Origin of the sequence: Crossiella sp. S99.2, assembly GCF_023094165.1 — a bacterium.
GTDB lineage: Bacteria > Actinomycetota > Actinomycetes > Mycobacteriales > Pseudonocardiaceae > Crossiella.
The window spans coordinates 256,547-311,664 of the sequence record NZ_JALMDK010000002.1 but is presented as its reverse complement, the minus strand read 5'-3'; the positions used below and the strand labels follow the sequence as shown (position 1 = coordinate 311,664).

Below are 55,118 nucleotides of genomic sequence, written 5' to 3'. Positions count from 1 at the left end.
CGATCCCGACCGGCAGTTCGACCGAGCCGAAGGCGGTGCGGGCCAGCACGTCGGCGGTGACCGTGAGCGCGGCCCCGAGCACCGCGCTGGCCAGCAACGGCGGCTGGGCCAGGCCGGTCAGCCGCAGCGCGATCTGCGGCACGGCCAGTGCGACGAACTCGATCGGACCGGCGGAGGCGGTGGCCACCGCGGCCAGGCCGACCGCGGCCAGCACCAGCAGCGAGCGGCTCAGCTCGACCCGCACGCCGAGTCCGCGCACGGTGTCGTCGGTGAACTGCAGCGCGCCCAGGGTGCGCGCGCCGAAGAGGGTGAGCGGGACCAGCACGGCCAGCGCGATGCCCACCGGCAGCACGTGGTCCCAGCCGCGGGCGTTGAGGCTGCCGGTCAGCCACACCATGGCCCGGCCGGCGTCGGCCACGTCGGAGAGGGTGAGCAGCCAGAAGGTCACGTTGGACAGCACCGCGTGCACGCCGATGCCGACCAGCACCAGCCGGAAGCCCTCGATGCCGCGCCGCCAGGCCAGCAGGTAGACCACGGCGGCCGCGAGCAGGCCGCCGATCAGCGCGGCGATCGGCAGGCCGACCGCGGCCAGGAAGCCGCTGAGCCCGCCCGCGCTGCCGCCGAACATCACCACGAACACCGCGCCCGCGCCCGCCCCGGCACTCACGCCGAGCAGGTCCGGGCTGGCCAGCGGGTTGCGCGCGATGGCCTGGGTGATCGCACCGGCCAGGCCGAGCGCGGCGCCGACCAGCGCGCCGGTCAGCGCCCTGGGCAGCCGCAGGTCGTAGAGGATGAACCGGTGCGCCTCGTCCCCGCCGCCGAGCAGCGCGGCGAAGACCTCGCCCAGGCTGATCGGGAAATCGCCCAGGGTCAGGTTCAGCGCCAGCACGAACACCAGCACGGCCAGGCCGAGCACCGGCACCGCGACCGCGCGCAGCCGCAACGTCCAGGAGGCCCCGGCCAGGCGCAGCGCGGGGCGGCCGGGCACCCGGGTCCCGGTCTTGGCGGTCACAGGCTCACCAGCTTCCGGCGGCGCACCAGCACCACGAAGAACGGCGAGCCGACCAGCGCCAGCATGATGCCGACCTGCAGCTCACCTGGCCGGGCGAGCACCCGGCCGAGCACGTCGGAGGCCAGCACCAGCACCGCGCCGATCAGGCCGGCGTAGGGCAGCAACCAGCGGTAGTCCGGGCCGGTGATGGCCCTGGCGAGGTGCGGCACGATCAGCCCGACGAAGCCGATCGGCCCGCAGGCGGCCACCGCGGCCCCGGTCAGCAGGGTCACCGCGGCGATGCCCAGCGCGCGGGTCAGCCAGATCCGCTGGCCGAGCGAGCGGGCCACGTCCTCGCCGAGGGAGACCGCGTTCAGGCCGGGCGCGTTGGCCAGCGCCAGCACCAGTCCGGCCAGCAGGAACGGCAGCACCTGCAGGATGATCTCCGGATCGCGGCCGGCCAGTGATCCACTGCGCCAGAACCGGAAGGTCTCCAGGCTCTGCGCGTCCAGCAGGATCAGCGCCGAGCTGAGCGCGTACAGGAAGGCGGACACCGCCGCGCCGGAGAGCGCCAGCGTCACCGGGGTCGGCCCGCCGCGGCCGGTGGTGCCTGCCGAGCCGATCGCGAAGACGATCACGGTGGCCAGCAGTGCCCCGGCGAAGCCGAACCAGACGAAGGTGAACAGGTCGGTGAAGCCGAAGGTGAAGATGGCCAGCACCACCGCGAACGCCGCGCCCTGGTTGACCCCGAGCAGGCCGGGATCGGCCAGCGGGTTGCGGGTGTGCCCCTGCAGCAGCGCGCCGCCGATGCCCAGCGCCAGGCCGACCAGCAGGCCGAGGATGGTCCGCGGGATCCGCAGCGAGTTCACGATCAGGTCGTTCTCACTGCCCGTCGGGGCGGTCAGCGCGTGCCACACGTCGCCGAGCGGGACCGGCTTGGCGCCGATGGCCACACTGGCCACCAGTGCGAGCACCAGCGCGAGGGCGAGCAGCAGCAGGCCGAGCACACGTCGGCGTCGGCGGACCGGGGCCGGAACGGCGGACCCGGGCGCGATCGCGGCACGGGTCATGCTGCGGCTCCTATCCTCTACTGAGGCAAGCCTAACCGAACGGAAGGACCGCTATGACCAGGCCACCGAGGGTGCTCGCCGTCCTCGCCGCCACGGCCCTGCTCGTCGGCGCGTGCGGCGGTGGCGGGACCCCGCAGACCTCCCCGACCTCCGCCGGGGAGTCGGCCGCCGGGTTCCCGCGCACCGTCGAGCACGCCATGGGCAAGACCACCATCGAGAAGCAGCCGGTCAAGGTGGCCGCGCTGGACAGCTCCTACGTGGACGCGGTGCTCGCGCTGGAAACCCAGCTGGCCGCCTACACCCTGTTCCCGGCCAGCGGGGAGAAGTTCCCGGACTACCTCAAGGCCGAGGCGGACAAGTACGCCAAAAACGCCAAGCCGGTGGGCGAGCTGGAGCAGACCAAGCTGGAGCAGGTCCTGGTGGCCGACCCGGATCTGATCCTTTCGGCCAAGGTCCGGCACGAGAACCTCTACAGCGTGCTCTCCGCGCGCAAGCCGACCGTGTTCAGCGCGGAGACCGGCAAGACCTGGAAGGACAACATCCGGCTGGCCGGCAAGGCCCTGGGCAAGGAAGCGCTGGCCGAGACCAAGATCAAGGCATACGAGGACCGGGCGGCCAAGCTCGGCGCGGCGATCAGGGCCAAGGCCGGCAAGACGCCGACTGTCTCGGTTGTCCGTTTTGTGGACGGCCCGACCAGGGCCTACTCGATGAACAGCTTCATCGGGATCGTGCTCTCCGACGCCGGACTGGGCAGGCCGGCGGATCAGAACGACCCGAACGCGGCGCAGATCTTCGTGGAGCTGAGCCCGGAGAACATCCTGCGCGCCGATGGCGACCAGGTGTTCGTGACCGCCTTCCCGGATCCGAAGGGCGGCTCGGCGAAGGCGAAGGAGAAGTTCCAGGCCAATCCGCTGTGGGCGCAGCTGAAGGGCCAGGTGCATGAAGTTTCGGATACCACCTGGATCTCCTCGGTGAGCCTGCAAGGCGCGCACGTGGTGCTGGACGACCTGGCGAAGGCTTTCGGCGTCGATCCCGGTAAGTGATCACGCCATATAGCACAGAACGGGACTCGCCGCACGGCTACAAACCGGTGGCGGGTCCCGTCCTGTATTGAAATGTCCAAGTGGTGGCCGTTTTCGGCCGGTCAGTTCTCCTGGTGGAACTGCTGCAGCACGTCCGCCGGGATGCGGCCCCGGTCGGAAACCTTCATGCCCCGCTTGCGGGCCCACTCACGAATCGCCTGGTTCTGCTCGCGATCGGCGGAAGCGACCCGGCCGGCCGCCCGTCCACCAACAGCACCAGAACGGCCGGGCGCCGAAGTGGTGCGCCGACGGCCACCAGTCCGACGGGCGCCGGCGACATAGGACGCGAGCGCGTCCCGAAGCTTCGTCGCGTTGTCCCCGGAAAGGTCGATCTCGTAGGACACCCCGTCGACCGCGAACTCGACGGTCTCTTCCGCTTCCGAACCGTCCAGGTCGTCGACCAGGGTTCGGACGACTCTCTCCGCCATGCGCTTGTTCCTTCCTGAAACCCCAGTGGCTGCCGGCGAAGCTCCCGGCGTGTAGTTCGTCTGTAGAGACTACGCGGAAGATTAGCGCACTAACAGCGAGAGGAACACTCACCACACGGTCTCAAAGTGGTGAACGTCATTCAGGTCGGACTAGCGGGAACAGGATCGTCTCCCGGATACCAAGACCGGTGAGCGCCATCAAGAGCCGGTCAATACCCATTCCCATACCGCCGCTGGGCGGCATTCCGTACTCCAGCGCACGCAGGAAGTCCTCGTCGAGACGCATCGCCTCGACGTCGCCGGCCGAGCCCAGCCGGGCCTGCGCCTCAAGGCGTTCCCGCTGGATAACGGGGTCGACCAACTCCGAGTATCCGGTGGCCAGCTCGAAACCGCGGATGTAGAGGTCCCACTTCTCCGCGATGCCGGTCTCGCTGCGATGTTCCCTGGTCAGCGGGGAGGTGTCGACCGGGAAGTCACGCACGAAGGTGGGTGCGTGCAAGTGATCACCAACGAGGTGTTCCCACAGCTCCTCCACCAACTTTCCGTGTCCGGCAGCCGGGTGAACTTCCAGTCCGCGAGATTCCAGGTGCTTGCGCAACAACTCAACTTCGGAGACCTGCTTGCCAGGGTCGACACTAGATGGTGTCGCCGGGGTGATCTCCTCACCGAGTGCCTCGGACAGTGAGCCGTACATAGTCAGTGTGGTCCACTCGCCGGACAGGTCGTACTCCGAACCGTCTGCGAGGGTGACTGTCCGACTACCGAAAACGGCGTCCGCGGCTTCCTGCACCAACTCCCGGGTGAGCTTGCCAATCGTGTCGTAGGAACCGTATGCCTCGTACGCCTCGAGCATCGCGAACTCTGGTGAGTGCGAGGAGTCCGAACCTTCGTTCCGGAAGTTCCGGTTGATCTCGAAGACCTTCTCGATCCCGCCGACCACACAGCGCTTCAGGTACAGCTCGGGTGCGATCCGCAGGTAAAGGTCGATGTCGAACGCATTGGAGTGCGTGGTGAACGGACGAGCGCTGGCACCGCCGTGCAGCGTCTGCAACATCGGCGTCTCGACTTCGGTGAAAGTCCGGCGGTGGAAGGACTCCCGCAGCGAACGCATCACACCGGCGCGGATACGCACCGCGTCCCTGGCCTCCGGTCGGAGCAACAGGTCGACATAACGCTGCCGCACTCGAGTCTCTTCGGAGAGCTGCTTGTGGGCGACTGGCAACGGGCGCAACGTCTTGGCGGCAAGTTGCCATTCGGTGACCATGACCGACAGTTCCCCACGCCGCGAAGTGGCCACCTCGCCGCGGACGAACACGTGATCACCGAGATCGACGTCGGACTTCCACCCGGCCAGCGCTTCCGCGCCCACCTTGTCCAGGCTCAGCATCGCCTGCAGCTCGACGCCGTCACCCTCGCGGAGAGTGGCGAAACACAACTTCCCGGTGTTCCGCTGGAACATGACCCGACCGGTCACGCCGACGATTTCCCCGGTGGGGGTGTCCGGCGGAAGATCGGGATAGGCGGCCCGGATCTCGGTGAGCGAGTGCGTGCGGTCCAGTACGACCGGATAGGGCGCCTTGCCCTCGGCCAGCAGCCGCTCCCGCTTTTCGCGCCGGACGCGCATCTGCTCCGGCAGGTCGTCGTCGCTGGTTACGGGCTGGTGCTGCGGCTGCTCTGTCACGGCAACACAGGTTACGGAGTACCCGGAGAGTAATGCGAACGGGATAGGTTCTCGCTGTGCCGGACTTCACCCCAAGCGATCGCCTCGCCACCGAACACGCGCGCCGGGCCCGTTCCTTCGGCGCCGCCGCGGCCGATTACGCCGACCACCGCCCGGACTATCCGGCGGCCGCGGTGACCTTCGCGCTGGCCCCGGTGGCCGCCCGCCGCCCACTGCGGGTGCTGGACCTGGCCGCGGGCACCGGGAAGCTCACCGAGGCGCTGCTGCGCGCGGACCTGGACGTGATCGCGGTCGAGCCGGACGCGGCCATGCGCGATGAGCTGGTGGGCCGGCTGCGCGGAGTGGTCGCGCTGCCTGGTTCGGCCGAGGCCATCCCGTTGCCGGACAACCGGGTGGACGCGGTGCTGGTCGGTCAGGCCCTGCACTGGTTCGACCTGGACCGGGCGCTGCCGGAGATCGCCAGGGTGCTCAACCCCGGCGGGGTGCTGGCCGCGCTGTGGAACCTCGACGACGACCGGGTGGACTGGGTGGCCGAGTTCGCCGAGATCGCCGGGCTGGGCGTGCGCTACAGCCTGCGCTCCGGCCGCAGCATCCCGGCGCACCCCGACTTCCAGGGGCAGGAACTGCACGAGTTCAGCCACAAGCAGCCCCGCACGGCCGCCTCGCTGACCGCCACCGTCGGCACCCACTCGCCCACCCTGGTCCGCACCCCGGACGAGCAGCAGGCCCTGCTCGGCCGGGTACGCGCGTTCCTGGACAGCAACCCGGCCACGGCGAGCGGCGAGTTCGAGCTGCCCCTGGTGACCACGGTGTCCAGGGCCGTGGTCACCAAGTAGCCAACGCAACCACCACAACTTGTTGCGAAAAGGCGTGGCGCGCAGCGACACGGCGGGCTCTTCACCAGCGGCGGGGTGCCGATTTTTCGCGTTGCCTTGTCGTGCGTCCGACGCATCCGAAGCTTGCTTCGCGTGCGGAGCACGCCAATCCAATACAGCTCAGCGCAGGTTGCGCTCGTAGACCAACCTCAGCCCCAGCAGGGTCAGGTCCGGGACGTGGTGCTCGATGGTGGCCGACTCCGCGAGCACCAGGGTGGCCAGGCCGCCGGTGGCGATCACGGTGATCTTCTCCTCGCCGTCGGCGGTCAGCTCCTCGATGATCCGCCGGACCAGCCCGTCGACCTGCCCGGCGAAGCCATACAGGATGCCGGACTGGAGGCATTCCACCGTGTTCTTGCCGATCACCGAGCGCGGGCGGACCAGCTCGACCTTGCGCAGCTGGGCGGCGCGGGCGGCCAGCGCGTCCACCGAGATCTCGATGCCTGGCGCGAACACGCCGCCGAGGAACTCGCCCTTGGCCGAGATGACGTCGATGTTGGTGGAGGTGCCGAAGTCGACCACCACGCAGGCGGTGTCGTGCAGGTGGTGCGCGGCCAGGGTGTTGATCACCCGGTCCGAGCCCACCTCCTTCGGGTTGTCCACCAGCAGCGGCACCCCGGTGCGCACGCCGGGCTGCACGATGACCTTGGGCACCGAGTCGAAGTAGCGGCCCAGCATCACCCGCAGCTCGCGCAGCACCGAGGGCACCGTTGACAGCGCGGAGACGCCGGTGACCTGCCCGGCGTGCTCGCCGAGCAGGCCGCGCATGGTCAGCGCCAGCTCGTCGGCGGTCATCCGGGCGTCGGTGCGCATCCGCCAGTCCCTGACCAGCTTCGCATCGTCCCCTGAGCCCTCGTAGAGCCCGAGCACGATGTTGGTGTTGCCGACGTCGATGGCGAGCAGCACCCGCGTTGTCCTCTCTAGTTTTCGGCCTGGAGCAGCGCGTCCAGCCGCGCCGCGTCCACCGTCTCCGACTGCGGCGCGCCGTCGGTCTCGGCGGTGACCGCGCCACTGGACAGCCCCGAGCCCTCCGGCGCGTGCGCCGGGTCGCCGCCGAGTTCGACGATGCGGTTCTCCGCGTCGACGAAGACGACCTTGGGCTTGTACGCCTTGGCCTCTGCCTCCTCCATCAGCCCGTAGGCGATGAGGATGACCAGGTCGCCGGGGTGCACCAGGTGCGCGGCGGCCCCGTTGATGCCGAGCACGCCGCTACCGCGCTCGCCGGGGATGACATAGGTCTCCAACCGGGCGCCGTTGCTGACGTCCACGATGGCGACCTGCTCGCCGGCCAGCAGGCCGGCCGCGTCCATCAGGTCCTCGTCCACGGTCACCGAGCCGACGTAGTGCAGGTCGGCCTGGGTCACCGTGGCACGGTGGATCTTGGACTTGAGCATGGTCAGGAACATGGCGATGCCTCCCGTTCACCGTTCCCGAGCAGGGAGCCCGGCGGCCGGGTTGTAGGTGTCGTCGTTCTCGTCGACTCCGTGACCGGCCACGAGCTGGATGTTGTCGAGCAGGCGGGTCCGCCCGGCGCGGGCCGCGATCAGCAGCCGCGCCTTGCCGTTCTCCGGTGCGGGGCCCAGATCCCTGGCCCGCAGCTCCAGGTAGTCCAGGCTCAGTCCGGACTCGGCTTCGACGACCGCCCTGGCCGCGGCGAGGATCGCCGCCGGGCCTTCGGGACCGGCCATCGCACCCGCCGCCAACGCCGCCGGAATCGCGAGCGCCGCCCGGCGCTCGTCCTCACTGAGGTAGGCGTTGCGCGAGGAGAGCGCCAGGCCGTCGGCATCGCGCACGATGGGCACGCCGACGATCGCGCTCTCCAGGTTCAGATCCGTCACCATCCGCTTGACCAGCACGAACTGCTGGTAGTCCTTCTCCCCGAAGTAGGCGAAGTCGGGCCGGACGATGTTGAGCAGTTTGGCCACCACGGTGAGCACGCCCTCGAAGTGGCCGGGCCGCACCGCGCCCTCCAGCTCCGCGCCCAGCTGACCAGGGTGCACGGTGGTGCTCGCGCCGGTGCCGTACATGGCCTCCGGCGAGGGGTTGAAGACCAGGTCCACGCCCTCGGCCCGGCAGGCGTCCAGATCGGTTTCCAGCGGCCGCGGGTAGCGGTGGAAGTCCTCGTCCGGGCCGAACTGCAGCGGGTTCACGAAGATCGACACCGCGGTCACCGTGCCGGGGACCCGGCGGGCGCGGCGGATCAGCGTGCGGTGGCCCTCGTGCAGCGCGCCCATGGTGGGCACCAGGTTGATCTTGCGGCCGGTGGCCCGCAGCGCCCTGGTGACCTTGCCCAGCTCGTCCGGCGAGTGGTGCACGGTCAGCTCGCCGGGCGTGTAGGGCCGTTGCCCGGTCATGGTTGCTCCTCGTCGAGTTCGAAGTGGACCGCCTCGGCCTGACCAGGCCGGAGCAGACCCGCGGCCACCGCGCGCTCGGCGGTGCGGTGGGCCAGCGCCCGATAGGCGGACAGCGATTCGGGCGCCTCCGCCCGCAGCACGCCCAGATGCGTGCGAATCGTACCGACATCGCCGCGGGCCACCGGACCGGTCAGGGCCCGGTCGCCCAGGCGCAGCGAGTTGTCCAGCGCGGCGGAGAGCAACGGGCCCAGCAACCGGCCCGGATCGGCCACTCCGGCCCCGCGCAACAGGTCCGCGGCCTCGGCGACCAGGGTGACGAGATGGTTGGCCCCGTGCGCGAGCGCGGCGTGGTAGAGCGCCCTGGCGGACTCGGGGATGCGCACCGGTTCCGCGCCCATCTCCACCACCAGCGCCTCGGCCACGTTCCAGGCGATCTCCTCGCCGTCCGGCGCGGTCACCCCGAACGGGCAGGCCACCAGGCGCTGCAGGTCCTCCGGGCGGCCGGTGAAGGTCATCGCGGGGTGTAGGGCCAGCGGCAGCGCGCCCAGATCGGCGGCCGGGGCCAGCAGCGCGGAGCCGTGCGCGCCGGAGGTGTGCGCCACGATCTGGCCGCCGCGCAGCGAACCGGTCGCGATCAGGCCGCGGAGCAGGCCGGGCAGTTCGTCATCGGGCACCGCGAGCAGCACCAGGTCGGCGCGTTCGGCCACCTGGTCGGGCGGCAGGATGGCCGCCTCCGGCAGCAGCGCCTCGGCCCGGCGCTGGGAGGCGGTGGACACGGCCGCGGCCGCGACCACGCGGTGTCCGGCTCTGGCCAGCGCGGCGCCGAGCACTGCGCCGACCCGGCCGGCGGAGACGACGCCGACGGCGAGTCGGGCTGGGCGGTCGGTCATGGTGTCCTCTTCCGGCGTTCCAGTCCCGCTCCACTGCGGGTACCGGACGACCTGGGCACCGTAACCCCGGGCCAGCCCTCCGGCAGCTCAATGTGACCAGTCGCGCTCAGCCCGGTGATCCGCTGGCGATCTCCCTGGCCCTGGTCAGCGCGACCAGCAGTTCCGAATGGCGGTCGGCCAGCTCGCGCGGGGCCGGGCCGGGGCCGATGCGGTGCCGCAGGAAGGCGAGTTCGGTGACCGCCACCTGGTACTCGGCCACCGCCCGGGAGGCGCGTTCGCCGGAGCGCTTGTGCACCGCGCTGCGCCACCAGCGGCGGCCGGGCAGGGTGGCCAGCAGTTTGACCTCGCTGGGCGCGATCCAGCCGTTGCTGGCCATTTCCGGCAGCTCGCCGGTGATCACCCGCTGCTCACGGCGGCGCTGCCAGATCACCAGCGCCACGGTGGCGATGAAGATCGGGAACATGATGGCGAAGTAGATGTTGAGGAAGCCCAGCCCGCCGCCGAAGGTGGCCGCGCCGTTCCACAGCGCGTGCAGGGTGACCGCGAGCAGAAAGCCCAGCAGCGGGGCCAGGACCTTGAGCGCGCGGTTGCCGGTGGAGGCGGCGATGCCGGCGCCGATGCCCAGCATCACGGTGAACAGCGGGTGCGCGAACGGGGAGAGCACGCCGCGCAGGATGAACACCGCGATCACGCCGCTGCTGATCCCGCCGAGGCCGTACTCGGCGAAGGCGCGGCCGAAGTAGAAGATGTTCTCGGTGAAGGCGAACCCGGCCGCGACCATGCCGGAGTAGACGATGCCGTCCACGATCCCGTCGAACTCGTGCCGCCGCCGCCAGAGCAGGGCCACCACGAACAGGCCCTTGCCCGCCTCCTCCACCAGTGGGGCGGAGATCACCGAGGTGATCAGGTCGCCCTCGCCGTGGCCGAGCAGGATCTCGCCGAGGTGCTGGGCGGTGTCGTTGACCAGCAGCGCGCTCGCGGTGGCCCCGCAGGCGCCCCAGAGGAAGGCGGCCAGCAGCAGCCGGGCCGGTTCGGGCTCCCAGCGGTCCACCCACAGGAAGGCCCCGATGACGGGGATCACCGGCAGCAGCGCGGCCAGCGCGCCGACCAGCACGGCCTCGAACCCGACCCGTGCGGTGGCCACACCCAGCAACACCAGGCCGGACACCCCCAGCACGGTCAGGCCGAGCACCGAGCCGATCACCGCCCGGCGGCGCCGGGCGAACTGGTCGAGTCGAGGCGACACGGGGGCTTCAGGCGCGGTCACGATCAAGACTTTACGGTCAGCACATGCTGGACTGGCAGGACGCCTGGTGGAATGCGTTGTACTCCAATGGGGGGTTCTTTACCCGTGGGGAGCGTCCGGCCGGGCATTTCCGCACCGCGCCGCTGGTCGGCCCGGAACTCGCCGAGGCCCTGCTGGTGCTGCTGGACCGGGTGGACCACGGCCTCGAACGACCGTCCACTGTGGACTTTGTGGACATGGGAGCCGGTGGCGGCGAGCTGGCCGAGGCGGTGCTCCGACTGGCCCCAGCGAAGTTGTCCGGTCGACTGCGGGTGACCGCTGTGGACCTGGGGCCCAGCCGGGATATACCTGGAGTTCAGTGGTTTCGCGAGCTGCCGGAGCAGGTGGTCGGCCTGCTGGTCGGGCACGAGTGGCTGGACGCGATCCCCTGCCCGGTCGTCACTGTCCACAATGGACTCATTCGGCGGGTGCTGGTCGACGGGCACGGCGCGGAGCAGCCTGGACCGGAGGCCGGGGCGGCGGAGCGGGACTGGCTGCGGCGCTGGTGGCCGGGGGCGAGCCGGGCCGAGGTCGGCACCACCAGGGACGCGGCCTGGGCCGCCGCGCTCGCCCGGGTGCGCGGGGCGGCGCTGGCGGTGGACTACGGACATCTCGCGGCCGACCGGCCCGGCGACGGCACGCTGACCGGCTACCGGGCCGGGCGGCAGGTCAGGCCGGTACCGGACGGCTCCTGCGACCTCACCGCGCACGTGGCCATGGACGCCTGCGCGAGTGCCGCCACAGCCGGTTCGACCGTGCTGCGCACCCAGTCGGCCGCCCTGCGCGCCCTCGGCCTCACCGCGACCGCGCCACCGTCCGGCCTGGCCGCCACCGACCCGGCGAGCTGGCTGACCGCCACCGCCGCCGCGGGCCGGGCGCACGAACTGCTGGACCCGGCCGGGCTGGGCGGCTTCCACTGGCTGCTGCAGAGCACCGCGGGCACGCCCGCGCCGGACCTCATGCGAGCATGACCGGCGTGAGCAGGCAGGAGATCGTCGGAGTCGGCGCGGGCGCGGCCCACCTCGGGGTGGACCGGGTGGTCGACCTCGGCCCGCTGCACCCCAGCGCGCACGGGGCCTACCGGCTTCGGCTCACCCTGGACGGCAGCACGATCACCGCGGCCGAACCGCTGGTCGGGCACCTGCACCGGGGCGCGGAGAAGCTGTTCGAGGTCCGCGACTACCGGCAGGTGCTCACCCTGGCCAACCGGCACGACTGGCTGGCCGCCTTCTGCAACGAGGTGGTGGTGGCCCAGGCGGTGGAGCGGATGACCGGGATGGACGTCCCGGCCCGCGCGCTGTGGCTGCGCACCCTGCTGTGCGAGCTGAACCGGCTGCTCGCACACCTGATCTTCCTGACCCCGCTGACCCGCTCGGCCGAGGGCGAGTCCACCGAGGCGACCAGGGCCGCCCAGGCCGGCACGCAGGCGATCCAGGCCGCGATGGAGGCGGCCTCCGGCGGCCGGATCCACTTCATGGCCAGCCGCATCGGCGGCCTGCGCGAGGACATGCCGGCGGGCTGGACCGATCAGACCGCCACCGCACTGTCCACTGTGGACACAGCACTGGCCGCGATCATGTCCACTGTGGACACAGCCGAGTTCGTGGCCGCGTACCAGGGAATCGGCGTGCTCAGCGCGGCCGACGCGATGGCCCTCGGCGTCACCGGCCCGGCCGGCCGGGCCAGCGGCCTCGACTTCGACCTGCGCCGGGACTCCCCCACCCTGGCCTACCCCGAACTGGCGGTGACCCCGGTGCTGGAGACCGCGGGCGACGCCCTGGCCAGGGTCCGCTGCCTGACGGGCGAGGTCGCCCAGTCCCTGCGGCTGGCCCGCCACTGCCTGACCAGCCTGCCCCCCGGCCCGGTGAACCTGCGCCTGCCCAAGGCGGTCAAGGCCCCCGAGGGCTCGGTCTACACCTGGGGCGAGGCGCCGCTGGGCGTCTCCGGCGTGCACCTCAGCTCCCGCGGCGAGAAAACGCCATGGCGACTCAAGCTGCGCACCCCGTCGTTCAACAACATCCAGGCGCTGGCCGCGCTGCTGCCGGGCACGCCGGTGTCGGCACTGCCCGCGGTGCTGGGGTCCTTCGCCGTGATCGTCGGCGACGTGGACAAGTAGCTAGTCGTCCTTACGACGACGACGGCGCGGGGGCTCGGTGTTGCCGTGCGCGGCCAGCAACTCGCTGACCGACTTGCCGCCACCGCCGTGCGCGCCGGTGTCCGGGTCCAGCCGGGAGCGGCTGGCATCGTCGGAGAGTTCCGGGTTCCAGCCGCCCAGGGCGTCCCAGGAGCTTTCCGGCTTGCGGCGGCGACCGCCACCGGGGGCCTCGGGCTCGGGTTCCGGTTCGGGTTTGCGGCGGCGGCCCGCGGGCTCGGCGGCTTCCTCGAACTCGAACTCCGGCTTGCGCCTGCGGCCTGGGCCCGCGGGCTCCTCGGCCTCGTACTCCGGCTTGCGGCGGCGGCCGGTGGATTCGGCTTCCGGCCAGGAAGACGGGGTGGAGCTAGTCGAGGGGGAGCCGGTGTCGAACGCCCAGGACGGGGTCGCGGCGGGCTCGTGGGGTTCCGGGTCGGGGCGGTAACGACGGGCCACCACCTCAGTGTGGTCGATCACCGCGGGTGCACTCGGCTCGGGGTGACGATCACCGATAGTGGGATAGACCTCGGGGCGCTCGACCGGCCGGGACGGCTGCGCGGGGCGCTGCACCTGGCCGCTGCCGATCACCTCGCCGCGGGTCACCGCGGGCTCCGGACGGGCCGGGCGCGCGGGCGGGGTCTCGGTCCAGGTGGACGCGCCGCCGTCCAGCTCGGCCACGATCGAGGCGCTGGCCGGTTCCGGGCGGCGGAACTCCGGGCGCTGCGCGGGCTGCTGCTTGACCACGGGCTGCGGCTGGGCCTGCCGGGCCAGCCGGGCGGTCTCGGCGAAGGCCGGTTCCGGCTCCCGGCGTTCCGGTTCGCGGCGCTCGGGCTCCCGGCGCGGCTGCTGCCGGTCCCGGTCCCGCTGCACGTCCGGGCGGCTGGGCTCGGGGGTGGTCTGCTTGCGCGGCGGCACGTGCTGGCGCTGCGGCGCGGCCGGGCGGGTCTCCCGGCGCTGCGCCTCGGCGCGCACGGCCTCCTTGGAGACGAACGCGGTGCGGGCGGCGTCGGCGCGCACGTCCTGCTGGGGTTCCTTGCGGTCGGCGCGCACGGCCGGGATGAGCTGGGTGCTCTCCTCCTGGCGGGTCGCCTGGGCGCGGACCGGCTCGACCGTGCCCGCGGTGATCTTGCGGATGCGCTCCTCGGCGGAGGCGATGACCCGGTCGGACCGGTCGGAAATGGCCAGTCGGCGGGACTGGTCGGGCAGCGAGCGCATGCGGGTCGATTCGGCACGTAAGGCCACTCGTTCGACCAGCACCTCACCACCCAGCAGCGCTTCCAGGTTCTCCCGCAGCGCGCGCAGCTCGTTGCGCAGGTCGTCCAGATCGCTGCGCGACTCCTGCTCGATCCGCTCCCTGGTCTTGGCCTCGACCTCCAGCTCGTACTCGCGCCGCGCCGCGACCTCGCACTCCAGCTCCAGCTCGTAGACCCGGTGCAGCTCCTCGGCGCGCTGGGCCCGCTCGCCAGCCTGCTTTCGGTAGCGAGCGGCGGCAAAGGCGCCGACCAGCGCCGCCCACAGGGCCGCGACCACGCCCAGCCGCAACCATCGGGCATCGTCGCTGACCACGAGCACCACCGCGGCGGTCGCAGCCAGGAGCAATACGGCTCCGAGCAGCAGGATTCCGTTCCCGCGGGCCGTGCTGCGAGGCTCGGCGGTCGAGTCGCTGCGGCCGTTCATGGCCCCTACGGTACCCGGGAGTTATCCGTTCGAGACCTGTCCGTCAGGTTCCGGATTGGTAAGGAAGTCGTTCAGGCGACGAAAAAATCCACGGACAGCGACCACAGGTCACGGTGCGTCCCGGTCCTCCGGCTGGTCCGGCGTGCGGCAGCAGTGCTCCAGCCACAGCCCCGCGGCGATCAACGCGCCCGCGCTGAACGCGCCCAGCACCGCGGGCACGGTGTCGTTCTGCGCCGCCACCAGCTGACCCTGCAACGGCAGCACGTAGGCCAGCACGCCCAGCCACACCCCCAGCAACACCGCCCCGGCCAGCGAGGACGCCTTGGCCAGCGCGACCGAACGGGCGGCCACCAACGGTTCCAGCAGCCGGGCGTTCGGGCGGCGCTGGATCCGGCCGCGCAACACAAAGGCCCACCACACCTCGCCGAGGGCCACCGGCAGCAACGTGACACCCGCGAGCACCGGCACCCTGGGCACGTAGCCATAGGCAAGTCGCAGTGCGAGATATGCCACAACGGCCAGCACGAGCCCGGGAACCACAAGATCACGGGCCCTGGTGAACCTCATATGCTCCCCATTCCCTCGGCCACCCCGTCCATGGGCGCGGCGACGCGCTGGTTCAGCGGCACCGCGAGGAAGAACTCCCGCAGCTCCGGGTCCAGCGAACCGGCCTTGGTCCGCACCAGCTGCCGCGCTCTGGCCAGCGTCTCCACCGCGGCGTCGAACCGCCCGGAGCGTCGCTGCACCTCGGCGTGCCAGTACAGGATCTCCTCGCCGCGCACCGTGGGCAGCGGGCCGCGCCGGGCGTACAGCTCCACCGCGGCGGTGCTGGCGGCCTGGGCCTGCGGCAGCTCGTCCAGGGCCAGGTGCAGCCGGGCCAGCAGCGAATGCGCGGTGACCTCGCTGCGCACCATGGCCGCCCGCTGACACCGTTCCAGGTTCGCCGCGAGCAGTTCCTCGGCCGCGCCGAGCACGTCCGCCCGGCGGCCCGCGGTGACCAGCAGGCCCTCGGCGTAGAGGTTGCACACCAGGGTGGCCACGGTCACCGAGGGCGTGCGGCCGGTCTCCGCCCAGGCCGACTCCAGCACGTGCACCCCGGCGGCCAGATCACCCAGCTCCACCCGCAACCGGCCGAACAGGGCCAGGTTGTAGGCGTGCCAAGGGTCCGGGGCGCCGTCACCGAGTCCGGCGGCCTCGGTCAGGGTGTCCGCGGCCGGATCCCACAACCCGGCCGCGAGCTGCACCTGGGCCAGGTGGTTGAGCCCGATGGGCAGCAGCGGCGCGGACTCCGGCTCACCGCGCAGCCGGGCCACCGCGAACTCCAGCCGGGACTTGGCGATGCCCAGATAGCCCGCGTCGAACTCGCCGACGCCGATCTCCAGCTCGGTCCGCCGGAACGCCCCGCGCAGCACCGGGGAGCGGCTGCCGGTGATCTCCGGACTGGCCTTGGCCCGCTTCTCCGCCTCCAGCAGCACCGCCAGCCCGGCGCGCAGATCGCGTTTGGTCAGCTCCCGGCCGTAGGCGGACAGGGTGAGGAACTGCACCACCGCGTCCCCGCTCTGCCTGGCCAGCTCCACCGCCCGCTGCTGCACGGCCAGCGCCGCCTCCACGCCCTGGGTGCGGTGCAGCACCCGGCCGGCCACCGAGGCGGCCCTGATCCGCAGTTGCAGATCGCCGATCCGGGTCGCGGCGGCCTCGGCGTCGGCGGCCCAGCGCTCCACCGGGTTGGCCGAGCGGTACTCCGGGCTCCGGCTCCAGCGCGGTTCGGTGAGCAGCAGCAACAGTTCCAGCAGTTCCACGCACAGCCGGTCGGTCTCCGGGGTGGGCGGGCCGAGCAGCTCGGTCAAGCCTTCCCGGCACACCGCCTCCGCCTCGGCCTCCTTGCCCCGCTCGGCCAGCGACCGGGCCGAGCGCAGCGCGGACTCGGCGAGCAGCATGGCCTCACCGGGGCGGTGGTGCGTCACCTCGGCCTCCTACGCCTGCGGGAGGGTGAGCGTGAGGTCGTCCCGCCTGCGCACCCCGTCCATGGACAGCGCGGACAGCAGTGCGGCGACCGGGCCGTGGCCGGGCAGGATCGCGGCGGGCTGGACGTCCAGCCAGGGTGCGAGCACGGTGGCCCGCTCCGGAGTGCCCGGATGCGGCAGCAGCAGGTCAGGGTGGTCCGAACGCACCCCGTCGACGGTCACCACGTCGACATCCAGGGTCCGCGGCCCCCACCGCAGGGTCCGGACCCGGCCGGCCGCATTCTCCAGTTCCTGACCACGGCGCAACCACCCCCACTCGTCGGTGGCCGGATCTTCGACCAGCAACACCGCGTTGAGGAAGTCGTCCTGGTCGGTCACGCCCCAGGGGGCGGTCTCATACACCGGGGACACCGCGCGCACCGCGGCCCCGAACCCGTCCACGGCGAACTGGAGGTGACCGAGCCGGTCCCCCAGATTGGTACCGAGGGAGAGCACCGCGGCGCTCATCGGCTCAGTAGTCCCCGGCCGGTTTGCCGCGGGCCCGGCGGGAACGCCGGGCGGTCACCGCGACATCGGCGAAGGTCAGCGGGATCGGCGCGGACGGCTTGTGCACGGTGACCTCGGCCGCGTGCACCCGCCGGTCGGTCATCACGTCATCGGCCACCCGCGCGGCCACCGTCTCGATCAGGTCGAACGGCTCGCCGCCGACGATCGCGGCGGCCCGCTGGGCCAGCGCGCCGTAGTCCATGGTGTCGGCCAGGTCGTCGGTCTCGGCCGCCACGTCCAGGTCCAGCCACACCGTGATGTCCACCAGGAAGTCCTGGCCGTCGCGTTTCTCGTGCTCGAAGACGCCGTGGTGCCCGCGCACCCGCAGCCCGGTCAGCGTGATCCGGTCGGTCACCGATCCCCCTTCTCCGCCACTGCCACGCGCGCCCCGCCACGAGCCCAGGCCGAGGCCACCGCCACCGCGTCGAGCGAGCCGTGCACATCGTGCACCCGCACCCCCCACGCGCCGGCCGCCGCGGCCAGCGCGGACACCGCCGAGGTGGCCGCCTCCCGGCCGTCCGGACTGCGTGGCGTGCCGTGCGGTCCAGCGAGCAGGCTACCCAGGAACCGCTTCCTGGAGGCTCCGACGAGCACCGGGAAGCCCAGAGCGATGAGCTGGTCGAGATGTTGCAGCAGGGCCCAGTTGTGCCGGTCGGTCTTGGCGAAGCCCAGCCCGGGGTCGACCACCAGCGCCTCCGGGGCCACGCCCGCGGCCAGCGCCGCGTCCACCCTGGCGGTCAGCTCGGCGCGCACGTCGGCGACCACGTCCCGGTAGCTGGCCAGCAGGTCCATCCCGGCGCTGTGCCCGCGCCAGTGCATCAGGATCCAGGGCACCCCGGCCTCGGCGACCACGGCGGCCATCCGCTCGTCGGCCAGCCCGCCGGAGACGTCGTTGACGATGCTCGCCCCCGCCGCCAGCGCGGCCAGCGCCACCTCCGAGCGCATGGTGTCCACACTCACCAGCACACCCTCGGCCACCAGCTCCCGGATCACCGGCACCACCCTGGCGGCCTCCACCTCCGGCGCCACCCGCTCCGCACCCGGCCGGGTGGACTCGCCGCCGACATCGACCAGGTCGGCGCCCCGCCGATGCATCTCGATGCCATGCGCCACCGCGTCCGCGGCGTCCAGGTAGCGACCGCCGTCGGAGAAGGAGTCCGGGGTCACGTTGACCACGCCCATGACGACACACCGGCCGGGGTCGGGCAGCAGCCGATGCAGCGCCGCTCCCATCACGTTCACCGTCCCTTGATCAGCTCCAGCGCCTCGGCCCGAGAGGAGGCCGAGGTCTTCAGCAGACCACGGACGGCCGAAGTGATCGTGCGCGACCCCGGTTTCCGGATCCCGCGCATGGCCATGCAGAGGTGCTCGGCCTCCATCACCACGATCACCCCACGCGGATCCAGCTTGCGCACCACCGCGTCCGCCACCTGCGAGGTCAGCCGTTCCTGCACCTGAGGCCGCTTGGCGTAGAGGTCGACCAGCCGCGCGATCTTGGACAGACCGGTGACCCGGCCGTGGCTGTTCGGGATGTAGCCGACATGCGCGACCCCGTGGAAGGGCACCAGGTGGTGCTCACAGTTGTGCGTGAGGTGCCCGGCGACCAGGAAGGTCGGATGGGGGTCGCAGGTGAAGCTGTACACGGTCTCGGCCGCCTGGACCGGTCGCACCGAGAGCACCTGGGTCCAGCGCGAGTCGACCAGTTCGGTGCGGTGCGCGTCCTGGGCGAACCCGTGCCGCAGGGTCCAGTCGTCCCTGCCTACGAGCACCGGCGTCCGGGCACTGGCAAGCGCCATCGGCCGGGCGAGCTGAGCGCCGAGGTCGGCCAGCGGCGTCCACTCAAGGTAGCTGCCGCCGACGTCCTTGGCCTCCTGCCAGCCCGCCGGGGTTGCCAGGGGGTGGTCCGGGGTCAGGACGAAGCGGCCTTCCTCGGTGGTGACCTCGACCAGCTCGCGGGCCGGGCGGGCGGTGACCTCGGTGACCTCGGTCTGCTGCGCGCGTCCGTCGGCCAGGGTCCACAACCGGTCGCCGACGCGGACATCCCTGGCGGCCTTGCGACCGCCGACGGCGTTGACCGTCTGCTTGCTCGGCACGCACGTCGAGTACATCGGGATGTCCTTGACCAGGACCAGTTCTTCGTGGCTCTCGTCGAAGGTCTTGTTCAGCACCGAGTCGGGTTCGGTGTACAGGCCGGCGAACATCTCGCGGTAGGCGCGGGCGACCCGGGACGGGGTGTCCTTGAGGCCGTCCCGGTCCGGGTCCTCGCCGCAGGCCAGGAGTAGTTCGCGGACGGCCGCCTCCGCCCTGGTGTGGTCGAAGGCGGGCCGTCCCTGCTGCTTGTCCGTGTTCAGCGGTTGCCGTCCGGCGGCTCGGAGTCGATCGGCCGGGTGGTGCTGGTGTCCCGGTTGTCGGTCGGCTTGGCCTGCGCCTCCGGGGGCGGGGTGCCCTGCGGCGGCTGCTGGGTCGGCCACTGCTGGCCGCCGGGCACCGTGGCCGGGGTCCAGCCGGGGGGCGCGCCGTAGTAGGGCGGGCCCGCCGACGGAACCGGCTGGGTGGGCTGGGCGTTCCAGCCGGTGGGCGGCTGCGGCTGACCGGCGGGGGTGCCGTTCGGGCCGGGTTCCGGCTGCGGGTACGGCGGGCCGCCGGGCAGTTCGTTGCCGCCGGGCACCGAGGCGACCGGGGTGGGCGTCTCCTCCTGGACCGGGGGCCACGGCTCGCCGCGCTCCTTGGCCAGCTCGCCGGGGGTCTTGATCGGCGGGCGGTCGGAGGGGACGCGGTCGCCGAAGTCGTTGAACAGGGTGATCCGCGGGCGCTTCTCGACCGACTCGAAGATCACCTCCAGGTCCTTGCGCTGGAGGGTCTCGCGTTCGATCAGCTCGCGGGTCAGGTTGTCCAGCACGTCCCGGTAGGTGTTGAGCACGTCCCAGGCCTCGTCGTGCGCGGCCTCGATGAGCTTGCGCACTTCCTCGTCAATCTCGTGCGCGACCTCGAGGGAGTAGTCGGGCTGGTGGCCCATGGAGCGGCCGAGGAACGGCTCGCCCTCGTTCTTGCCGTACTTGACCGCGCCCAGCCGGGCGCTCATGCCGTATTCGGTGACCATCGCGCGGGCGATCTTGGTCGCCTGCTCGATGTCGCTGGAGGCGCCGGTGGTGGGCTCGTGGAAGACGAGTTCCTCCGCCGCGCGACCGCCCAGGGCGAAGACCAGCCGGGCGATCATCTCCGAGCGGGTCATCAGCTCCTTGTCGTCCTCGGGCACGACCAGCGCGTGTCCGCCGGTGCGCCCGCGGGGCAGGATGGTGACCTTGTAGACCGGCTCCAGGTCGGGCATGGCCCAGGCGGCCAGCGCGTGCCCGGCCTCGTGGTAGGCCGCGATCTTCTTCTCGCGTTCGGAGATGATCCGGCTCTTCCGAGCCGGACCGCCGACCACGCGGTCCACCGACTCCTCCAGCGCGGCGGCGTTGATCAGGTTGCCGTTGTGCCGGGCGGTGAGCAGCGCGGCCTCGTTGATCACGTTGGCCAGGTCGGCGCCGGAGAAGCCGACGGTGCGCTTGGCCAGCGAGTCCATGTCGACGTCGGGGTCCAGCGGCTTGCCCTTGGAGTGCACGTGCAGGATCTGCCGACGGCCGCGCATGTCCGGTGCGGCCACCGGGATCTGCCGGTCGAACCGGCCGGGGCGCAGCAGCGCCGGGTCCAGGATGTCCGGCCGGTTGGTCGCCGCGATCAGGATGATCCCGCCGCGCGAGTCGAAGCCGTCCATCTCCACCAGCAGCTGGTTGAGGGTCTGCTCCCGCTCGTCGTGCCCGCCGCCGAGGCCGGCGCCGCGATGGCGGCCGACCGCGTCGATCTCGTCCACGAAGATGATGCACGGCGCGTTCTGCTTGGCCTGCTCGAACAGGTCGCGCACCCGGGAGGCGCCGACACCGACGAACATCTCCACGAAGTCCGAACCGGAGATCGAGTAGAACGGCACGCCGGCCTCACCGGCGACCGCGCGGGCGAGCAGGGTCTTGCCGGTGCCGGGCGGGCCGTAGAGCAGCACGCCCTTGGGGATCTTCGCGCCCAGTGCCTGGTAGCGGCCGGGGTTCTGCAGGAAGTCCTTGATCTCGTACAGCTCTTCCACGGCCTCGTCCGCGCCCGCGACGTCGGCGAAGGTGGTCTTGGGCATGTCCTTGGAGAGCTGCTTGGCCTTGGACTTGCCGAAGTTGAGCACCCGGTTCCCGCCGCCCTGGGCGTTGTTCATCATCCAGAGGAACAACAGCAGCAGCAGACCGGCCGGGATCAGGTAGAAGAGGGCCTGCAGGAGCACGGACTCCTGGGTGACCTTGACATCCCAGCCGCCGGTGACGCCCTTGGCGTTCTCCAGCTGGCCCAGGATGTCGTCCGCGCTCTGCGCGGGGAAGTAGGTGATCAGCTTGTCCTTGCCGTCGACGGCGTTGGTCAGGCTGACCCGGAGCCGCTGCTCCTTGTCCTCGAGGACCGCTTCCTTGACGTTGCCGTTCTTCAGCTGCTCGATGACCTTGGACGTGGGTACCTGGGAGAACCCTCGTGCGTCATCGAGCAGGACGCTGAACGCGTAGTAGAGCAGCAACGCCGCGACGATCCAGATCAGCGGGTTGCGGAGCAGGCGCTTGCGGTCCATTAACGTGCGGCCGCGGGGCGGCCTCCACCCTCCCTGACTTGCGTGCCGGGCAACGGAGCACCCGCCGCTGACGCGGAGCGGGAAACCATCGTCCGGCCAGCGTACCGCCCATGGTGTAGCGGCCTGGTGAGCGGACCGGCCGCCCACGCACTGTTTCGCCTTGCCAACGGTCGGGCGGCCGCTGGGGTTCCCCAGGTGACCGGTGTCTCGCGGGTGTGAGCAGCGCCACCCCGAGCTGACCCGTTCGGTTGAGCCTTGATCGCTGAACGCTGGAGCCCGCTGATCCGTACGAGTGAGTACGAAGTCGCCGTCTTTTCACGGACGAGTGAATATGTCATTCTCCGTGGTCGCAGACGTCGGGGTGCGAAAAATCTTTCACCATATCAGGTGGAAGTTGGTCGACTATTTTCTATACGGAAGGGTCTCGAAGGGCCATGTCTGGTCGTCACCAGCTCTCCAGGCCCAGCGCAGGTCTCAAGAGGGCCGCACTCCCCCTCGGCGCGCTGCTCGGTGTTGTCGTCGCGGCCGGGGCCACCGTGGTCGCGCTGCGAGTGTGGGACCCGACGGGCGGCTGCGCGGGCGAGCTCCCGCTCTACGTGACCACAGCGCCCGCGGTGGAACCCGTGGTCAAGGCGGCCGCGGACGAGTTCCACCAGTCGAAGACCGCGGTCGGCGGCAAGTGCGTCAAGGTCGAGGTGCGCCCGATGAACTCCGCCGAGGCCGCCACCGACGTCACCGGCCCGGTGATCCCCGGGCAGAAGGTGCCCGCGCTGTGGATCCCGGACTCCGGGCTGTGGGCCCAGCGCGGCAAGAAGCAGGCCGAGTCCTCGGCCGCGCCCAGCGCGGTGGCCTCGATCGAGCCCGGCCAGTCCCTGGCCAGTTCGCCGCTGGTGGTCGTGGCAGGCCCAGGGACCAGCGAGAAGCTGGGCGGGGCGGTGTCCTGGAAGCGGGTGGTCGACGGCGGCGTGACCACCACGATCGGCGACCCGGCAGGCACCACCGAGGGCCTGGCCACCCTGATGCTGATCCGTTCGCTGCTGGGCAACCCGGACGGCAGCCCGCGCCAGGAGCTGGTGGCCGCGCTGCTGCGGGTGGGCCGCAACACCATGCCGCTGGTGCGCGACGGCTTCGACAAGCTGGCCGCGGAACCGGAGACCGCGCCCGCCTTCTCCGCCACCGAGCAGTCGGTGATCGCGCACAACCGGCGCGGCCTCGGCGTCAAGGCGACCGCGTTCTACCCGGACGAGGGCACGATCTCCTTCGACTACCCGCTGACCAGGGTGGCCAGCAAGGAGGAGGCGCCGGGCACCGCGGAGGCGGCGGAGACCTTCAGCCGGTTCCTGCGCACCGACAGCACCGCCAAACGGTTCCGGGACGCCGGTTTCCGCGATCCCGGCGGCCGCGCGGACCAGGCATGGGCGGATGCCGGGGTGAGCCCGAACCCGCCCTCGCTGCTGCCGCTGCCCACCCCGGACCAGGCCGCCGAGGTGTTGCGCACCTACAGCGCGGTGACCCTGGACGCCCGGATGCTGGCGGTGATCGACGTCTCCGGCTCTATGGCGGCCAAGGCGGGCAACGGCCAGTCCCGGATCGAGCTGGCCCGCGACGCCGCGGGCACCGCGCTGGGACTGCTGCCCGACACCACGCACATCGGCCTGTGGGCCTTCTCCACCGACCACGCGCCGAACCGGCACTGGACCGAACTGGTCAGCCTCGGCCCGCTGGCCGAGCCGATGGCCGGGGTCAACCGGCGGGCCGCGCTGGCCGGCGCGGCGGCCACGTTGCCGGGCAAGGTCAAGGGCAACACCGCGCTCTACGACACGCTGCTGGCCGCGGTGCGCACGGTGAAGAAGGACTTCGACAGCAAGCGGATCAACTCGGTGGTGCTGATCACCGACGGCGCCAACGACAACCGCTCCGGGCTGGACCTGGGCGGGCTGGTGCAGACGCTGACCGCGGAGACCGACCCGGCCCAGCCGGTGCCGGTGATCGGCATCGGACTCGGGCCCGATGCCGATCTCAACGCGTTGCAGCAGGTCGCCAAGGTGACCGGCGGCAAGGCCTACGCGGCGCGGGAGGCCACCGACATCCGCGCGGTGCTGATGGACGCGCTGATCCAGCGCCGCTGCCGGCCGAACTGCTAGGGCCTGCCCTGACTCAGGTCGTGTAGACCTTGGGGTCGAGCGTGCCGATGTAGGGCAGGTCGCGGTAGCGCTCGGCGTAGTCCAGGCCGTACCCGACCACGAACTCGTTCGGGATGTCGAAGCCGACGTACTTCACCGGCACGTCCACCTTGACCGCGTCCGGCTTGCGCAGCAGCGTGCAGACCTCCAGCGTGGCCGGTCGGCGCGAGGCCAGGTTCTTCAGCAGCCAGGACAGGGTCAGGCCGGAGTCGATGATGTCCTCGACGATCAGCACGTCCCGCCCGGCGATGTCCCGGTCCAGGTCCTTGAGGATGCGGACCACCCCGGAGGAGGAGGTCGCGGAGCCGTAGGAGCTGACGGCCATGAAGTCCAGTTGCACCGGCACGGGCAACGCCCTGGCCACATCGGCCATGAACATCACCGCGCCCTTGAGGACGCCGACCAGGAGCAGGTCCGAGGAGCGTCCGTCGGTCGGGTAGTCAGCGGCGATCTTCTTCGCCAGCTCGGCGGTCTTGTCCTGGATCTGCTGCTCGGAAACGAGCACGGAGGCAATGTCGCCCTCGTACACGGCGCGGCTTCCCCTCAGTCACAACGATCGGTCGAGGACCAGCCTGTCATGCGCGCGCCCGGCCACCAACCCGCCGGGCAGCGCGACACCCCCTTGACCACGCCAATGCGCCACCAGGGCGTCCACAGCCCGCAACTGGGGGTCGGTGAGTTCGCTCACACCCGCGCCGAGCAGCCAGCTCCGCAGCACCCGGCGGCGCAGCGCGGCGGGTGCGGCCTTGAGCGCGCCGACGGCCAGGCCGTCGCCGTCGCGGGCCTGCGCCAGCAGCCCGGCGGCCAGCTCGTCCAGGGCCTGGGTGTCCTCACGGAGCTGGGCGGCGGTGCGGGCCAGCGCGGCGGCCACCCCGCCCTGGAGCACCTCCTCCAGCAGCGGCAGCACCTCCCGGCGCAGCCGGACGCGGGTGTAGGCCGGGTCGAGGTTGTGCGGATCGGACCAGGTGTCCAGGCCCAGCGCGGCGCAGGCGGCCGCGGTGGTGGTCCTGGCCAGGCCGAGCAGTGGGCGGCCCCAGGGCGGGTCCAGTTCGGCCATCCCGGCGATCGAGCGCGGCCCGGAGCCGCGGCCAAGGCCCAGCAGCACGGTCTCGGCCTGGTCGTCCCTGGTGTGCCCGAGCAGCACCAGCGCACCCTCGGGCACGGCGGCACGCAGGGCGGCGTAGCGGGCCCGGCGGGCGGCCGCCTCCGGCCCGCCCGGTCCGGTGACCTCGACGGTCAGCACCCTGGCCGAGGCGCCCAGTTCGCGGAGCTGTTCGGCGGCCCTGGCCGCGACCTCGGCCGAACCGGGCTGGAGCCGGTGGTCGACCACCAGGCCGTGCACGTCAAGATCGCGCTTTCGTCCACAGTGGACGGTCGCGGCGGCCAGCGCCAGCGAGTCCGCACCGCCGGAGCAGGCCACCGCGATCTGGCCGGTGACCCGGTGGCGGTCCAGGAAACGGCGCAGCGCGGTGCGGACCTGCGAGACCGCCGGATCGGGCGCGGACAACGACTCAGCCGAGCACGCGGCGGATCCAGGCGTCCGGATCGGCGATCTCGGCCCGGCTGGGCAGGGTCTCCGGCGAGGTCCAGACCCGGTTGAACCCGGTCATGCCGACCCGGTCGACCACGTGCCCGGTGAAGGCCGAGCCCTGGGCGTACTGGCGGATCTTGGCGTCCACGCCGAGCAGCGCGCGCAGCACCCGGTCGGCCAGCCCGCGCGGGTTGCGGCGCACGGTGAACCGGGAGCGGATGGTGGCCACGCTGGGCACCACGGCCGGTCCGGCCGCGTCCATCACGTGGTCGGCGTGCCCCTCCAGCAGGGTGGACAGCGCGATGATCCGGTCCAGCACGGCCCGCTGCCCTGGCGTCTGCAACAGCTCGACCAGCGCGACCGGTGGTTCCTCGGTGTCCTTGCGGCGGGCCGAGCGCAGTGCCTCACCGGCCCTGGAGAGCAGCCCGGCGGTGGCGTCGTCCATGGCGGAGAGCAGGGTGCCGACCTGGGCGGCGAAGTGTTCGCGCAGCCAGGGCACCGCGGTGAACTGGAGCCGGTGGGTGGACTCGTGCAGGCACACCCACATCCAGAAGTCCGTTTCGGGCACCCGCAGGGCCTGTTGCGCGGCCACGATGTTCGGCGCCACCAGCAGCAGCCTGCCCGCGCCGTCCGCACCGCCGAAGGGGTCGTACTGCCCGAGCACCCTGGTGCTCAGGTAGGCCAGCACCATCCCGGCCTGCACCCCGGCGGTCCCGGCCAGCACGCCACCGCGCCAGCCACCCGCGCCGCGGGGCAGCGCGTGATCGGTGAGCGCGGCCAGGCCGTCCACGGCGGCCCGCACCCAGTCCGGGCGGTCGACCACATCGCCGGGCAGCAACGGGAGTCCCGCGCCGAGGCCGGTGATCTCGCGGACGTGGCTCTCCGCGGCGACGGAGAGTTCCCGCATCCCGCGCACGGCCGCCTGGGCGGCGTCGCGGGCGATGACGGGCCCAGGGCGGAGCAGCCGCTGAGCGGTCGCCGTGGCGACACCCCAGTCGACAGGCCCCGGCCCCTCAGCCGGATCCAGCGGCCGTGCGGCCGATCCCGCGTTCACCCCTAGGACGCTACCTGGCACCCCCCGTGATCGTCATCGGCCAGCCGGTGAACAGCATGGTTACGGTCGCGATCGAGACCCTGACTCACTGAGAGGAATCCGGGTGAAACGACTGCTCAGAGGCTCGGTCGCGGCAGCGATGCTGTTATCCGCGCTGACCGTGCCCACCGCCGCCGCCACGCCGTTGATCAGCTGGAAGCCGTGTGCGGACGCCCAACTGGCCGCCGCGGGGGCCGAGTGCACCGACCTCCCGGTGCCGCTGGACCAAGCGAACCCCGGCGGCCCCCGAATCAGTCTGGCCGTATCGCGGGTGAAGCATTCGGTGCCTGAAAGTGCGTACCTCGGGGTGCTGCTGGTCGCCCCGGACGCCTTCACCGGCGGTGGTTACCTGTTCCCGCTGACCGCGGCCAAGCTGCCCGGCGCGGGCGCGGCCTACGACTGGGTCGGCTTCGCCCGGCGCGGGCTCGCCCCGAGCAGCCCGGCGCTGAGCTGTGTGCCGGACTACCACGATTTCAACCGCCCGAAGTACGTGCCGGCCTCGGCCGCGGACGAGCAGGTGTGGCTGGACCGGACCAGGTCCTACGCGCAGGCCTGCGCCAGCCAGGAGGCCAAGGCGCTGCTGCCGCACATGCGCGCGGTGGACGTGGCCGCGGACATGGACTACGTGCGGGCCGCGCTCGGCAGGCAGACGGTATCGCTGTTCGGCCAGACGCACGGCAGCTACCAGGCCCAGGTCTACGCCACCCGGTACCCGTTCCGGCTGGGCCGGATGGTGCTGGACAGCAGCACCGACCCGCGCCGGGTCTGGTACGGCGCGAACAACGTCGACCTGGCCCAGCCGTTGCAGCGCAACTTCCTGACCTGGTTCGACTGGCTGGCCGAGCACGACGCGAGCTACCACCTCGGCCGCACCCGGGATGAAGTGAAGGCGTTGTGGGACAACAAGATCCGCGAGGTGAGTGAGCAGCCGGCCGGCGGCGCGATCGGGCCGTCGGAGCTGCTCGACTTCTTCCTGGTGCCCGCCTACAACCAGGCGAGCTGGCCGGTGTTCGGCCAGGCGCTGGCCGACTGGGTGCGCACCGCTGACGCCGAACCGCTCAAGGCGCTGTTCACCCAGGTCATGCACCGCGGCAACGACAACGTCTACGCCGCGCTGCTGGCCCAGATCTGCACCGACGCGCAGCTGCCAGCCGACTTCCCCGGCTGGCGCCGGGACGCCCAGGCCCTGCACACCGTCGCCCCGGACACCACCTGGGGCAACGTCTGGTTCAACGCGCCCTGCCTGCGCTGGCCGGTCGAGGCTTCCGCGCCGGTGCACACCGGCGGCCAGACCCGCGCGTTGCTGCTGGCCGAGACGCTGGACGCGGAGAGCCCGTTCACCGGCAGCCTGGAAACCCGGTCCCGCTGGCCCAATTCGGCGTTGCTGGCCCAGCCGGGCGGCACCAGCAACGGCGTCACGCCCAACGGCAACGCCTGCGTGAACGCCGCGCTGAACGCCTTCCTGCTGCGCGGCGAGCTGCCAGCCCGGCAGCCGGGGGTGCGGGCGGACGCGGAGTGCGCGCCCAACCCGCGGCCGGTGCCGTTCAGCTAGCTACAACCGCGGCTAGCCACAACCACAGCGCCGCAACGCCGCGGCCAGCGAGTCGAGCGCGTCCCGCGCCGGATCGCTGGCCGCGCCGGTGGCCATGAAGGAGAAGGCCAGCAGGCGACCATCGTTGGTGGTGACGACGCCGGCCAGGCTGTTCACCCCGTCCAGGGTGCCGGTCTTGGCCCGCACCCAGCCGCGGCCGGTGGCGTTCTGGCCCTTCTCGTACCGCTTGGCCAGGGTGCCGGTGCCGCCCGCCACCGGCAGGCCGGTGAGCAGCGGCCGCAGTTTGGCCGCCTTGGCATCGGTGCCGGCGGCCGCGGCCAGCAGCGAGCTGAGGAACTTGGCCGGCACCCGGTCCTCGGTGGACAGGCCGCTGCCGTCGGACATCTTCACCCCGGCCAGGTCGAAACCGTTGCGGGAGAGCACGTCCAGCGCGGCCTTGCTGGCCCCGGCGAAGGAGGGCTCGTTGCCGGTGCCGCGGGCGGTCTCCCTGGCCACCGCCTCGGCCAGGATGTTGTCCGAGGTGGACAGGAAGGCCGCGACCAGCCGGGGCAGCGGCGGTGAGTCGACCTTGGCCAGTACCTTGGCGCCCTTGGGCGCGGAGCCGACCTCGGTGGCCGGGTTGCCGCCGAGCCGTTTGGCCAGCTCGTTGGCTGCCGCCTGGGCCGGTTTGTCGGTACGCGGGGTGGTGGAGGTCAGCGGGTCGCGTCGGGCCGCGTCCACCATCAGCGGCACCATCGGCGCGACGTGCCCGCCGGCGATGTCCACCGCCAGCCAGCCGGGGGCCAGCGGCGGACCGGCGTACCGGTCCACGTCGATGATGATCTTCTTGACCGGTCCGCCGGCCTTGGCCTTGACCTGCTCAGCGAGGTCGTCCAGGCGCGCGGCGTCCGGGTAGAAGTAGGTGGGCTTGTTCGCGGGCAGCGCGGACAGTGTGGTGTCGCCGCCGCCGACCAGCACCACGGTGCCCGGTTCCGGACCTTCCAGCACGGTGGTGCTGAGCCGGGTCTGGTGATCCAGGGCGAGCAGCGCCGCGGCCGCGGTGACCAGCTTGCCGGTGGAGGCCGGGGTGCGCGCGGTGGCCGCGCCGCGTTCCCACAGCACCGCGCCGGTGCTCGCGTCGAGCACGCTGCCGGTCAGCTCACCCAGCGCGGCGTTGCCTGCCAGGGGGTCCAGCGCGGCGGCCACGCCCTTCGGGCTGGGGGTCGGGGCCTGTGCGGGCAGCGCGCGCAGCGCGGCCTGCGGGTTCAGCGGCGCGGGCGGCGGCTGGGTGCCTGCCCCGCCCTCACCGCTGAGGCCGAGCTGCTGGGCGATCCAGGGCCCGCCGAGCACCCCGCCCACGCCGAGCCCGGCCACCAGCACCAGCACGGCGGCGAGCACCAGAAGTTTCCGGCCGCGTTTCCCCGGTTTGGGTGGCGCCGCGGCGGCAGTGGCGGCCGCTGGCGGCGGCGGTCCGACCCTGACCGGCTGCGCGGGGGCCGCAGCGGGCACCGGCAGCCGCACCGTCACCTGATCCAGGCCCGGGTTGACCTGCGGTGATGCGCCCTGCTGCGGCGGTGGCACCGGGCCGTTGCCGTGCGGCTGCTCGCCTCCGGTCACGCGTGTCCTCCTGCGGCGGATGGAGAAAGGAACTTCTGAACTCGGTCAATGTCACACCGTCCCAGGCCCGCTCGGAGCGGTTTCGGCGCGACTCTTGGTCCACACTAGACGGGTCTAGACACAGCTCGGCTGCGCCTGCTAGCCGGGGCACGTGCCGATCCGAAGAACGAGCGAGGAACCGCGTGGAGTTCGACGTCACCATCGAGATCCCCAAGGGTGTGCGGAACAAGTACGAGATGGACCACGAAACAGGGCGCATCAAGCTGGACCGCACCCTGTTCACCGCCACCCAGTACCCGGCGGACTACGGCTTCGTGGACAACACGCTCGGCGAGGACGGCGACCCGCTGGACGCGCTGGTGCTCGTGCAGGAGCCGACCTTCCCCGGCTGCCTCATCCGGGCCCGCACCATCGGCATGTTCCGGATGACCGATGAGAAGGGCGGCGACGACAAGCTGCTCTGCGTCCCGGCGGCGGACCCGCGCTCGGAGCACCTGCGCGACATCCACCACCTCGCCGAGTACCACCGCCTGGAGATCCAGCACTTCTTCGAGGTCTACAAGGACCTTGAGCCGGGCAAGAGCGTGGAGGGCGCCTCCTGGGTCGGCCGCACCGAGGCCGAGGCCGAGGTCGTCCGCTCCTACGAGCGCCTGAAGAACGCCGACGGGCAGCACTGACCGCCCGCACCCGGAACACACAACGGCCCCGAGCGCAGCGCGCCCGGGGCCGTCGTCGTGGTGGGATCGATCAGCCGGCCAGTGCGGCGGCCGCGTGCTCCTCCTGGGCCCGGCGCTGCATGCCGGACTGGTTGGACAGCGGCTTCTCCTTGAGGAACCAGACCACCACGAAGGCCACCACCATCACCAGCGCGCCGGTGAGGAAGACGGTGTCCATCGCGGAGGAGAAGCCGTCCTGGAACGGCCGCGCCAGCCGCGGGTCGAGGTGGATCAGGAAGGACGTGTCATCCAGCGACGGGGCGCCCACCCCGCCGTTGGCCATCATGTCCAGCACCGGCTTGTTGGCCGGGTTGGCCAGCACCGCCGGATCGCGCACCGCGGCCAGGAACTCCGGGGTGAGCGCGGCGCTGCGCAGGGCACTGGCGATGCGGTCGCCGACCACCCCGAACAGGATCGACAGGAAGGCCGCGGCGCCGATGGTGCCGCCCATCTGCCGGAAGAAGGTCACCGAGGCGGTGGCCACGCCCATGTCCGAGGGCGGCACGTCGTTCTGCACCGCCAGCACCAGGGTCTGCATGCAGGCCCCGAGCCCGGCGCCCATGAGCACCATGTAGATCGCGCTCAGCCACAGCGGGGTGCTGAAGCCGATGGTGCTGAACAGCAGCAGCGCGGCCACGATCAGGCCGATGCCCACGATCGGGAAGGTCTTGTACCGCCCGGTCTTCGCGGTCCGGGTGCCGCTGTACATGCTCGCGGTGAGGATGCCGAAGGTCAGCGGCAGCATCATCAGGCCGGACTCGGTCGGGCTCATGCCCTTGACGATCTGCAGGTACAGCGGCAGCGAGAGCAGGCCGCCGAACATGCCGATGCCGATGATGAAGTTGAGCAGGTTGCCCAGGCTGAACACCGAGCTGCGGAACAGTCGCAGCGGCAGCAGCGCCTCATCGCCCATCCGCCGTTCGGCCAGCACGAAGGCCACCAGCCCGGCGATGCCCAGGCCGATCAGGCCCAGGGTGAGCGGGTCGCCCCAGCCCCACTGCCTGCCCTGCTCGGCCACGATCAGCAGCGGCACCAGGCCGACGGCCAGCGAGGCCGCGCCGAGGAAGTCGATGCGGTGGTTGACCCGGTTGTGCGGGATGTTGAGCACCCTGGTGACCACGATCAGCGCGGCGATGCCCAGCGGCAGGTTGACCAGGAAGACCCAGCGCCAGCCGTCGATGCCCATGAACTCGTTCAGCCCGGCGAAGAAACCGCCGGCGACCGGACCGGCCACGCTGGAGATGCCGAAGACGGCCATGAAGAAGCCCTGGTACTTGGCGCGCTCCCGGGGCGGCAGCACGTCGGCGATGATCGCCAGCGCCAGGGACATCAGGCCACCGGCGCCCAGGCCCTGCACGGCGCGGAAGGCGGCCAGCTCGTACATCGAGTTCGCCACCCCGCACAGCGCGGAGCCGATCAGGAACAGCGAGATCGCGGTGAGGTACATCGGCTTGCGGCCGTAGATGTCGGACAGCTTGCCGTACAGCGGGGTCGAGATGGTCGCGGTGATCAGGTACGCGGTGGTCGCCCACGCCTGCACGGTCTGCCCGTGCAGCTGGTCGGCAATGGTGCGCATGGCCGCGGAGACGATGGTCTGGTCGAGGGCGGCCAGGAACATGCCCATCATCAGACCGGACATGATGGCCATGATCTGGCGATGACTCAGGCCGCTGGCGACCGGAGCGGTTGGGGTGTCTGACATCTACTTCTCCACTCCCGAACGGGCGTAGTCGACCAGTTCGGCGATCAGGCCGGGCATGTGTTCCTCGTAGGCGCCCACGAAGCGATGCAGCAGGGTGGCGAACTGCCGCCGGTCCTCCGGCGGCCAGCCGGAGACCATGCTGGCGATCATCTCGTTGCGCCGGTCGCGATGCCGGAGGAACAGCGCACGCCCGGACTCGGTGGCGGCCAGCAGGGTGGCCCGGCCATCGAGGGGGTCGGCGGTTCGTTCGACCAGGCCGTCCTTGACCAGTTGGGCCACCTGACGGCTGATCGTGGATGGATCGGAGTAGACGGCTTCGGCCAGCGCGCTGGACCGCAGCGGCCCGGTGTGCACCAGCGTGGCGAGCAGAGTGAACGAAGTCTTGTCGATCCCCAGTTTGGCGCTCTGCGCCGCCATGCACGCCGTCGCGCGGTTGAGCCGGACCAGGGCCATGCCGATCTCGTTGGCCTGGGCCAGTCCCGTCTCGTCCATGTCGATCCCTCTAGTTGCTTGCATCATCCAATTAGTTGCTGCATACAAGCATGCGGCGAGAACTCTTATTTCGCAAACTATTTTTCCGGTGACCTGGATCTCCGCACGCTGCGTGCGCAGACCGTCACTGAGCTGCGGCGATGACCTCGTCCAGCAGCTCACGGGAGCGGGACAGCTCGGTCAGCTGGGCGGTGATCCGGGCCCGTTCGACCGCCAGTTCGGCCACCAGCCCGGCACACGGCACCACCGCGGCGCCCTCGGCGCGCACGCACGGCAGCACCCGCGCGATGGTCCCGGTGCACAGTCCGGCCTCGATCAGCCTGCGCACCACGCCGACGGTGTCCACCGCTGACTCGGGGTACTCGCGGTAGCCGTTGACCGAGCGCCCGGGAACCAGCAGGCCCTGCTTCTCGTAGTAGCGCAGCGACCGCGGACTGACCCCGGTGCGCGCGGACAGTTCGCCGATCAGCACCTTCAGCCCAACCAGCGGCCGCGGCGCGTTGTTCCGGCACTTCCCAAATTCGGTTACCCGTGAGTAACATGCCGGGTATGAGCGTGGACACCAGCCAGGTCGGCGACCTGATGAAGCAGGTCGTGCCGTGGGTGCGCACCGTCGGCATCGAGTTCACCGAGACCACTCCAGAGCGGGTGGTCGCCGCCCTCGGCGATGCCGAGGAACTGCGCAACCACGTCGGCGGACCGCACGCGGCGATGATGTTCGGCGTGGCCGAGACCGCCTCCGGCGCACTGGTGCTGGCCGCCTTCGCTGATCAGCTCGCGATCGCGATCCCGTTGCCCACCAAGGGTCAGATCGGCTTCTACAAGCTCGCGCTCGGACCGCTGACCGCCACCGCCACGCTGGGCAGGCCGGCCGCGGAGGCGGTGGCCGAGCTGGAGTCGGGCACCCGCCCGGAGATCCCGGTGCACGTGGAGATCACCAACGCCGAGGGCGTGGTGACCGGCGCGCTGGACATCATCTGGACCCTCAAGCCGCACTCGAAGTAGCGCCACTCCCGCCCAGCCGCGGGATCAAGGCCGGGCCTGGCACGCGATGCGTGTCCGGGTCCGGCTTTTTTGCGCGATACCTACCCATTCGAGGCTGCCGACAGTGCGAGGATTGTCACGGCAGGTGAACAGTGATGAACTGCCCGGAGCCAAGTCGAGTCCGCCGGGAGAAGCGATGAGTGAGTTGCCCAGGGCCTCCACGCTGCGCCGCTGGTGGTGGCGGGCGGCGACCTGGCAGCGGCTGCTCAGCACCACCGGCGGCACGCTGGCCACGGTGGCCCTCATCAGCGCGGCCGGTTCACTGCCGGTGCTACCGACTGAGCAACCCGATCCGCTGGCCGGTGGCGTGGTGCAGCCGCTGGGCACCTCCAGTGCGATCACCCCGAGCATCACCGCGCCGCCGATCGCCGGGCGCACCCCGGCCTGGCCGAGCCGGGTGCTGACGGTGACCAAGGTGCTCGACGCACGCACCATCACCGGCACCGACGAGAGCGGCGCACCGGTGACCGTGCAGGTGGTGGGCACCCCGCAGCCGGGTGCCCAGCCCGGCTGCGCGGCCGGGGACGCGGCCCGGTTCGCGGAGAAAGAGTTGCTGGGCAAGAAGGTCGGCCTGCTCGACCTGCGCGAGGAGAACTCCCGCCCGGCGGCCAGGGTGTTCACCGCGGGCCACGAGTACGCCACCCTGCTCGCCGACTGGCTGGCGGCCTGCCAGCGCGCCGGCACGACCAGCACTGCCGCGCCGAGCAGCAGCTCCACCGCCGCGGTCCCGCCGCCCACGGCCGCACCGCCGCCGAGCAGCACCCCCGCGCCGACGAGCACCGCGGACGCGCCCTTCTACAAGAACTGCGCGCAGGTGCGGAAGGCCGGCAAGGCGCCGCTGCTGCGCGATCAGCCCGGGTACCGCCCGGAGCTGGACAAGGACGGCGACGGGGTTGCCTGTGACCGGTGAGCAGCCCGACGACGCGGCCGTCACCGCGCTGATCGAATGGCAGCGAGAGCCCGACCGGGCCTATGGCTGTCCGATCGGACACGGCGAGCTGCGGCCGATCCGCAACGGCTCCGGCCTGTTGCTGGTGTGCCCGGAATGCGCGCACACCCTGCCGGTGGACCCCGTGCTGGTCACCGAGGTGCTCGGCGAACGCCCGCCGGGCGAGGTCGAACCACCGCGGCTGCCCGACGGCCGCACCCCGCGCGGGCTGTGCCCCGACGGCACCGTGCGCACCACCGGCTGGCTGCTACTGGGCCGCCGCCCGGTGCCCTCGGCACTGCTCAGCGGGCTGGCCGGGATCGCCGTGCTGACCCCGGTGCTGGGCTGGCTGGGCCTGGCCATCGGCCTGGTGGTGGGCTTCGGCGGCTGGCAGCTGGTGACCACCTGGCTGCAACCGGCCTCCCGGTTCAGCGCGGGCCCGGCGGTGCTCGCCTCGGTGCTGCGCCCGGGTCAGTGGGCCCGGCTCTACGGCAGCCTGGGCCCGGTCGGTCAGGTCTCCGGCACCGCGGCCACCGCGGCGGGCGACCTGGTGGTGCGTTTCCGCGGCGGCGCCCAGGTGGTGGCCGCGCCGACCGATGAGCTGGTCACGCTGGAGCTGGTCGACTAGTCACCCACTTGGCGCTAGACCAGGTGCTTTTTTCACCACACCCTAGAGATAACCGAGCGCATCCATTTAGTAACTCTCTGTTATCAACTCTTGTTGAGCTTGGGGTGATCACCATGGCTCACGCACTCACCTGGATGGCCACCGTGCTCCGGCAGGCCGGGCTTTCCGTGCAGGAGGTGGCCGGCTGGCAGGACCGCGGCCACGGCAACGTCTCGGACATCCGTGGCGTGATGATGCACCACACGGCCGGACCGGCGATCGGGAACTTCCCGTCGCTGGACGTGGTCGTCAACGGGCGGCCAGGACTGGCCGGCCCGCTGTCCAACCTGGGCCTGGCCCGGGACGGCACCTGGTACGTCATCGCGGCCGGGCTCGCCTACCACGCGGGCGCGGGCTACGTCGCGTGGTGCGGCCGGGACAACGGCAACAACCACATCATCGGCATCGAGGCCGAGTCCACCGGACGCGGCGACTGGACGCAGGCGCAGCTCGACGTCTACCCGCGAGGGGTCGCCGTGCTGCTCCGCCACCTGCGCCTGGCCGTCGACCGGGCGATCGCGCACAAGGAGTGGGCGCCCACCCGCAAGATCGACCCGGCCGGCTGGCCCGGCGATATGGACGGCTTCCGGGCGGGAGTCGCGCAGTGGATCAACGGGGACCAGTTCCAGCAGTCCGACCGGGACCGGCTGATCCGATTAGAGCAAGCAGTCGACGAGCTGCGTCGATGGCCCATGGGCGGCCCGCGGATGATCCGGCACGAAGCGACCGGATCACAGTGGCTGTACGTGCCCGGCTGCGTGCTGGTCGCCCTGCAGGGTGAGGAGGACGTGACCTTCCACGGCAACCACCGGCTGGCCGGGCAGAGCGAGCCGATCGCGCTGGACACCGATTCGATCCGCCGCCTGGCCGGACTGGTGCCGCATGTGATCGGGGAGCTGCCCGCCTAGCCGGTGACTGCCATCGGCGAAGGCAGTGCCTAGATGGCCGTGGCCAGCCGCGCGGTGGGCGCGCCGGAGGGAATGCCCGCCTGCACGGTGGCGGTGAAGAGCTGGGTGGCCCGGCTGGAACGCACCGCGTAGACGGTCCCCGCGGACTGGATGACCACGGTGTGCCCGAGCCAGCCACCCGAGTCGACGCTGGAGATCTGCGAGTAGAGCACCGAGAGGTTCCACCCGTCGCGACCGGCCGCCAGCACCCGGCGGTTGGTCGCGACGACCAGCACCGGCCCGACCCCGGCGAGCATCCCGGCCACCGCCGCGCGGACCCGTTCCCCCGGTCCGAGTAGTCCGTCGAGCAAGTGGGTGGCCTCGCCATGCCGCAGACGGAGTCGCCGCGGTACGGCCGTTAGATGTTCTTCGAGGTCAGCACGCATGCGGGGAGTCTTCGCTTCGAAGCTCCGCTGCGTAATCACCCAAATGGGTGCACTTAGCGCAGGTAAACGGTTAACCGCAAGGGTCCGCGTGGGTGATCTTGCGCACGGAATCAATACAGGCGGTAGTTGACGCAGACACGAATGGCCCGCACCGAGTGGTGCGGGCCATTCGTGGGTGTGACTAAAGGAAGATCAGAACCACAAAGCTCAGACTGTGTGGACCTGGTCGGCCTGCGGGCCCTTCGGACCCTGGGTGATCTCGAACTCCACCCGCTGGTTCTCCTCCAGCGAGCGGTAGCCCTTGGCGACGATCGCCGAGTAGTGCACGAACACGTCCGGTCCGCCGTCGTCCTGCGCGATGAAGCCGAAGCCCTTCTCGCTGTTGAACCATTTCACAGTGCCAGAAGCCATTTTTCTCTCCTTGCAGGGCCGATCTCACGCCCAGGTTGGAGGCGTGGCCGCAGTCAAGATCCACCCTTTCCCCGAAGGGTTCGGCATACAACAAAACCCGTGGTCATAAGCCCACGGGCGCTTAAGGCAAAGCTGACTACGACTAGCAAAGCGTAGCGCAGAACCGCTCTGCCGAGGAGAGATCCACATAACGAGAGTGATCCAGAACACTACGGGTGCGTTATGGACAGCGGAGCGTACCGAAGTACATAGCCTGTCCAGGTGAATCTTGCGCAATAGAATGCCTTACGCACAGTTATCCGGCCGGTTCCAGCCAGGCCGGCACCGGCACGCCGCGGTCCCGGCAGACCACCAGCAACTGCTCGATGAGTTCGGCCGCGGTGACCAGTCCCCACACCAGGACCACGCTCGGTTCGGCGTCCACCACCTGCCCGACGATCCGCTCGGCCCCGGCCGCGTCCCCGTCCGCCTCCAGCTGCACGGCCCGCAGCACCAGCGCCCGCGCCTGTTCCACCTCGGCGTCCACCGGCACCAGGTCCGGCCTCGACTCCAGCCGCACCGCCAGCGAGCCTGCGATGTCCCAGCCCACCTCGTGCAGCATCGCGGCCACCCCGCGCACCAGCACGTAGAGCAGCTCGACCAGCCTGCCCCGGCCGGCCCGCGCGTTCTCCGCCAGCACCTGCCGGGTCCGGTCCAGCTCGTGCGCCCGCAACGCGAGCAGCAGCGCGACGGCCTGACCACGCGCCAGCGCGTGCTCGTCGGCTTCCGGGTGCATACCCCGCATAGTGCTCGCCTCCGGGCCGGTCGGGAACCCGGAGGCGAGCAGCACCTCAGCCGGTGACCCGGCGGCGACGCACCGCGAACACCAGCGCGGCCCCGCCGGCGAGCACTCTGCCGGGCAGGTCTGCCAGGGTTTCGCTGTTGCCAGGGTGCGGCTGTTGCGCCGTTGTCGCAGCGTGTGGTGCGCGCTTACGGTGCCGCCATGAGCGCACTGGCGAACCCGGTCTTCCGCCGGTTGTTCGCCGCACAGGTGCTGGCGTTGCTGGGCACCGGGCTGGCCACGGTGGCACTCGGCCTGCTGGCCTACCGGCTGGCCGGGGCCGAGGCGGGCACCGTGCTCGGGGTGTTGCTGGCGATCAAGATGACGGCGTACGTGCTGGTCGCGCCGGTGGTGACCGCGGTGGCGGCGCGGGTGCCCACCCGGGCGTTCCTGGTGTCGATGGATGGGTTGCGCGCGGTGGTGGCCGGGGTGCTGCCGCTGGTGGACGCGCTGTGGCAGGTCTACGCGCTGGTGGTGCTGTTGCAGGTGGCGGCGGCCGCGTTCACGCCGACCTACCAGGCCACCGTGCCCGCGGTGCTCACCGAGGAGCGGGACTACACGCAGGCGTTGTCGTTGTCCCGCTTGGCTTTTGAGTTGGAGGCGCTGCTGTCGCCGGTGCTGGCGGCCGGGTTGCTGCTGGTGCTCACGCCGGTCGAGTTGTTCTTCGGGACCGCGCTGGGATTCCTGGCCTCGGCGCTGTTGGTGGCCGGGAGTGTGTTGCCACGCAAGGAGATCCGCCGCGGCCGGACCGGCGGGTTCCGCACTTTCCTTGGCACACCGGCACTTCGGGCGTTGCTGGGGCTGAACCTGGCCACCGCGGCCGGTGGCGCGCTGGTGCTGGTGAACACCGTGGTGCTGGTACGGGACCGTTTCGGCGGCACGGCGGTGGCGGTCGCGGTGGCGCTGGGGTGTTACGGGGCCGGGTCGGTGCTGGCCGCGCTGGTGCTGCCGCGGGCGCTGCGCGCGCTGTCCGACCGGGCGGTGCTGCTGGGCGGCGGTTCGGTGCTGGCCGGGACGCTCGGGCTGGGCACGCTGTGGTTCGCGCTCGCGCCGGGGCTGACCGCGTTGCTGGTGCTGTGGGCGGTGCTCGGCGCGGCCGGGGCGGTGGTGCAGACGCCGGTGGGACGGCTGGTGCGGCGGTCCGGGTCGCCGGATGGGTGGGCCGGGCTGTTCGCCGCCCAGTTCACCCTCTCGCACGCGGCCTGGCTGGTGACCTACCTGATCGCCGGGCTGCTCGGGCCAGGGCCGTTGACCTTCGCCGTGCTCGGTGGTCTGGCCGCGCTGGGTGTGTTGTTCGCGGTGCGCGCCTGGCCGCCGGTGCGGCGGCACTACTGTGGTCGCCACCATGGACGGTTACTGGCTGAACCTCGCGCTCGTCGCGTTCCTGATCCTGGTCAACGCGTTGTTCGCGGGCAGTGAGATCGCGCTGATCTCCTTGCGGGAAGGGCAGTTGCGGCAGCTCGAACGTCGCGGCGGCCGCACCGCGCGGGTGCTGATCCGGCTCACCAGGGACCCGAACCGGTTCCTGGCCGCGATCCAGTTGGCGATCACCCTCTCCGGCGCGCTCGCCTCGGCCACCGCCGCGGTGACCCTGGCCCAGCCGCTGGTCCCGGCGCTGAGCTTCGCCGGGGAGGCGGCCGGTCCGCTGGCGGTGGCGCTGGTGACGCTGGTGCTGACCTTCTTCACCCTGGTCTTCGGCGAGCTGGCGCCCAAGCGGCTGGCCATGCAGTACGCGCACCGGTGGGCAATGCTGGTGGCCCGTCCGCTGGACCTGATCGCGACCATCGCCCGCCCGGCGATCTGGGCGCTGAGCCGGTCCACCAACGTGGTGGTGCGCCTGTTCGGCGGCAACCCGGAAGCCGGGTCCGAGCAGCTCAGCCCGGAGGAACTGCGCGACCTGGTGGCCGGGCACCGCGGGCTCAACGCCGAGCAGCGGATGATCATCACCGGTGCGCTGGAGATCCACGAGCGGCTGCTCCGGCACGTGCTGGTGCCGCGGCGCAACGTCTTCGTGGTCCCGGCCGACGCCACCGTGCAGGAGGCCCGCCGGATGCTGGCCGACTCCGGGCACTCGCGCGCGCCGGTGGTGCGTTCCGGGCACCTGGACGACGTGGCGGGCGTGGTGCACCTGCGCGAGCTGCTCGATGACAGCACCACCGTGTTGGAGGTGACCCGCGCGGCCACGATCTTCCCGGACACCCTGCGCGTCTCCGACGCCCTGCGCCAGTTCAAGGCCACCCACCAGCAGTTCGCCCTGGTGGTCGACGAACGCGGCGCGGTGGACGGCATCGTGACCCTGGAGGACCTGCTGGAGGAGATCGTCGGTGAGATCTACGACGAGACCGACCGGGACATCATGGCCGTGCGGACCGAACCGGACGGCGCCCTGCTGCTGCCCGGCACCTTCCCGGTGCACGACCTCATCGACCTGGGCGTGGAACTGAGCGACGCGCCCGAGGGCGACTACACCACGATCGCCGGCCTGGCCCTGATCGCGTTGCGGCGCATCCCGGACCAGCCGGGCGACCGGGTGGAACTGGCCGAGTGGACGCTGGAGATCACCGCGGTGGACCGGCACGCGATCACCGAGATCCGCCTGCGGCCCAAGGCGAAGCGAGCGGAGGACTGAGATGGCCTGGGCACGGTTGGACGGCCTGCGGGTGCTGGGCCTCGACAACCCCGGCGAGACCCGCGACTGGCTCAACGAACGCGTGCTGGGCGGGCACAAACAGGCCACCGCCGGCCTGCTCGGCGCCGACTACCAGGCCGAGGGCGAGCCGCTGGAACACGTCGGCGAACTGCTGGCGCTGGTGGACAGCCAGGAGCAGCGGATCGGCACGGTCGAGGTGACCAAGGTCGAGGTGGTGCCCTTCGCCGCGGTGGACTGGGCGTTCGCCCAGGCCGAGGGCGAGGGCTTCCGCTCGGTCGAGCACTGGCGGGAGGTGCACACCAAGTTCTTCACCGACAACGGCGCGCGTGTCGAGGAGGACACCCAGGTGGTCTGCATGCACTTCCGTCTGCTGCCCTGAGTCCTCAGCCGAGGCTGGGCAGCACCGCCGCCGCGAGCAGCAGCAGCCCGACTCCGGCCCGCCACGGCCAGGCCACCCTCGGCGCGGTGACGAACCCGGCGACCAGGTAGCCGAGCATCCCGTAGAGCAGGAACAACGCCGACTGCGGCAGCGGCAGCCCGGCCAGGAACCGGACTATGGCCCAGGCCGCCACCGGCCCGAGGATCGCGATCCGCCAGCCCTGCTCCACCCGGGCGCGGTGCAGTACCAGCCAGGCCAGCCCCACCCCGAGGGCCAGTCCCAGCGGGAAGGCCAGCAGCCAGGCGCCGAGGCAGCCGAAGCCCTGGTTGGTGCAGATGATCTGCTGGGTGAGCAGCAGTTCCACCAGCAGCAACACCAGGCCGGGCGCCAGTCCGGCCGCCGCCGAGACCAGCAGCCGGCGGCCGATCCCTTCAGTTCGTTCCACGGTGCTCATACCCTCGGCTACCCCCTCCCGAAAATTTCCCAGAATCCGGTTCGGAAATAGGACCGTAGCTGACCTATACGCCTCATAACGTAGTCCCCAGCAGCCCACCGAGGAAGGCAAAACCGATGACCAGCACCGAACTGACCAGCACCGACGCCACCCTGACCGGCGAGCGCGCCGACCTGCTGGAGGCACTGGGCAACGCCCGCTTCTTCCTCCGCAACACCGCACAGAACCTCACCGAGGAGCAGGCCAACCAGAACTCCACGGTGAGCGAGCTGACCATCGCCAAGCTGATCAAGCACGTGGCTGAGACCGAGTCGTCCTGGGCCAAGTTCATCGTCGAGGGCCCGTCCGCGATGGACTTCGAGGAGGCGGACTGGCACGCGCTCTGGACCGTCACCGAGCCGCTGGCCACCCTGCTGGACCGCTACGCCGAGGTCGCCGCCCGCACCGACGAGCTGCTGGCCACCCTGCCCAGCCTGGACGTCGCGCACAAGCTCCCCGAGGCCCCCTGGTTCGAGCCCGGCAAGTCCTGGTCCGCCCGCCGGGTGTTCGCGCACATCATCGGCGAGACGGCCCAACACGCGGGTCACGCGGACATCATCCGCGAGACCATCGACGGCCAGAAGTCGATGGGCTGACCCGATGACCGAGACCAAGCCGACGGGCGAGCGCGCCGACCTCCTGGCCGCGTTCGCCCATGCCCGGTACTTCCTCCGCCACACCACCCAGGGCCTCACCGACGAGCAGGCCAATACGCGCACCACGGCCAGCGAACTCACCCTGGCCGGCCTGATCAAGCACGTCACCGGCGCGGAGGTGAGCTGGACCAACTTCATCGAACACGGCGGCTACCGGATGTACTGGGAGGAGGAGGCCGGTGGCACCTGGTCGGACACCTTCACCCCCAAACCGGGCGAAACCCTGGCCGCCCTGCTGGACCGCTACACCGAGGTGGCCGCCCGCACCGACCACCTGATCGCCACCCTGCCCAGCCTCGACCTCGCCCACCCTCTCCCCGAGGAGCCGTGGTTCGAGAAGGGCTCCTGGACCGCCCGCCGCGTCCTGACCAACCTGATCGCCGAAACCGCCCAGCACGCGGGTCACGCCGACATCATCCGCGAGTCCCTGGACGGCCAGAAGTCGATGGGCTGAGCCGCCGGTTCAGTACGAACTGGCACAGTGCCGGCACCGCTTGTCCGCCACCCGCGACGGATTGTCCCCACCCGTCGCGGCGATCGGCTCGGCGTTGCCCAACCGCTCCCACGCCCGCGGCACCCCCCGGATCTCACCCCAGCCCCGGTAGTCCGGCGGGGCGTCGTGGTGACAGGCCCCAGGCAGGTGCGCGGTGTTGGTCCGGCTGACCAGGATGAGATCCGGTTCAGCGCGGACCACGACCCGGCGGCGGGTGTGCGGGCACTGGCCGGTCGGCAGGTCACATCGCTCGCAGCGGGTGATCGTTGAAGTCACCCCGCCATCATCCCGACAGCACCGACAGAACCTGCCCGGAACACGAGAAACCCCAGGTCATGCGGGATGACCTGGGGTTTCTGCTCGCTGAGCCGTCTAGGGGAATCGAACCCCTGACCTACGACGACTGCTCAGGCCACGCCCGGTCTGCCGGAGTTCGGCCTGGTTCGCGTTGCAGGCCGCGAGGTTGTAGGGACAACTCCGAACAGGGTCGATGGGGGACGAACTGCAACCCTAGAAGCAGGCCTCACCCAGTGGTCTAGGACTCCTCCACGTCCTCCTCGCTCGCCACGAGGGCGCTCCCATCGCCCGCGAAGACACGATGGAACAAGCCGAAGGAACTCCGGACCTGTCGTACAGGCGGCGTAGCTCCAGAGCTGCCGTATGCCGTGACTGCGGCTGCCGAGGTCTTCTCTGCGATGCCAGGGATCTTCTTGTCCGGCTCACGGAAGCGAGTACCGTCGTCCTCAAGCTCCAGTTCGATCAAGATGCGCACCGTTCGGTTCTGAGCCATACCTGCACCCCTTCACTGTTGGCGGTGTGAAGCGAGGTCGACATGTGAGCCAATCGCGTTATCGCTGGAGTCCATTCGGACGCAGATCCGTTACCGCACTGAAGTCCGGACCCTGTTCAGGAACCGACGGCGCAGCGCGTCGACAGGGGTCACTCGCCGGAAGTAGCGAAGCAGGGTGACCGCCCTGGCGATCGACACGGCCTGGAGCGGCTTCGCAGACTGACCCGGTGTGGCGCGGCGTGTCTGCCGATACTGGCAGGGACGTGGCGGCTCGCTGGATGCAGCGGCGGGTCAGTCGCCGCAGCGGAGCGAAGGTCGACCGTGCCCCGATGGATACGGCCAGCGCGGCCACCCGCAGCGCACAACCTGGCGGTGCACCTTGATCTCGTAGAGCCAAATTCGGCAGCCAACACTGCATGCCATTCCTTGTGTTCGGCCGCAAAATTGTGTCACCGAGGGGTGGGCTAGCGCTTCGTGATCGGCATCGCGATACTGGCATCATCGGCGACTAGACGAAGGGGGCTTGATGGACGAGGACGTGCGATTCACTCGACCACTCATGGGCATGGCTGATGCGGCTCGGCACCTTGGCATCCCTCGGCAGACGTTCCATCGTTGGGCACGCGGCTACGAACGCGGCGGACCCCTTCTGCATGTTGCCAGTCCGGAGAGCATCCGGCGCGCCAGCGTTCCGTTTGTCGCTCTTGCTGAAGCGTGGGTACTGGAAGGGCTTCGCCAAGCAGGTGTCAAACCTCAGAAGATCCGCCCAGCCCTAGAATGCCTGCAACAAGAATTCGGCCGCGAATACGCTCTAGTGTCGCCGGAACTTGCGACTGATGGAATCTCGGTCTTGTGGGACTTCTCCAGAACAGAGGCAGGAGCAGGCCTAATTGAGGGCGGCACGGGACAGGCTGTAATCCGCGAGATCGTTAAGGACTACCTCAAGTACGTAGGCTTCGCCAATGACGGCTACCCTGACCTACTTGAACTTAAGCCATTTGAGCCAACCAAGGTAGTGATTAGCCCATACCGATCTTCGGGGCAGCCCGTTTTCGATGGTTCCGGAGCCAAGGTTGCCAATGTAGCCGCGATGCTGAAGGCAGGTGAGGACCCTGCCATCGTCGCCGAGGAACACGGGGTCGGAATCGACGCAGTTCGGGCCGCCGCTCGCGTCCTCTTGGGCCGCGCCTCCTGAGTTCTATCTCGATGAGAATGCTGTGACCAAGACTGTGCGGAGACTGCTCACCGGGCTTGGCTATAGCTGCCACACACCTCCTGAAGTCTTCGGAACGCGAGCCGAATCCCTTGGCGCCGAAGATACCGAATGGCTAAAGAAGATCACAAACAGCGGGTGGGCAGTACTCAATCGTGACGCGAAAATTATGGAGCGACCGCACGAGCTAGATGCCTACCGCGCGGCCAGAGTTCACATGTTCTACCTACCAGGGGAAGCCACACGAGATGAACTTAGAAGTCTAGTGGAGAACAATCTGCGCAACATTATTACGTACGCGACGGATCGAAAACCCGACGTCTGGAAGATCACCAAGAACGGTATCGAACAGTTCACCATAAAGAAAGTTCGCCGTCGCTAGCTGATGACGTCAGGTAGGTCATGCCTGAAGGGCTAGCAATTCATCAGGAAGCGAGCGAGGTCAGCACTGTTGACGCCGACTACGTACACCCCGGCGTCCGTGAGCTTCTTATCCTTGCCAGATCTTTTCGAGTACCCGATTGCTTGAGCTCTAGCAGCATGGGCTGCGTCACCGGGTCACCGATTGAACACGCACTTGCCAACCGGTAGGCTGAGATTTTCCGGGGCGGGTATCGCCACGCATGTGCTCAGGATGCACCGGATCACCTCCCGACCACTCAAGATCACGCATCGGCGGAGCAAGGTCGCCCGGAAAATCAAGCTGCTCGTCGACCCGCCGTCAGCGGGGCCAGTCGACCAGGACTCACTGCGAGGCCTGGAGGCAAAGGCGGTCGTCCTGGCGGTAGCGGAACGGGGCTCGGTGTTCGACTGGGCTGGCATGTGGGCGTCGGCACGGTGAGGTGCTGGGGCCGGGTTGACACTTGGAGGCTGAGGTTCGCTACGCCCGGCCGCGTGACGGGCGGCACACGGCGAGGCGCTGCTGGCCGAGCAGGGCGTTCGCGTGCGAACGATCCAGGGGATCCAGGGGCACGATGGCATCCGGACGACGCAGAACTACACGCACACGAGCGGGCGGGTGAAGCGGGACGCAGCGAGCCAAATAGGAGCGGCCCTGTAGGACTGAACGCAGGCGCACCAGAGCGAACTGTAACGCCCGGATATGGGCCAGGGCGCCTCCGCGAACGGAAACGCCCTGGTCATCGCTTGGAGCCGCCTAGGGGAGTCGAACCCCTGACCTACACATTACGAGCTTCGCAGCGATCATGACGCGTGGCACCAGCAGTGCTGACCCATCCTGATCTGTACTGGTCAGGATGGGTTTGTCATGTTCTGGTGCTAGTCCCTGACGACGGATGCCACCGCGTTCGGACAGACTTCGGCCAGACCTCGGACGGACCGTCAGCGGACAGCATGAGCAGCAAGGTAGGCGCGCGAGCGCTCTATGCGACTGGATCAGGCTTTAGCTGCCAGTTGACCTTGGTCGGCCGCTTGCCTTCGGTGGCCAGAAATTCGCAGATGGCCTCGACGGTGTCCGCCGTGGTGATCGAGCTGTTGGCCGGACGCTCAGCCGGTTCACCGAAGTAGGCATACTCCGTGACGTCCGACTCCGACTCTGACTGGTCGAGGCTGAACCAGGTACCGGCAGGCTCCGGTCCGCTGTAGGACAGGCTGCACCGGCCACGACTACTGTCGAACCCAACCCCGAACTCGTGATTCGGACGACCGTGCTTGTTCATCCCTCCCGGAGCGATGGCGTACAGCAGGGCAAGCTGAGGATCATCCGGCGGCGTCAAGCGCATGATCTCCTCGACGAACCGCGCGGCGTCTTCCTTACTGCGAAGGATGTGCGGACCACGCTCCGGCGCAACAAATGCCTCTACAGATGGCGTGTCGGTCACTGCGACTCCAGACCCTCGAACGTCTCGCTGCGGATGCTATCCCCGTCCGGCCAGTACACGACCAGGCGCTGACCGGGACGGAGGATGCTCGGCAGGATTGCCGCACAGCCGTTCCAACCCGGGCACGGGCCGAACTGGTGGTTGATGACGAGGTGGACCTCGCGGACACCTTCGCTGCGGCGCATCCGGACGGCGAGCTTGGTCTCAACGTGCGTGGTGATGGCAAGGTCGCCGTTGGGTGGGCTTAGCTCCAGCTTGCGCAGCTCGGCCACCGCGTCGGCATAGTCGTGCGATCCGCTTCGCACCGCGTCGCTGACGCCTCCGCGATCATCGATCCACACGCCCAGAGTGGTCTTGTTCCTGGCGGACCGGAGCGGCAGGGTCTTCACGATGTCGGCAACCCGGTCCGGGATCGGCCGCGGATCTGTGGCCCAACGCGCCGCCGGGCTGGCGGGTTCCGGCCGAGGCACGACGGCGGGCGTAGTCGCAACCCGCTCGGCCGGCGGGACGGTCGGCGCGGGCGCCGGAGTACCCCCGGCAATCCAGCTCTCAGCCTCCGCCCGTGCCCTCGCCGCAAGCGACAGCGCAGTGTTGAGGTGGCCGTCAGCCAGTGCCATTTGGTCAGCGGCCTCGACGAGCAGCGCCGCCCCCGTGGTCTCGGTCATCTGCGCGAGAGCACGCCGGTGCCCCTCCAACTCACGCTGACAGCCATCGAGCCCGTCAACGGGAAGTCCCGCGAGCTGCGCGCGGAGATTCTCGGCGACCTCGCCTTCGGAGGTCACCGGCTACACCTGGGCAGCGGCACTGCGTAGGGAAGTCGCGGCGGCGGGGAGATAGTCCTTGGCCGCTTGGACCTCCTCCGTCAGGGCGGCCAGGGTCGAGGTGAGGCGTTCACCGTCGGCACGGTTGCTGGTGTTGAGGATTTTGGCGACTCCGGTCAAGACGGCCTGGACGGCCGTCAGGTGCTCCAGGAGCGGCATGGTTTCCAGGTCTTCGGCTATGCCGATCAGTCCGGCGGCTAGCTCTCCGGCGCTCATCCGGTTACCCCCTGTTGCTCGACTCACCCCATGGTGACATCGGTGGCTGACAACGCGGCGGGGAGTCGGGGCGGCCCCGCGGCGGGACCGATACGCCCGACCTGGCGAGGAAGGCGTACCGGTCCCGCGTCCCCGGCGCGATTGGGGGTCGCGAGTGCCGGGGGCCGGACGAGCACAGCGCGCAGCGTCCGCCCGGCGAAGATGAGCGTTCAACCTCTCGTGTCGATCTCCTTCCTGCTGAACGGATCGGCGGTGCACGTGCCCGCCGCGGCTTGGTGCGGAAGGTCAGCCTGGGTCGGAGGCCGGTTCCTCGACGGGCGGCTCAGGTCGGTTGAACGAGAAGTCGTGGATCGCCAGCTCCAGTGATTCCGATTCCTGAGCTAGCAACGAGATCATGCGCAGCAACTTCCGAAGGTGCTGTCCGTGCACGACATCAGTGAGGTCAGCGGGCCGGTCCCGGCCCTCCCGCAACCACCGCAGTTCTTCCGCGACGGTCATCGTGTTGTTCAGAGCGTTGACGAACTTGTTCCTGGCCGGGTCGTGGCGCAGGGACAGGTCCGCCCAAGCGATGTGCGCAGCCGGGACAAACGCCAGCCGGGCGGACCTGTCCGGCACGAATTCGTTCATGCGTCATCCCTTGGTTGGTCCGTGCAGGGGTCGGCAGCCTCGACGTGACCTGTCCAGTGCACCGGGTGTCGCAGGAACGGCAACTTGGCGCAGCAGTACAGGCATTGAAGGACTCGGTTGTCCAAGTTGACCCAGTGGTGCAGCGGACCATCTGGCCCCGTGCAGGGAAGCGGAACCGCGTCGGCAGGGTCGACGGTCATCGGACCCCCTCCAATGCCCAGGTACTGCCGGAATGGTGGCGTAGGGGAACGTTCAGTTCGGCCAGCAGGCTCTTGACCAAGTTGGGGCTGTGCCCGATCCCGGCTGCAATCGCGTTGATCGACAACAGGTGCGGTTCCAGGTAGAGCGTCCGCACGGCGTCGGCGAGCCTGTGCCGGGTTTCCCCTACGTAGCAACGGTCGTACTGCGCCTCCCTCATGTAGTTCCAGATCGACATGGCCGTGTCGCGTGGCACGCCGAGAATCGCAGCGGCCTCACTGACCCTGCACCCTCCCTTCATCAGGGGTGTAAGTGCACGCTGAATCTGGAGCTGTTCATGGTGCGTAAGGGTGTGCCGGGCACTGGTCCAGTACGGCATCAGGTGGCCCCTTCCAGCACCGACCCGATACGCGGAATCTCTTGTGTCGCATCAGGATCAGGGCGGACATGGTGCCTGCCACGGGGATCGGCAGCCCGCGGTGCTGGCACGGCGGCAGGTGCGGAGGTTCGCGACGGCTCGGTAGTGCGCGGTGCTGGCCGGTCACGGTGGGGCCGCTGGTCGAGCAGGGCCAGGGCGGGGTGCTGGCCGGGTACAGGTTCACGATCGCCGACCCTGGGGTTGCTGGTGATCTCAGTTCGGCGGGCGTGCGCAACCGCGCGCTGCTGGTCTGCTGCCCTTGCCCGATGCCGGGCGACGCGCGCAGGGTCGGGAGGCTCGACCTGGCCTCCCCGCAGCCTGGCGACCAGGGATCGGGCATGGAATGAAGCTCGGCTGTCGGCATCCATGTCGGAGTCAAAGACCCCGGCCATCCACGCCAAGGCAGCCAGGATGGCCGTGACGACCAGGCTTCCCACCCCGAAGGATGACCAGGACCATTCCAGGTAGAGGCCGAAGACCATCATTGGTCAGCCTCCGTTGTGGACGGAGGTTCGACCGGTTCCCTGTTGGAGTTGTTGGCCTCGAACACTGCCGCACAGAACCCGACTACCAGGGCGATCACGTTGTGGCGACGGTGAACCGACCGCACGAGCACGACCAGGACGGCCACCAGGGCGGCGCAGATTGCGAATGGCATCCCGGGCAGGTCGAAGGTGTCCAGGAACGCACAGACCAACAGCAGGGCCAGGCAGCTACCAAGACCCCAGGAGGTGATCAGCAGGTTGTGGTGATTACGTTGCAGTGCAACGGATCTGCCGCGCAGAATCCGTTCTGCGGCGCGCTGCTCGGACGCGGGCATCTCCTCGAACACGTCGAGCATGGCCGCCACACCCACGTCCAGCTTTGCGGAGGTCACCGGTTCGGTGTCGCAGAGGAAGCCCGTTGGGTTTGATGCCGCAGGTCGTCTGCCCTCACCGGCTTGCAGCACGTGCCGCGTACAGCCGAGGAAGCCGCGGTCAGCCATGCCGACCACCCCGGTTTCCTTTGTGCCGCAAGGTAAACCTCTTGCGACACACCGCGTACCGGTTGTTGATCCACTCCAGGATCGAGATGCATAGGTCTGCCAGCATGCTTGCCCCGTCCACCGTTGGGAACGGCGGAGCGTGGTCCGCGCCGTGCCTCCCACGCTCCGCCGCCGTCTTGGCGGATGGGCGGGACCGCCCGGGCTCACAAGCCAGTCGGTCCCGTCCACCCGGTGAGCGCGACTGCGTCAGCGACCAGGCGTCCGGCACCTGCAACGCCGGGCGCGCAGCCACGCTCGGGACAGGCAGGCGCGAGCCAACTTCAAAACCCGCGACCATGCCTGTCCGTCGAGCACGCCGCTCCGGTTGAGGGTTCGTCGATCTCCCTCTGCGGAGACCGACGGCAGCAGCGGCGCGCTCGCCTTCGGGATGGGCAGGGCGGCGCGGATGTCCGACAGCCAGCCCTGCCCACCACCGGTCCGCCTAATCGGGGGCTGACGTGCGGCAACTCGGGCCACTCCCCCGGACCAGGCTCGCCGGTATCGACAATCTACCAATCGACAAATTGTCGGCAATCCCCCATCTGGGGACAAGTTGTCGACTAGGTGACGAGGCTAGGCTTCCGGCATGGCCGTCCAAACGCCCCGCCTGAAGCGCATCCTCGGCAAGCTCCTCCACGACTTGCGCGAGACGGCTGGTCTGTCGGCCAAGGAGGTTGCAGAGAGCCTGGGTGTCGAGCCGAGCACCATCAGTCGGTACGAAAGCGGCGAAAACCGGATCCAGATGCGAGTGGGCCTTGATCACCTGCTCGATCTCTACAAGGCGTCAGCCGAAGGCCGCCACGATGCCTACGAACTCTGGGTGCTCACCGGCAAGAGGACGAGGAAGCTGGACATTCCCGATGGAACATCCGTGGACTTCCGCAAGTTGGTGTCCTCCGAGCCTGACGCCCACTTCGTGCAACACCTGGCGACGAAGACCATGCCCGCGAGAACACAGACCGACCCGTATGCGCGGGCCTTGCACGCACTTGGTGCACGACCGCCGGAAGCCATCGAGGCGTCAGTCAAGCTGCGACTTGCCCGACAGAAGCAGCTCGAAGGGCCTCAGCCGCTCCGCATGGAATCCGTACTCGACGAGTGCGTCATCTACAGGACCGTCGGCAGCCCGATGATCATGGCCGAACAGCTTGAATACCTGCTGAAGCTCGCCGAACGGGACCACATCGAGCACCGTGTCCTGCCGTTCGGCGCGGGTGCCTACGAGGGCATGATGTCCACGATCTCCGTCTATCACTACCGCTACCCCATCGGTTCGCGCACGGTCTACCTGGAGCGAGACGGGGGCAGTTCGTTTGTGGAGAATGAGCCTGACGTGCAGCGCTACTCGGCCTGGTACAACGCCGCCCTCGCACTGTCGCTGACGGCGAAGGCTTCGGCCGAGTTGATCCGCAATCGGGCGAAGGAACTCAGGAAGCTATGACAAGTAGCGTCGTGTACTCGAAGAGCAGCTACAGCGGGCCAGGTGGGGGCAACACAACCGACGACTGTGTGCTGGTGGGGTTCGACCGGGACGTTGTCCACGTCCGTGACAGCAAGGACCCGAACGGGAGTCCACTCACCTTCACCCGGGCTGACTGGACCGCGTTCCTCACCACCATCACCGATCCGGCCGAGCTGCGTGCATGGCCGTTCGACCTGACCGTCCAGACTGCCGTGGGAGACAAGTTCGGCCACCGGGGCGAACTTGACTACGGCACGGCGCGCTGGCGTGGCGGCAGTGCGGAGCTGACCGGCACCGGTCGCGCCGAGTTCGCTTTCCTGCCGTTGGCTGGGACGCACTACGTCGGCCTGCGCAACAGCGCGAGCCCGCGCGAGGTCCTCGTCTTCGAGCTGGGTGAGTGGATCGCCTTCGTCCGTGGTGCTCTGGATCGAGAGTTCGACCTCGCCGCGGCTTGACCCGCGCGCCGGCGGCCGGGTGGCTCCATCAGATTCCGGCTCCACCCGGCCACCCGCCCGGCGCCCAGCTCGACTGTCCCCGGAGCGCGTGGCGGATTAACCTGCCCCGAGTGACCAGTCAGGCAGCAGATCAAGGTCAGGTTGTCGAGGTCATCCCGCCCTCTTGTCCGGCTGGACACGAGTGGGGTCCAGACCGGGTTCTGGTCGGCTGGATGCCTTGCCAATGCGCGGGGTCCCGCGGCGGCGGCCACCGAAGCTGGCGGTGCAACGTCGGCAGTTGCGCCGAACAGTTGCTGGCGACCCGGCACCACCCAAGCAGCGCCGAACCCTCTCCGCCGGCTGAGGAACGCCGGGTGCCGTAGTCCGGGCACCCGGGCCGTTCTCCGCTCCGCGGTCAGCCGAGCATCTGCTCCAACACCCAGTACCCGCCGCCGCCTGCGATCAGGCCGACCACGGTGCCCAGCAATACCTGTCCGGTGGTGTGGTCGCGGAGCACCACCCGGGACCAGTTGACCCAGACCACCAGCAGCGTCAGCACCAGCGCCCACGGGTTGTAGACCACGGCGAGGATCACCACCGCACCGGCGGCCACGGCCCCGTGAAGGGAGACCTTGTACTTCGCGCCGAAGGTGATCAGCAAGCTGACCACGAGGGTGAGCAGCATGGCGGCGGCCAACGAGATCATCTGGTGCGGGGCGTCGCCGAGGATCAGCGCGACCCAGCCGACGGCCAGGGACCCGATGCAGGCTGCGAACGGCACGATGCGCCCTTCGCGGTTGGTCACGTGGTGGCCGTCCCACGCGCCCTTCTTCGCACCGCGGACGATGACGATCATTGGCACGACCGACCCGGTCACGCCGACGATCAAGCCCCACAACAGGGTCGCGCCGAACTGGTGCCCGGTGGCCTGCCAGGCCACCACCAACGGCAGGCCCAGTACCCACACCCACGGGGCGAGGATCTCGGTGGCCAGCCTGGCGACGGCGCGGCGGGCACCGGTGGCGGTGGGCGTGGTGTCAGTGGTGTGCGGGCTGCTCATCGGCGAAAACCTCTTCGAGAAGGGTGTTGGCGATCGGGGACGTGCTGAACGCACGCGATAGCTGGACCAGTCTGGCGACGTCCCGGTCAGGATCGGCGCTGTCCGAGTAGCCGAACTGGGCGGGTGTGGCCGTCAGGGGCGGCAAGCCGCTCGACCGCAGACGCAAGGCGACCGCGATCACGGCCGCTTCCGCTGCGATGTCGAGGGCTTCGCCGCTCAGCCCTTGAGCTGCGGCCAGGGCGCGTGCGCGCTCGGCGAGGCTGGGCGTCAGGTACATCTGCAACGGGCCGACGAGCACGTCCCTGATCTCCACCACCCGCCCGCGAAGCCGAGCCGCCGCACGGCTTTCCGACGTCGAGGTCGGCCGGTTGAAACGCAACTCGGGGGCCTGCTCCATGAGCGCGCGCCACAGTGGAGTCAGCGCACGGTAGGCGCGACGGGCATCCCACACCGGACCGAGCGGCGGCACCAGGACTCCGGCCATCAGCAGCACGATCGCGGGCAGCACGATCAGCGTCCCGATCCCGGCAGGGCCGTGTTCTTCCCACGGCAGGGAGCCACCGAACGCGCGCACCGCGCTGTAGACGGCTTTGTGTCCGACGTAGAGCAGACCGGCGGCCGCGCCCCAGGTCAGCAGGCGCAGTCCTCGGCGCAGCCAGCGCAGCGGCACATGCCGCGCGACCCGTGCGGACACGGCGACGTCCACCAACGCCCAGCCAAGCGCGATGTTGTACAGCGTCAGGTACTCCAGGACGAACGGCCGGTCGCCGTACACGCCGTTGATCACCGGGATGCCCTCGGGCAATGGACCCAGCAGGTAGAAGACCACCAACCCGGTGCAGCCCAGCACGAGCACGGCCAACCGGCCACGCGCACGGCGGCCGACTTCCTGATCGTCCAGCCGCAGGTACAGCGTGAACTTCGCGAGGGCGAAGGCGGCCGCCAGGACTGCGATGTGCTGGACCAGCTGAGGCAGGGCGGGCACGCCCAGCAGATCGACCAGCCGGAGCTGAAGGAAGCCGATCACCAAGGCGATGTCCAACCACACCAACGATTCGACCATCGCGCGGACGCCCGGGTCCGGTCTGCGTCGCAACGCGCGCACCCGGTACACCAACGCGACGGTGACCAGCACCACCGCGAACAGGTGCAGCACTCGATCCATGGCCTATCCCCCCAATATCCTGCGGTACCGGTCGACCATCGGTTGGTGCTCCGGCGGGGCCGGGTTGTGCGACAGGTGCCCGGCGACGAGGTAGGCAAAGTGCTCCGCGGCGCACTCAACGGCGTCGCCGTAGACGGTGCGGGTGGCCGCGTCCCCCAGCGCATCGCCGAGCGCGGCCGCATCGGTGATCACGTCGTCGTCGACGTGGCGGGTCTCGTGGCGGCAGCAAAGGTGCCCGAGTTCGTGCAGCACAACGTGTTCCTGATGGGGCACGGTGGTGTCCTCCCGGAAGAAGATGAAGTCGACCTCGTTGCCCGCCAGCCACATTCCGAACGGCATCGGCACGCGGTTCCGGCGTGCCCTCTCGACCACTGCTGCGGAGAAGGGGATCACCTGGATCGGGCGCCCGCGCCGTTCAGCGACACGCGCTATCACCTGGTCCAGGTCGCACGGGACCGTCAGCCCAAGTTCGGCGACAAGGCGTCGAACACCCTGTTCGTCTACGACCGGACCGTCGTCGGCAGGTTCGGCAGCGGCGCGGGCGCGCCGACCGAACATCCGCTCCAGCAAGCCGTGGGCTTCCTGGTGCTGTTCGGGCCTACACATCATCGGCCCCGTTGCCACGGCCAGGTTCGCGTTCGATTTCTTTGACCTGGTTGAGCAGCCCAAGTATCAGCTCCTGCCCTTTCGGGCCGAGCGTGTCGAACGTGCGCAACATGGCGTGCTGCTCAGGGCGCGGCACAGGCAGCACGGACCTGACGGGCGTCTCCAGCCGGTACGCCAGCTGGGCGTACTCCACACTGCACACGAAGACCGCGGCCGGGACGTTGAAAACCCGGGCGAGCGCGTCGCAGTAGCTGATGCGTGGGTCCTTGCGGGCTCCGCTGCGCAACTGGGAGATGTAGGCCGAGGTGACGTCCACGCCGACTGCCCGCATCGCCGTCGCGACGTCGACGTTGGAGTACTCCCGGCCGTTCGGCTTGAGCACCTTGCGGAACAGCAGGTTCAGCACGTCAGCGGTTGTCGGCAACGTGTCATCGCTGGGGTCCTGCACGCCTCCCCCTCCATCCAAGTATTAACAGCGGTTACGAAATCGGCCGATTTCCTAACACGGGTTGACGATAGCCTACGCAACCGGCCTAAACTCCCGCCGGACATTGAGAGCGGGGAGGCTCCGGGTGGTCACCACAACACGCAGACGCGCTATACCGTCGATCGTGCAATCTGCACATTTCATTACATGACCCGGGCCTCACTCGAATGCCGTAGCGCCCGCATCACCCACACGGCTTAACCGCGAACCCCCGGGCGGGGCGACTCGCTGAGCCGTTCACCGTTGCGCCCCGTTGGCGTCGGCCGCACCCTGTCCCGTCCGACCGCGCCGGTCCGCGCCCGTTGCAGGGAGGTCACCTCATGCTGCCCGAACGCCCTCTGGGCGGAGCCACCTTGGCGGTGTGGCTCTCGCTCATACCCTGCGGCCGACAGTCCTCCGCGGAC

The 55,118-nt window shown here is 70.1% G+C and carries 59 protein-coding genes and 2 pseudogenes (1 of these 61 cut by a window edge); 20 read left to right on the top strand and 41 right to left on the bottom strand.

Translation table 11 applies throughout. From position 1 onward, the window contains the following. Together MZC64_RS07985 and MZC64_RS07980 are read right to left on the bottom strand one after the other, a co-directional pair. Window positions 1-1,012 carry the 5' portion of an iron chelate uptake ABC transporter family permease subunit gene (locus MZC64_RS07985; RefSeq protein WP_247761307.1) on the bottom strand. Its footprint begins 71 nt before the window's first position, so only the first 1,012 of its 1,083 coding nucleotides appear in the window; its start codon is at window positions 1,010-1,012; the stop codon falls past the left edge of the window. Further along, entirely contained in the window at window positions 1,009-2,061 is a 1,053-nt protein-coding gene (locus MZC64_RS07980; protein WP_247761305.1) for an iron ABC transporter permease, read from the bottom strand. The genes MZC64_RS07985 and MZC64_RS07980 overlap by 4 nt, the downstream gene beginning before the upstream one ends. Before the next feature lie 53 nt (window positions 2,062-2,114). Here MZC64_RS07980 and MZC64_RS07975 point away from each other — a divergent pair, with 53 nt between their 5' ends. After that, window positions 2,115-3,104 carry an iron-siderophore ABC transporter substrate-binding protein gene (locus tag MZC64_RS07975; RefSeq protein ID WP_247761303.1) on the top strand — a complete coding sequence of 330 codons (990 nt, stop codon included), beginning with the start codon at window positions 2,115-2,117 and terminating at the stop codon, window positions 3,102-3,104. 101 nt (window positions 3,105-3,205) lie between these two features. Here MZC64_RS07975 and MZC64_RS07970 read toward each other — a convergent pair whose 3' ends face one another. Together MZC64_RS07970 and lysS are read right to left on the bottom strand one after the other, a co-directional pair. Beyond that, entirely contained in the window at window positions 3,206-3,571 is a 366-nt protein-coding gene (locus MZC64_RS07970) for an Lsr2 family protein (protein ID WP_247761301.1), read from the bottom strand. 136 nt (window positions 3,572-3,707) lie between these two features. Next, complete coding sequence (lysS, locus tag MZC64_RS07965; RefSeq protein WP_247761652.1) at window positions 3,708-5,195, bottom strand: lysine--tRNA ligase; 1,488 nt, start codon at window positions 5,193-5,195, stop codon at window positions 3,708-3,710. 113 nt (window positions 5,196-5,308) lie between these two features. On the opposite strand from lysS, the gene MZC64_RS07960 reads away from it, so the two are divergent. Continuing rightward, a complete protein-coding gene (locus MZC64_RS07960) occupies window positions 5,309-6,088 on the top strand; it encodes a class I SAM-dependent methyltransferase (RefSeq protein WP_247761300.1) in 780 nt (259 codons plus the stop codon). Window positions 6,089-6,247: 159 nt separating this feature from the next. Here MZC64_RS07960 and MZC64_RS07955 read toward each other — a convergent pair whose 3' ends face one another. From MZC64_RS07955 to MZC64_RS07935, 5 genes are all read right to left on the bottom strand, one after another. Continuing rightward, window positions 6,248-7,033 (bottom strand): type III pantothenate kinase, encoded by a 786-nt coding sequence (locus MZC64_RS07955; protein WP_185001307.1) that lies wholly within the window; start codon window positions 7,031-7,033, stop codon window positions 6,248-6,250. Between the two features lie 14 nt (window positions 7,034-7,047). Then, on the bottom strand, window positions 7,048-7,533 hold the full coding sequence (gene panD / locus MZC64_RS07950; protein WP_247761298.1) for an aspartate 1-decarboxylase: 486 nt from the start codon (window positions 7,531-7,533) through the stop codon (window positions 7,048-7,050). A 15-nt stretch (window positions 7,534-7,548) separates the two neighbouring features. Further along, window positions 7,549-8,481 carry a pantoate--beta-alanine ligase gene (gene panC / locus MZC64_RS07945; protein WP_247761296.1) on the bottom strand — a complete coding sequence of 311 codons (933 nt, stop codon included), beginning with the start codon at window positions 8,479-8,481 and terminating at the stop codon, window positions 7,549-7,551. After that, window positions 8,478-9,371 (bottom strand): Rossmann-like and DUF2520 domain-containing protein, encoded by an 894-nt coding sequence (locus MZC64_RS07940; protein ID WP_247761294.1) that lies wholly within the window; start codon window positions 9,369-9,371, stop codon window positions 8,478-8,480. The genes panC and MZC64_RS07940 overlap by 4 nt, the downstream gene beginning before the upstream one ends. A gap of 106 nt (window positions 9,372-9,477) precedes the next feature. Further along, window positions 9,478-10,638: a PrsW family intramembrane metalloprotease gene (locus MZC64_RS07935; RefSeq protein ID WP_374205648.1), complete on the bottom strand. Its 1,161-nt coding sequence runs from the start codon at window positions 10,636-10,638 to the stop codon at window positions 9,478-9,480. 23 nt (window positions 10,639-10,661) lie between these two features. On the opposite strand from MZC64_RS07935, the gene MZC64_RS07930 reads away from it, so the two are divergent. Then, window positions 10,662-11,627, top strand: a complete 966-nt coding sequence (locus MZC64_RS07930; RefSeq protein ID WP_247761293.1) for an SAM-dependent methyltransferase — start codon at window positions 10,662-10,664, stop codon at window positions 11,625-11,627. Window positions 11,628-11,632: 5 nt separating this feature from the next. Then, on the top strand, window positions 11,633-12,772 hold the full coding sequence (locus MZC64_RS07925) for an NADH-quinone oxidoreductase subunit D (RefSeq protein ID WP_247761292.1): 1,140 nt from the start codon (window positions 11,633-11,635) through the stop codon (window positions 12,770-12,772). Here the strand turns inward: MZC64_RS07925 and MZC64_RS07920 are convergent, their stop codons facing one another. From MZC64_RS07920 to ftsH, 9 genes and pseudogenes are all read right to left on the bottom strand, one after another. Then, on the bottom strand, window positions 12,773-14,464 hold the full coding sequence (locus MZC64_RS07920; RefSeq protein WP_247761290.1) for a DUF6779 domain-containing protein: 1,692 nt from the start codon (window positions 14,462-14,464) through the stop codon (window positions 12,773-12,775). A 108-nt stretch (window positions 14,465-14,572) separates the two neighbouring features. After that, complete coding sequence (locus MZC64_RS07915; RefSeq protein ID WP_247761289.1) at window positions 14,573-15,031, bottom strand: DUF3180 domain-containing protein; 459 nt, start codon at window positions 15,029-15,031, stop codon at window positions 14,573-14,575. Next, on the bottom strand, window positions 15,028-16,428 hold the full coding sequence (locus tag MZC64_RS07910) for a hypothetical protein (RefSeq protein WP_247761287.1): 1,401 nt from the start codon (window positions 16,426-16,428) through the stop codon (window positions 15,028-15,030). The genes MZC64_RS07915 and MZC64_RS07910 overlap by 4 nt, the downstream gene beginning before the upstream one ends. Before the next feature lie 9 nt (window positions 16,429-16,437). Then, a complete protein-coding gene (gene folK / locus MZC64_RS07905; RefSeq protein WP_247761281.1) occupies window positions 16,438-16,935 on the bottom strand; it encodes a 2-amino-4-hydroxy-6-hydroxymethyldihydropteridine diphosphokinase in 498 nt (165 codons plus the stop codon). A gap of 4 nt (window positions 16,936-16,939) precedes the next feature. Beyond that, window positions 16,940-17,329, bottom strand: a complete 390-nt coding sequence (gene folB / locus MZC64_RS07900) for a dihydroneopterin aldolase (RefSeq protein ID WP_185001297.1) — start codon at window positions 17,327-17,329, stop codon at window positions 16,940-16,942. Then, window positions 17,326-18,207, bottom strand: coding sequence for a dihydropteroate synthase (gene folP, locus MZC64_RS07895; protein ID WP_247761279.1), 882 nt, complete (start codon window positions 18,205-18,207; stop codon window positions 17,326-17,328). Before folP ends, folB begins: the two co-directional genes overlap by 4 nt. Before the next feature lie 5 nt (window positions 18,208-18,212). Beyond that, window positions 18,213-18,554: pseudogene (gene folE, locus MZC64_RS07890) on the bottom strand (GTP cyclohydrolase I); the annotation flags it as partial. A gap of 573 nt (window positions 18,555-19,127) precedes the next feature. Beyond that, window positions 19,128-19,250 (bottom strand): annotated as a pseudogene (locus MZC64_RS49080) (GTP cyclohydrolase I); the annotation flags it as partial. A gap of 71 nt (window positions 19,251-19,321) precedes the next feature. Then, window positions 19,322-21,613 (bottom strand): ATP-dependent zinc metalloprotease FtsH, encoded by a 2,292-nt coding sequence (gene ftsH, locus MZC64_RS07880; protein ID WP_247761277.1) that lies wholly within the window; start codon window positions 21,611-21,613, stop codon window positions 19,322-19,324. A gap of 434 nt (window positions 21,614-22,047) precedes the next feature. Between ftsH and MZC64_RS07875 the strand changes: the two genes are divergently transcribed. Next, window positions 22,048-23,757 (top strand): substrate-binding and VWA domain-containing protein, encoded by a 1,710-nt coding sequence (locus MZC64_RS07875; RefSeq protein WP_247761276.1) that lies wholly within the window; start codon window positions 22,048-22,050, stop codon window positions 23,755-23,757. A 13-nt stretch (window positions 23,758-23,770) separates the two neighbouring features. Here MZC64_RS07875 and hpt read toward each other — a convergent pair whose 3' ends face one another. From hpt to MZC64_RS07860, 3 genes are read right to left on the bottom strand one after another with little or no spacing between them, the layout of a single operon-like run. Further along, a complete protein-coding gene (gene hpt, locus MZC64_RS07870) occupies window positions 23,771-24,325 on the bottom strand; it encodes a hypoxanthine phosphoribosyltransferase (protein WP_247761275.1) in 555 nt (184 codons plus the stop codon). A gap of 18 nt (window positions 24,326-24,343) precedes the next feature. After that, window positions 24,344-25,303 (bottom strand): tRNA lysidine(34) synthetase TilS, encoded by a 960-nt coding sequence (tilS, locus tag MZC64_RS07865; RefSeq protein WP_247761273.1) that lies wholly within the window; start codon window positions 25,301-25,303, stop codon window positions 24,344-24,346. A gap of 4 nt (window positions 25,304-25,307) precedes the next feature. Further along, a complete protein-coding gene (locus MZC64_RS07860) occupies window positions 25,308-26,381 on the bottom strand; it encodes a zinc-dependent metalloprotease (protein WP_247761272.1) in 1,074 nt (357 codons plus the stop codon). Between the two features lie 103 nt (window positions 26,382-26,484). On the opposite strand from MZC64_RS07860, the gene MZC64_RS07855 reads away from it, so the two are divergent. Beyond that, entirely contained in the window at window positions 26,485-27,972 is a 1,488-nt protein-coding gene (locus MZC64_RS07855; RefSeq protein WP_247761270.1) for an alpha/beta fold hydrolase, read from the top strand. Window positions 27,973-27,984: 12 nt separating this feature from the next. Here the strand turns inward: MZC64_RS07855 and dacB are convergent, their stop codons facing one another. Beyond that, window positions 27,985-29,568, bottom strand: a complete 1,584-nt coding sequence (gene dacB / locus MZC64_RS07850) for a D-alanyl-D-alanine carboxypeptidase/D-alanyl-D-alanine-endopeptidase (RefSeq protein WP_247761268.1) — start codon at window positions 29,566-29,568, stop codon at window positions 27,985-27,987. Between the two features lie 182 nt (window positions 29,569-29,750). On the opposite strand from dacB, the gene MZC64_RS07845 reads away from it, so the two are divergent. Continuing rightward, complete coding sequence (locus tag MZC64_RS07845; protein WP_185001289.1) at window positions 29,751-30,245, top strand: inorganic diphosphatase; 495 nt, start codon at window positions 29,751-29,753, stop codon at window positions 30,243-30,245. A gap of 70 nt (window positions 30,246-30,315) precedes the next feature. Here MZC64_RS07845 and MZC64_RS07840 read toward each other — a convergent pair whose 3' ends face one another. The 3 genes from MZC64_RS07840 to MZC64_RS07830 form a co-directional block, all read right to left on the bottom strand. Continuing rightward, window positions 30,316-31,986, bottom strand: coding sequence for an MDR family MFS transporter (locus MZC64_RS07840; protein ID WP_247761266.1), 1,671 nt, complete (start codon window positions 31,984-31,986; stop codon window positions 30,316-30,318). Further along, a complete protein-coding gene (locus MZC64_RS07835; RefSeq protein ID WP_247761261.1) occupies window positions 31,987-32,478 on the bottom strand; it encodes a MarR family winged helix-turn-helix transcriptional regulator in 492 nt (163 codons plus the stop codon). Between the two features lie 124 nt (window positions 32,479-32,602). Further along, the gene (locus MZC64_RS07830; protein ID WP_247761259.1) at window positions 32,603-32,950 is read right to left on the bottom strand and encodes a MerR family transcriptional regulator; all 348 of its coding nucleotides are present in this window, start codon (window positions 32,948-32,950) and stop codon (window positions 32,603-32,605) included. Window positions 32,951-33,027: 77 nt separating this feature from the next. Here MZC64_RS07830 and MZC64_RS07825 point away from each other — a divergent pair, with 77 nt between their 5' ends. From MZC64_RS07825 to MZC64_RS07810, 4 genes are all read left to right on the top strand, one after another. Continuing rightward, complete coding sequence (locus MZC64_RS07825; protein ID WP_185001286.1) at window positions 33,028-33,483, top strand: DUF4442 domain-containing protein; 456 nt, start codon at window positions 33,028-33,030, stop codon at window positions 33,481-33,483. Between the two features lie 175 nt (window positions 33,484-33,658). Then, window positions 33,659-34,432 (top strand): excalibur calcium-binding domain-containing protein, encoded by a 774-nt coding sequence (locus tag MZC64_RS07820; RefSeq protein ID WP_247761258.1) that lies wholly within the window; start codon window positions 33,659-33,661, stop codon window positions 34,430-34,432. Beyond that, entirely contained in the window at window positions 34,422-35,078 is a 657-nt protein-coding gene (locus MZC64_RS07815; protein WP_247761256.1) for a hypothetical protein, read from the top strand. The genes MZC64_RS07820 and MZC64_RS07815 overlap by 11 nt, the downstream gene beginning before the upstream one ends. A 113-nt stretch (window positions 35,079-35,191) precedes the next feature. After that, window positions 35,192-36,025, top strand: coding sequence for an N-acetylmuramoyl-L-alanine amidase (locus MZC64_RS07810; protein ID WP_247761254.1), 834 nt, complete (start codon window positions 35,192-35,194; stop codon window positions 36,023-36,025). A gap of 29 nt (window positions 36,026-36,054) precedes the next feature. Here the strand turns inward: MZC64_RS07810 and MZC64_RS07805 are convergent, their stop codons facing one another. The 3 genes from MZC64_RS07805 to MZC64_RS07795 all read right to left on the bottom strand — a co-directional run bounded on the left by MZC64_RS07805 (window position 36,055) and on the right by MZC64_RS07795 (window position 37,636). Beyond that, window positions 36,055-36,450 (bottom strand): hypothetical protein, encoded by a 396-nt coding sequence (locus MZC64_RS07805; RefSeq protein WP_247761252.1) that lies wholly within the window; start codon window positions 36,448-36,450, stop codon window positions 36,055-36,057. A gap of 207 nt (window positions 36,451-36,657) precedes the next feature. Next, window positions 36,658-36,861: a cold-shock protein gene (locus MZC64_RS07800; RefSeq protein WP_247761250.1), complete on the bottom strand. Its 204-nt coding sequence runs from the start codon at window positions 36,859-36,861 to the stop codon at window positions 36,658-36,660. 295 nt (window positions 36,862-37,156) lie between these two features. Continuing rightward, window positions 37,157-37,636, bottom strand: a complete 480-nt coding sequence (locus MZC64_RS07795) for a hypothetical protein (RefSeq protein ID WP_247761248.1) — start codon at window positions 37,634-37,636, stop codon at window positions 37,157-37,159. Between the two features lie 207 nt (window positions 37,637-37,843). Here MZC64_RS07795 and MZC64_RS07790 point away from each other — a divergent pair, with 207 nt between their 5' ends. From MZC64_RS07790 to MZC64_RS07780, 3 genes are read left to right on the top strand one after another with little or no spacing between them, the layout of a single operon-like run. Beyond that, window positions 37,844-39,100 (top strand): MFS transporter, encoded by a 1,257-nt coding sequence (locus MZC64_RS07790; protein WP_247761247.1) that lies wholly within the window; start codon window positions 37,844-37,846, stop codon window positions 39,098-39,100. After that, window positions 39,027-40,310, top strand: coding sequence for a hemolysin family protein (locus MZC64_RS07785; protein WP_247761245.1), 1,284 nt, complete (start codon window positions 39,027-39,029; stop codon window positions 40,308-40,310). Before MZC64_RS07790 ends, MZC64_RS07785 begins: the two co-directional genes overlap by 74 nt. Before the next feature lies 1 nt (window position 40,311). Beyond that, complete coding sequence (locus MZC64_RS07780) at window positions 40,312-40,710, top strand: ASCH domain-containing protein (protein WP_247761243.1); 399 nt, start codon at window positions 40,312-40,314, stop codon at window positions 40,708-40,710. A 4-nt stretch (window positions 40,711-40,714) separates the two neighbouring features. Here the strand turns inward: MZC64_RS07780 and MZC64_RS07775 are convergent, their stop codons facing one another. Beyond that, a complete protein-coding gene (locus tag MZC64_RS07775; RefSeq protein ID WP_247761241.1) occupies window positions 40,715-41,155 on the bottom strand; it encodes a hypothetical protein in 441 nt (146 codons plus the stop codon). 125 nt (window positions 41,156-41,280) lie between these two features. Here MZC64_RS07775 and MZC64_RS07770 point away from each other — a divergent pair, with 125 nt between their 5' ends. Together MZC64_RS07770 and MZC64_RS07765 are read left to right on the top strand one after the other, a co-directional pair. Continuing rightward, entirely contained in the window at window positions 41,281-41,799 is a 519-nt protein-coding gene (locus tag MZC64_RS07770) for a DinB family protein (protein ID WP_247761240.1), read from the top strand. Window positions 41,800-41,803: 4 nt separating this feature from the next. Then, the gene (locus tag MZC64_RS07765; protein ID WP_247761238.1) at window positions 41,804-42,313 is read left to right on the top strand and encodes a DinB family protein; all 510 of its coding nucleotides are present in this window, start codon (window positions 41,804-41,806) and stop codon (window positions 42,311-42,313) included. A 9-nt stretch (window positions 42,314-42,322) separates the two neighbouring features. On the opposite strand, the gene MZC64_RS07760 is transcribed toward MZC64_RS07765, so the two are convergent. Further along, the gene (locus MZC64_RS07760; RefSeq protein WP_185001273.1) at window positions 42,323-42,628 is read right to left on the bottom strand and encodes a hypothetical protein; all 306 of its coding nucleotides are present in this window, start codon (window positions 42,626-42,628) and stop codon (window positions 42,323-42,325) included. A gap of 259 nt (window positions 42,629-42,887) precedes the next feature. Then, the gene (locus MZC64_RS07755; protein WP_247761236.1) at window positions 42,888-43,115 is read right to left on the bottom strand and encodes a hypothetical protein; all 228 of its coding nucleotides are present in this window, start codon (window positions 43,113-43,115) and stop codon (window positions 42,888-42,890) included. 553 nt (window positions 43,116-43,668) lie between these two features. Between MZC64_RS07755 and MZC64_RS07750 the strand changes: the two genes are divergently transcribed. Both MZC64_RS07750 and MZC64_RS07745 read left to right on the top strand, forming a co-directional pair. Next, a complete protein-coding gene (locus MZC64_RS07750; RefSeq protein WP_247761235.1) occupies window positions 43,669-44,337 on the top strand; it encodes a helix-turn-helix domain-containing protein in 669 nt (222 codons plus the stop codon). Between the two features lie 22 nt (window positions 44,338-44,359). Then, on the top strand, window positions 44,360-44,737 hold the full coding sequence (locus tag MZC64_RS07745; protein WP_247761233.1) for a hypothetical protein: 378 nt from the start codon (window positions 44,360-44,362) through the stop codon (window positions 44,735-44,737). Window positions 44,738-45,737: 1,000 nt separating this feature from the next. Here the strand turns inward: MZC64_RS07745 and MZC64_RS07740 are convergent. From MZC64_RS07740 to MZC64_RS07715, 6 genes are all read right to left on the bottom strand, one after another. Continuing rightward, window positions 45,738-46,196 carry an Imm1 family immunity protein gene (locus MZC64_RS07740; protein WP_247761231.1) on the bottom strand — a complete coding sequence of 153 codons (459 nt, stop codon included), beginning with the start codon at window positions 46,194-46,196 and terminating at the stop codon, window positions 45,738-45,740. Next, window positions 46,193-46,978 carry a DddA-like double-stranded DNA deaminase toxin gene (locus tag MZC64_RS07735; RefSeq protein ID WP_247761230.1) on the bottom strand — a complete coding sequence of 262 codons (786 nt, stop codon included), beginning with the start codon at window positions 46,976-46,978 and terminating at the stop codon, window positions 46,193-46,195. Before MZC64_RS07735 ends, MZC64_RS07740 begins: the two co-directional genes overlap by 4 nt. Before the next feature lie 3 nt (window positions 46,979-46,981). Further along, window positions 46,982-47,233 (bottom strand): hypothetical protein, encoded by a 252-nt coding sequence (locus tag MZC64_RS07730; RefSeq protein ID WP_247761228.1) that lies wholly within the window; start codon window positions 47,231-47,233, stop codon window positions 46,982-46,984. Between the two features lie 285 nt (window positions 47,234-47,518). Beyond that, the gene (locus tag MZC64_RS07725; RefSeq protein ID WP_247761226.1) at window positions 47,519-47,860 is read right to left on the bottom strand and encodes a hypothetical protein; all 342 of its coding nucleotides are present in this window, start codon (window positions 47,858-47,860) and stop codon (window positions 47,519-47,521) included. A gap of 196 nt (window positions 47,861-48,056) precedes the next feature. Next, a complete protein-coding gene (locus tag MZC64_RS07720) occupies window positions 48,057-48,437 on the bottom strand; it encodes a hypothetical protein (protein WP_247761225.1) in 381 nt (126 codons plus the stop codon). 520 nt (window positions 48,438-48,957) lie between these two features. Continuing rightward, the gene (locus tag MZC64_RS07715) at window positions 48,958-49,461 is read right to left on the bottom strand and encodes a hypothetical protein (RefSeq protein ID WP_247761224.1); all 504 of its coding nucleotides are present in this window, start codon (window positions 49,459-49,461) and stop codon (window positions 48,958-48,960) included. A 625-nt stretch (window positions 49,462-50,086) separates the two neighbouring features. Here MZC64_RS07715 and MZC64_RS07710 point away from each other — a divergent pair. After that, on the top strand, window positions 50,087-50,941 hold the full coding sequence (locus tag MZC64_RS07710; RefSeq protein WP_247761222.1) for a helix-turn-helix transcriptional regulator: 855 nt from the start codon (window positions 50,087-50,089) through the stop codon (window positions 50,939-50,941). Then, on the top strand, window positions 50,938-51,417 hold the full coding sequence (locus MZC64_RS07705) for a DUF397 domain-containing protein (protein ID WP_247761220.1): 480 nt from the start codon (window positions 50,938-50,940) through the stop codon (window positions 51,415-51,417). Before MZC64_RS07710 ends, MZC64_RS07705 begins: the two co-directional genes overlap by 4 nt. Before the next feature lie 394 nt (window positions 51,418-51,811). On the opposite strand, the gene MZC64_RS07700 is transcribed toward MZC64_RS07705, so the two are convergent. From MZC64_RS07700 to MZC64_RS07685, 4 genes are read right to left on the bottom strand one after another with little or no spacing between them, the layout of a single operon-like run. Continuing rightward, complete coding sequence (locus tag MZC64_RS07700) at window positions 51,812-52,456, bottom strand: hypothetical protein (RefSeq protein WP_247761218.1); 645 nt, start codon at window positions 52,454-52,456, stop codon at window positions 51,812-51,814. Then, the gene (locus tag MZC64_RS07695) at window positions 52,434-53,621 is read right to left on the bottom strand and encodes an MAB_1171c family putative transporter (protein WP_247761216.1); all 1,188 of its coding nucleotides are present in this window, start codon (window positions 53,619-53,621) and stop codon (window positions 52,434-52,436) included. Before MZC64_RS07695 ends, MZC64_RS07700 begins: the two co-directional genes overlap by 23 nt. A gap of 3 nt (window positions 53,622-53,624) precedes the next feature. Continuing rightward, window positions 53,625-54,191: an ImmA/IrrE family metallo-endopeptidase gene (locus tag MZC64_RS07690; RefSeq protein ID WP_247761215.1), complete on the bottom strand. Its 567-nt coding sequence runs from the start codon at window positions 54,189-54,191 to the stop codon at window positions 53,625-53,627. 28 nt (window positions 54,192-54,219) lie between these two features. Then, entirely contained in the window at window positions 54,220-54,675 is a 456-nt protein-coding gene (locus MZC64_RS07685) for a hypothetical protein (protein WP_247761214.1), read from the bottom strand. Window positions 54,676-55,118: the final 443 nt, after the last annotated feature.

Excerpts from the sequence above, each read along its gene's own strand:
- MZC64_RS07695 (WP_247761216.1), bottom strand. The coding sequence starts at position 53,621 with ATGGATCGAGTGCTGCACCTGTTCGCGGTGGTGCTGGTCACCGTCGCG.
- MZC64_RS07795 (WP_247761248.1), bottom strand. The coding sequence starts at position 37,636 with ATGCACCCGGAAGCCGACGAGCACGCGCTGGCGCGTGGTCAGGCCGTC.
- MZC64_RS07825 (WP_185001286.1), top strand. The coding sequence starts at position 33,028 with ATGAGCGTGGACACCAGCCAGGTCGGCGACCTGATGAAGCAGGTCGTG.
- MZC64_RS07805 (WP_247761252.1), bottom strand. The coding sequence starts at position 36,450 with ATGCGTGCTGACCTCGAAGAACATCTAACGGCCGTACCGCGGCGACTC.
- MZC64_RS07800 (WP_247761250.1), bottom strand. The coding sequence starts at position 36,861 with ATGGCTTCTGGCACTGTGAAATGGTTCAACAGCGAGAAGGGCTTCGGC.
- MZC64_RS07770 (WP_247761240.1), top strand. The coding sequence starts at position 41,281 with ATGACCAGCACCGAACTGACCAGCACCGACGCCACCCTGACCGGCGAG.
- MZC64_RS07785 (WP_247761245.1), top strand. The coding sequence starts at position 39,027 with ATGGACGGTTACTGGCTGAACCTCGCGCTCGTCGCGTTCCTGATCCTG.
- MZC64_RS07920 (WP_247761290.1), bottom strand. The coding sequence starts at position 14,464 with ATGAACGGCCGCAGCGACTCGACCGCCGAGCCTCGCAGCACGGCCCGC.
- MZC64_RS07730 (WP_247761228.1), bottom strand. The coding sequence starts at position 47,233 with ATGAGCGCCGGAGAGCTAGCCGCCGGACTGATCGGCATAGCCGAAGAC.
- ftsH (WP_247761277.1), bottom strand. The coding sequence starts at position 21,613 with ATGGACCGCAAGCGCCTGCTCCGCAACCCGCTGATCTGGATCGTCGCG.
- MZC64_RS07980 (WP_247761305.1), bottom strand. The coding sequence starts at position 2,061 with ATGACCCGTGCCGCGATCGCGCCCGGGTCCGCCGTTCCGGCCCCGGTC.
- MZC64_RS07930 (WP_247761293.1), top strand. The coding sequence starts at position 10,662 with ATGCTGGACTGGCAGGACGCCTGGTGGAATGCGTTGTACTCCAATGGG.
- MZC64_RS07765 (WP_247761238.1), top strand. The coding sequence starts at position 41,804 with ATGACCGAGACCAAGCCGACGGGCGAGCGCGCCGACCTCCTGGCCGCG.
- MZC64_RS07940 (WP_247761294.1), bottom strand. The coding sequence starts at position 9,371 with ATGACCGACCGCCCAGCCCGACTCGCCGTCGGCGTCGTCTCCGCCGGC.
- MZC64_RS07840 (WP_247761266.1), bottom strand. The coding sequence starts at position 31,986 with ATGTCAGACACCCCAACCGCTCCGGTCGCCAGCGGCCTGAGTCATCGC.
- panC (WP_247761296.1), bottom strand. The coding sequence starts at position 8,481 with ATGACCGGGCAACGGCCCTACACGCCCGGCGAGCTGACCGTGCACCAC.
- MZC64_RS07915 (WP_247761289.1), bottom strand. The coding sequence starts at position 15,031 with ATGAGGTTCACCAGGGCCCGTGATCTTGTGGTTCCCGGGCTCGTGCTG.
- folP (WP_247761279.1), bottom strand. The coding sequence starts at position 18,207 with ATGGGAGCGGCGCTGCATCGGCTGCTGCCCGACCCCGGCCGGTGTGTC.
- MZC64_RS07790 (WP_247761247.1), top strand. The coding sequence starts at position 37,844 with ATGAGCGCACTGGCGAACCCGGTCTTCCGCCGGTTGTTCGCCGCACAG.
- panD (WP_247761298.1), bottom strand. The coding sequence starts at position 7,533 with ATGTTCCTGACCATGCTCAAGTCCAAGATCCACCGTGCCACGGTGACC.
- MZC64_RS07720 (WP_247761225.1), bottom strand. The coding sequence starts at position 48,437 with ATGCCGTACTGGACCAGTGCCCGGCACACCCTTACGCACCATGAACAG.
- MZC64_RS07750 (WP_247761235.1), top strand. The coding sequence starts at position 43,669 with ATGGACGAGGACGTGCGATTCACTCGACCACTCATGGGCATGGCTGAT.
- MZC64_RS07820 (WP_247761258.1), top strand. The coding sequence starts at position 33,659 with ATGAGTGAGTTGCCCAGGGCCTCCACGCTGCGCCGCTGGTGGTGGCGG.
- MZC64_RS07700 (WP_247761218.1), bottom strand. The coding sequence starts at position 52,456 with ATGAGCAGCCCGCACACCACTGACACCACGCCCACCGCCACCGGTGCC.
- folK (WP_247761281.1), bottom strand. The coding sequence starts at position 16,935 with ATGAGCGCCGCGGTGCTCTCCCTCGGTACCAATCTGGGGGACCGGCTC.
- lysS (WP_247761652.1), bottom strand. The coding sequence starts at position 5,195 with ATGCGCGTCCGGCGCGAAAAGCGGGAGCGGCTGCTGGCCGAGGGCAAG.
- MZC64_RS07835 (WP_247761261.1), bottom strand. The coding sequence starts at position 32,478 with ATGGACGAGACGGGACTGGCCCAGGCCAACGAGATCGGCATGGCCCTG.
- MZC64_RS07715 (WP_247761224.1), bottom strand. The coding sequence starts at position 49,461 with ATGGCTGACCGCGGCTTCCTCGGCTGTACGCGGCACGTGCTGCAAGCC.
- MZC64_RS07810 (WP_247761254.1), top strand. The coding sequence starts at position 35,192 with ATGGCTCACGCACTCACCTGGATGGCCACCGTGCTCCGGCAGGCCGGG.
- MZC64_RS07875 (WP_247761276.1), top strand. The coding sequence starts at position 22,048 with ATGTCTGGTCGTCACCAGCTCTCCAGGCCCAGCGCAGGTCTCAAGAGG.
- MZC64_RS07780 (WP_247761243.1), top strand. The coding sequence starts at position 40,312 with ATGGCCTGGGCACGGTTGGACGGCCTGCGGGTGCTGGGCCTCGACAAC.
- MZC64_RS07975 (WP_247761303.1), top strand. The coding sequence starts at position 2,115 with ATGACCAGGCCACCGAGGGTGCTCGCCGTCCTCGCCGCCACGGCCCTG.
- MZC64_RS07710 (WP_247761222.1), top strand. The coding sequence starts at position 50,087 with ATGGCCGTCCAAACGCCCCGCCTGAAGCGCATCCTCGGCAAGCTCCTC.
- MZC64_RS07705 (WP_247761220.1), top strand. The coding sequence starts at position 50,938 with ATGACAAGTAGCGTCGTGTACTCGAAGAGCAGCTACAGCGGGCCAGGT.
- MZC64_RS07970 (WP_247761301.1), bottom strand. The coding sequence starts at position 3,571 with ATGGCGGAGAGAGTCGTCCGAACCCTGGTCGACGACCTGGACGGTTCG.
- MZC64_RS07725 (WP_247761226.1), bottom strand. The coding sequence starts at position 47,860 with ATGAACGAATTCGTGCCGGACAGGTCCGCCCGGCTGGCGTTTGTCCCG.